Source organism: Pediococcus pentosaceus ATCC 25745, from assembly GCF_000014505.1.
Lineage (GTDB): Bacteria > Bacillota > Bacilli > Lactobacillales > Lactobacillaceae > Pediococcus > Pediococcus pentosaceus.
The window spans coordinates 1,787,815-1,832,387 of record NC_008525.1; the positions used below are offsets into that span (position 1 = coordinate 1,787,815).

General features: G+C 37.1%; 39 protein-coding genes and 2 riboswitches (1 of these 41 running past the window's edge). Of the genes, 16 read left to right on the forward strand and 23 right to left on the reverse strand.

Annotation, left to right across the window (positions count from 1 at the left end; genetic code table 11):
* From PEPE_RS08790 to mscL, 4 genes are all read left to right on the forward strand, one after another.
* A protein-coding gene (locus PEPE_RS08790; RefSeq protein WP_011673900.1) for a type 1 periplasmic-binding domain-containing protein crosses the window boundary here: on the forward strand, positions 1–438 show its 3' portion. The gene continues 252 nt to the left of window position 1, outside the view; 438 of the gene's 690 nt are visible here — the last part of the coding sequence; its start codon lies beyond the left edge, outside the window; it ends in the stop codon at positions 436–438.
* Between the two features lie 110 nt (positions 439–548).
* Positions 549–2,648 (forward strand): cation:proton antiporter, encoded by a 2,100-nt coding sequence (locus PEPE_RS08795; RefSeq protein WP_011673901.1) that lies wholly within the window; start codon positions 549–551, stop codon positions 2,646–2,648.
* Positions 2,649–3,078: 430 nt separating this feature from the next.
* Positions 3,079–3,342, forward strand: a complete 264-nt coding sequence (locus tag PEPE_RS08800; protein ID WP_011673902.1) for a zinc ribbon domain-containing protein — start codon at positions 3,079–3,081, stop codon at positions 3,340–3,342.
* A 204-nt stretch (positions 3,343–3,546) separates the two neighbouring features.
* Positions 3,547–3,969 carry a large-conductance mechanosensitive channel protein MscL gene (gene mscL / locus PEPE_RS08805; RefSeq protein WP_002834294.1) on the forward strand — a complete coding sequence of 141 codons (423 nt, stop codon included), beginning with the start codon at positions 3,547–3,549 and terminating at the stop codon, positions 3,967–3,969.
* A 51-nt stretch (positions 3,970–4,020) separates the two neighbouring features.
* On the opposite strand, the gene PEPE_RS08810 is transcribed toward mscL, so the two are convergent.
* On the reverse strand, positions 4,021–6,351 hold the full coding sequence (locus PEPE_RS08810) for an ABC transporter ATP-binding protein/permease (RefSeq protein ID WP_011673903.1): 2,331 nt from the start codon (positions 6,349–6,351) through the stop codon (positions 4,021–4,023).
* A gap of 131 nt (positions 6,352–6,482) precedes the next feature.
* Here PEPE_RS08810 and PEPE_RS08815 point away from each other — a divergent pair, with 131 nt between their 5' ends.
* On the forward strand, positions 6,483–6,956 hold the full coding sequence (locus PEPE_RS08815; protein ID WP_002833827.1) for a MarR family winged helix-turn-helix transcriptional regulator: 474 nt from the start codon (positions 6,483–6,485) through the stop codon (positions 6,954–6,956).
* Between the two features lie 62 nt (positions 6,957–7,018).
* Here the strand turns inward: PEPE_RS08815 and PEPE_RS08820 are convergent, their stop codons facing one another.
* The 6 genes from PEPE_RS08820 to ribD all read right to left on the reverse strand — a co-directional run bounded on the left by PEPE_RS08820 (position 7,019) and on the right by ribD (position 13,060).
* Positions 7,019–7,366, reverse strand: a complete 348-nt coding sequence (locus tag PEPE_RS08820) for a hypothetical protein (protein ID WP_002833828.1) — start codon at positions 7,364–7,366, stop codon at positions 7,019–7,021.
* An 87-nt stretch (positions 7,367–7,453) separates the two neighbouring features.
* Positions 7,454–9,433 carry an N-acetylglucosamine-specific PTS transporter subunit IIBC gene (gene nagE, locus PEPE_RS08825; RefSeq protein ID WP_011673904.1) on the reverse strand — a complete coding sequence of 660 codons (1,980 nt, stop codon included), beginning with the start codon at positions 9,431–9,433 and terminating at the stop codon, positions 7,454–7,456.
* Between the two features lie 284 nt (positions 9,434–9,717).
* Entirely contained in the window at positions 9,718–10,188 is a 471-nt protein-coding gene (gene ribH, locus PEPE_RS08830) for a 6,7-dimethyl-8-ribityllumazine synthase (protein ID WP_011673905.1), read from the reverse strand.
* A complete protein-coding gene (locus PEPE_RS08835; RefSeq protein ID WP_011673906.1) occupies positions 10,189–11,403 on the reverse strand; it encodes a bifunctional 3,4-dihydroxy-2-butanone-4-phosphate synthase/GTP cyclohydrolase II in 1,215 nt (404 codons plus the stop codon).
* Positions 11,393–11,998 carry a riboflavin synthase gene (locus PEPE_RS08840; protein WP_011673907.1) on the reverse strand — a complete coding sequence of 202 codons (606 nt, stop codon included), beginning with the start codon at positions 11,996–11,998 and terminating at the stop codon, positions 11,393–11,395. The genes PEPE_RS08835 and PEPE_RS08840 overlap by 11 nt, the downstream gene beginning before the upstream one ends.
* Positions 11,999–13,060, reverse strand: coding sequence for a bifunctional diaminohydroxyphosphoribosylaminopyrimidine deaminase/5-amino-6-(5-phosphoribosylamino)uracil reductase RibD (gene ribD, locus PEPE_RS08845; protein WP_011673908.1), 1,062 nt, complete (start codon positions 13,058–13,060; stop codon positions 11,999–12,001).
* A 115-nt stretch (positions 13,061–13,175) separates the two neighbouring features.
* Positions 13,176–13,308: riboswitch (FMN riboswitch) on the reverse strand.
* A gap of 192 nt (positions 13,309–13,500) precedes the next feature.
* Between ribD and PEPE_RS08850 the strand changes: the two genes are divergently transcribed.
* From PEPE_RS08850 to PEPE_RS08870, 5 genes are all read left to right on the forward strand, one after another.
* Positions 13,501–14,871 carry an NAD-dependent succinate-semialdehyde dehydrogenase gene (locus tag PEPE_RS08850; protein WP_002833834.1) on the forward strand — a complete coding sequence of 457 codons (1,371 nt, stop codon included), beginning with the start codon at positions 13,501–13,503 and terminating at the stop codon, positions 14,869–14,871.
* Between the two features lie 87 nt (positions 14,872–14,958).
* On the forward strand, positions 14,959–16,146 hold the full coding sequence (locus PEPE_RS08855; RefSeq protein ID WP_011673909.1) for an acetate/propionate family kinase: 1,188 nt from the start codon (positions 14,959–14,961) through the stop codon (positions 16,144–16,146).
* A gap of 103 nt (positions 16,147–16,249) precedes the next feature.
* A complete protein-coding gene (locus PEPE_RS08860; protein WP_002833836.1) occupies positions 16,250–16,570 on the forward strand; it encodes a PadR family transcriptional regulator in 321 nt (106 codons plus the stop codon).
* Entirely contained in the window at positions 16,563–17,183 is a 621-nt protein-coding gene (locus tag PEPE_RS08865) for a DUF1700 domain-containing protein (RefSeq protein ID WP_011673910.1), read from the forward strand. Before PEPE_RS08860 ends, PEPE_RS08865 begins: the two co-directional genes overlap by 8 nt.
* Positions 17,183–18,103, forward strand: a complete 921-nt coding sequence (locus tag PEPE_RS08870; protein ID WP_011673911.1) for a DUF4097 domain-containing protein — start codon at positions 17,183–17,185, stop codon at positions 18,101–18,103. The genes PEPE_RS08865 and PEPE_RS08870 overlap by 1 nt, the downstream gene beginning before the upstream one ends.
* Positions 18,104–18,134: 31 nt before the next feature.
* Here the strand turns inward: PEPE_RS08870 and PEPE_RS08875 are convergent, their stop codons facing one another.
* Positions 18,135–19,208, reverse strand: coding sequence for a S66 family peptidase (locus PEPE_RS08875; protein ID WP_011673912.1), 1,074 nt, complete (start codon positions 19,206–19,208; stop codon positions 18,135–18,137).
* A gap of 205 nt (positions 19,209–19,413) precedes the next feature.
* Here PEPE_RS08875 and PEPE_RS08880 point away from each other — a divergent pair, with 205 nt between their 5' ends.
* Positions 19,414–19,641 (forward strand): DUF454 family protein, encoded by a 228-nt coding sequence (locus tag PEPE_RS08880; protein WP_011673913.1) that lies wholly within the window; start codon positions 19,414–19,416, stop codon positions 19,639–19,641.
* Positions 19,642–19,667: 26 nt separating this feature from the next.
* On the opposite strand, the gene PEPE_RS08885 is transcribed toward PEPE_RS08880, so the two are convergent.
* Positions 19,668–20,288, reverse strand: coding sequence for an SAP domain-containing protein (locus PEPE_RS08885; protein ID WP_011673914.1), 621 nt, complete (start codon positions 20,286–20,288; stop codon positions 19,668–19,670).
* Between the two features lie 124 nt (positions 20,289–20,412).
* Here PEPE_RS08885 and PEPE_RS08890 point away from each other — a divergent pair, with 124 nt between their 5' ends.
* Together PEPE_RS08890 and PEPE_RS08895 are read left to right on the forward strand one after the other, a co-directional pair.
* Positions 20,413–20,607: a helix-turn-helix transcriptional regulator gene (locus PEPE_RS08890; protein WP_011673915.1), complete on the forward strand. Its 195-nt coding sequence runs from the start codon at positions 20,413–20,415 to the stop codon at positions 20,605–20,607.
* Between the two features lie 14 nt (positions 20,608–20,621).
* Positions 20,622–21,062, forward strand: a complete 441-nt coding sequence (locus tag PEPE_RS08895; RefSeq protein ID WP_011673916.1) for a hypothetical protein — start codon at positions 20,622–20,624, stop codon at positions 21,060–21,062.
* Positions 21,063–21,205: 143 nt separating this feature from the next.
* On the opposite strand, the gene rlmH is transcribed toward PEPE_RS08895, so the two are convergent.
* The 4 genes from rlmH to PEPE_RS08915 all read right to left on the reverse strand — a co-directional run bounded on the left by rlmH (position 21,206) and on the right by PEPE_RS08915 (position 30,011).
* A complete protein-coding gene (gene rlmH / locus PEPE_RS08900) occupies positions 21,206–21,685 on the reverse strand; it encodes a 23S rRNA (pseudouridine(1915)-N(3))-methyltransferase RlmH (protein WP_011673917.1) in 480 nt (159 codons plus the stop codon).
* Between the two features lie 499 nt (positions 21,686–22,184).
* Entirely contained in the window at positions 22,185–25,892 is a 3,708-nt protein-coding gene (addA, locus tag PEPE_RS08905) for a helicase-exonuclease AddAB subunit AddA (protein ID WP_011673918.1), read from the reverse strand.
* Complete coding sequence (locus PEPE_RS08910; RefSeq protein WP_011673919.1) at positions 25,882–29,460, reverse strand: PD-(D/E)XK nuclease family protein; 3,579 nt, start codon at positions 29,458–29,460, stop codon at positions 25,882–25,884. Before PEPE_RS08910 ends, addA begins: the two co-directional genes overlap by 11 nt.
* 8 nt (positions 29,461–29,468) lie before the next feature.
* Positions 29,469–30,011 carry an NAD(P)H-binding protein gene (locus PEPE_RS08915; RefSeq protein ID WP_002833846.1) on the reverse strand — a complete coding sequence of 181 codons (543 nt, stop codon included), beginning with the start codon at positions 30,009–30,011 and terminating at the stop codon, positions 29,469–29,471.
* A 129-nt stretch (positions 30,012–30,140) separates the two neighbouring features.
* Positions 30,141–30,238, forward strand: a riboswitch (purine riboswitch).
* A gap of 98 nt (positions 30,239–30,336) precedes the next feature.
* Here PEPE_RS08915 and PEPE_RS08920 point away from each other — a divergent pair.
* The 3 genes from PEPE_RS08920 to PEPE_RS08930 all read left to right on the forward strand — a co-directional run bounded on the left by PEPE_RS08920 (position 30,337) and on the right by PEPE_RS08930 (position 33,316).
* Positions 30,337–31,662: a nucleobase:cation symporter-2 family protein gene (locus tag PEPE_RS08920; protein ID WP_011673920.1), complete on the forward strand. Its 1,326-nt coding sequence runs from the start codon at positions 30,337–30,339 to the stop codon at positions 31,660–31,662.
* 93 nt (positions 31,663–31,755) lie between these two features.
* Positions 31,756–32,322 (forward strand): DNA-3-methyladenine glycosylase I, encoded by a 567-nt coding sequence (locus PEPE_RS08925; RefSeq protein ID WP_002833848.1) that lies wholly within the window; start codon positions 31,756–31,758, stop codon positions 32,320–32,322.
* A gap of 19 nt (positions 32,323–32,341) precedes the next feature.
* On the forward strand, positions 32,342–33,316 hold the full coding sequence (locus tag PEPE_RS08930) for an SGNH/GDSL hydrolase family protein (protein ID WP_011673921.1): 975 nt from the start codon (positions 32,342–32,344) through the stop codon (positions 33,314–33,316).
* Positions 33,317–33,340: 24 nt separating this feature from the next.
* Here the strand turns inward: PEPE_RS08930 and nhaC are convergent, their stop codons facing one another.
* The 10 genes from nhaC to rpmH form a co-directional block, all read right to left on the reverse strand.
* Positions 33,341–34,708 carry a Na+/H+ antiporter NhaC gene (gene nhaC / locus PEPE_RS08935; protein ID WP_002833850.1) on the reverse strand — a complete coding sequence of 456 codons (1,368 nt, stop codon included), beginning with the start codon at positions 34,706–34,708 and terminating at the stop codon, positions 33,341–33,343.
* A 320-nt stretch (positions 34,709–35,028) separates the two neighbouring features.
* A complete protein-coding gene (gene cls / locus PEPE_RS08940) occupies positions 35,029–36,492 on the reverse strand; it encodes a cardiolipin synthase (RefSeq protein ID WP_002833851.1) in 1,464 nt (487 codons plus the stop codon).
* 363 nt (positions 36,493–36,855) lie between these two features.
* Positions 36,856–37,254: an HIT family protein gene (locus PEPE_RS08945; protein WP_011673922.1), complete on the reverse strand. Its 399-nt coding sequence runs from the start codon at positions 37,252–37,254 to the stop codon at positions 36,856–36,858.
* A gap of 130 nt (positions 37,255–37,384) precedes the next feature.
* Positions 37,385–37,963 carry a signal peptidase I gene (lepB, locus tag PEPE_RS08950; RefSeq protein ID WP_002833853.1) on the reverse strand — a complete coding sequence of 193 codons (579 nt, stop codon included), beginning with the start codon at positions 37,961–37,963 and terminating at the stop codon, positions 37,385–37,387.
* 191 nt (positions 37,964–38,154) lie between these two features.
* Complete coding sequence (gene yaaA, locus PEPE_RS08955) at positions 38,155–38,910, reverse strand: peroxide stress protein YaaA (RefSeq protein ID WP_011673923.1); 756 nt, start codon at positions 38,908–38,910, stop codon at positions 38,155–38,157.
* A gap of 124 nt (positions 38,911–39,034) precedes the next feature.
* Positions 39,035–40,948 (reverse strand): tRNA uridine-5-carboxymethylaminomethyl(34) synthesis enzyme MnmG, encoded by a 1,914-nt coding sequence (gene mnmG, locus PEPE_RS08960; RefSeq protein ID WP_011673924.1) that lies wholly within the window; start codon positions 40,946–40,948, stop codon positions 39,035–39,037.
* A gap of 17 nt (positions 40,949–40,965) precedes the next feature.
* Entirely contained in the window at positions 40,966–42,360 is a 1,395-nt protein-coding gene (gene mnmE, locus PEPE_RS08965) for a tRNA uridine-5-carboxymethylaminomethyl(34) synthesis GTPase MnmE (protein WP_011673925.1), read from the reverse strand.
* A 287-nt stretch (positions 42,361–42,647) separates the two neighbouring features.
* Entirely contained in the window at positions 42,648–43,487 is an 840-nt protein-coding gene (yidC, locus tag PEPE_RS08970; RefSeq protein ID WP_002833857.1) for a membrane protein insertase YidC, read from the reverse strand.
* Complete coding sequence (gene rnpA / locus PEPE_RS08975) at positions 43,487–43,846, reverse strand: ribonuclease P protein component (protein ID WP_002833858.1); 360 nt, start codon at positions 43,844–43,846, stop codon at positions 43,487–43,489. Before rnpA ends, yidC begins: the two co-directional genes overlap by 1 nt.
* Positions 43,847–43,957: 111 nt before the next feature.
* A complete protein-coding gene (rpmH, locus tag PEPE_RS08980) occupies positions 43,958–44,092 on the reverse strand; it encodes a 50S ribosomal protein L34 (RefSeq protein WP_002829327.1) in 135 nt (44 codons plus the stop codon).
* Positions 44,093–44,573 lie beyond the last annotated feature (481 nt).

The window sequence follows — 44,573 nt, forward strand, 5'->3', positions numbered from 1 at the left end:
TTCGAATGGGTTAAACAAGGTGGCTATAGCAAAATTGCTATTATTTTAAGTCGTCCGTACGGAAACAGTGCCACGAGTAAAATTATTTTTCACTCTTACAAAAAAGTTTTTGGAACTTTCCCAGACTCCAATTTAGTCTATACGGATTGCTACAATTACAATGATGGCTACCAATCCGCTCATTTAATTGCAAGAGATACGCCAGATTTCATTTTTGGTAATAGCGACGATATTATTGCTGGCATTTATCAATACTACCTAGATAATAATTTAGAGTTGCCGGCCTTAATGGGACAGGAAAATCAAATATCTGGAAGTCTATTAAAAATCCCCACGATTGATCACCATCTAAAAATGATTGGTCAAGCCGCTTGCGAACTTGCTATTACGGGCGCTATCAAATCGGTTTCCATCGAGTCAGAATTTATCATCAGATAACGTCATCCTAATATCACATGCTGTAGTAAAATGAGACGATGAAGTCATCATCTCATTTTTTGTTATAATGACTTCTATAAATTTTATTCATAGGAGATTAGGTAGTAACCTTGCAAACATTTTACACAATTGCACTACTTTTAACAGGTGTAATCTTATCTAATATTATTAAACAACTTGTGCCTCGAATTCCCGAAGCATTTATTTTAATTATCGTTGGAGTAATCCTATCATTTACCCCAGCATTTCATAATTTTGAATTAAGACCAGAATTTTTTATGTTAGTGGTTATTGCACCTATCATGTTTATAGATGGTCAAAAACAATCCTTCAATCGAATTCGCCAACGTTTTCGCGTGGTATTTTTTCTGTCGGTAGTTTTAGCTGGCGCCAGCGCTTTAGTTGTTGGAATCTTAACTAATAATTTTGAAACCAAATGGACGCTACCAGTGGCCATTGCCCTAGCAGCCATCGTTACTCCCACCGATGCGGTTGCTGTTAAATCGATGACCAGCGGAACTGCCATGCCCGAAAATGTTAATGAAGCTTTAGAACTAGAATCCTTATTTAACGATGCCACTGGACTGGTAATCCTTGATTTAGCTTTATCTGTTTTACAAAATGGAACTTTTTCAGCAATTACCGGAGTCGAACATTTTATTTTTGTCGCGCTTGGTGGCGTAATCATTGGAATTATTGCCGGCTTTTTAATTGTTTCTCTTCGCGTTAATTTAAACATGCGCGCTAATAATCCGGAAACTATCATCATTCCGATTAGTCTGTTGACCCCTTTTCTCGTCTATCTTTTAGCTGAACATTTGGGAACTTCTGGCATTCTAGCCGTCGTTGCTACTGGAATGGTTCATAATTGGGAATCTGAACGCCTCCGTTTAACTTCAACTCGAGTTCAGCTTACCTCAGCAACCGTCTGGAATACTATCTCAAGTTTCCTAAATAGCGTCGTTTTCTTATTCCTTGGAGTGACTTTACCGATGGTTTGGAAAGATTTTATCCAGATGGGAACGATGACGATTGCTCAATTAATTGGTATTAGTTTACTGATTTATCTATCAATGCTAGCTATCCGTTACTGGTGGTCTGTTCATGAAAATCCAGACAATCCTGACCATTTCTTAGGCCCACATGACAAATCCGTGCATCAGCTATGGTCAAGGATATTTGCAATTAGTGGTGTGCATGGGACCGTGACTTTGGCGATGGCCTTTTCACTTCCTACTAGAATCGGTGGTCATCCCTTCCCTTATCGTGAAGAATTAATTGTGATTGCCACGCTAGTAATTTTAATTAGTATGTTAGTCAGTGCTATCAGTCTTCCGCTGATGCTTCCTGTCAAAACGACGGAATATTCACTCGCTGATATCGATCATGTTCGTAATAAGATGGTGGATTATGCTACTTTACAACTACGTGATACCATCGATGATCACGCGGTTCGTGAGGCTTTAACGGAACAGTTGCAGTCCCAAAAAGGGGCATTGAATGGCCAAATTATTGATTTTGATGAATATCAGGAGTTAATGTTTGAAACCAAAGACTTCATTGTCACTTACATTCATGGACCTTCAATTTCAGCTAAATATAGTTTAGAAGTTGTTAATATCTATGAAAAAATTCTAAATAATTTTGTAGCTCCTAACTTTAATCCTCGGGAGCACTTTGCTAACCGAGTACATTATATATTTAAAAAGAACTTTAAAAAGGTATCAGGTCTTTGCAAACACGCCCTCTGGCACGTCAAAAATGGGCAAATTACCAAACATCAACGTACCGTTGCTCGTCAAAAATGGTTGGCTGCTCAACCTTCGGATACATTCCAACAACGTCTGGACGTTCGGGATGCTCTTTTGGAACTCAACAATGAAGTGATCGACTCTACTGATAAATACTTAGACGATGTTTTGCGTGGTCGCTTATTACGTAAACAAAGTAATAACCAATATATTAACCTCGTTCGTAGATCTATCAATCGATACTGCTCAATGGTTCGTCATGATTATAATAAACAGGCAGTCTTTGTAAGTAGCGATTTATACATTCAAGCCTTTCAGCAAGAATATAACTTTATTCAACGTGGAGTAAGCCGTGGGGTTATTACCCCAGAAATGGCAACTGTGCTCTATGATGAGATTAATCAAGCTCAATCACTACAATTACAACGTACTCAACAGCTTCAAATTATTACATCTTAAGCATTTTAAAAACACCTCTTGCGCGTTACTTATTTATAAGTAGCACATAGGAGGTGTTTTAGTTCGAATTAAATTAATTTAAACAAATTTTGAACTTCATTTTAAGTTTGAATGTTAGCAGGTGCTATTCAAAACCATGATTAATACCCGTATGTTTCATATGGCTATAAAATGTAACTCGGAAATGATAATTTATCATAAAATAATCCCCTATTAACTTTTTTCTAGGTACATTTTTATAAAAATTTAATTTCAAATTCAACGGGATAATCTTATTTTTATCTGCATTCAGATTTAATTTATTTTTAATGCTAACCATAAGTAATTAATATATAATTATGGTTGTACAAAATCGGGTTTAGCTACTTTTCAGTGGGAAGTTGATGTTACTAATTAAGTTATCGGATGTTATAAAAGAGAGGTGTAAGTAATGAATAAATTTTGCCAAAGCTGTGGAAGACCACTTACTACTACAAATGCTGGCACTAAAGCCAACGGTGACTCATCAAATTACTATTGCATTTCATGTTATCAAGATGGAGCTTTCACTGACCCTACCCTTACTATTGATGACATCAAGGCGAAAGGGATTAAAGAAATCAAACAATCAAAAATGAATATATTCAAAAAAATATTTTTATTAATTTGTTATCCATCTCGACTTCAGCGACTAGATCGTTGGCGGGAATCCTAAATTAATTCAGTCATTTTAAAGGTTGACCAAAATTTGTAAGAGCATTTTGCCTACTTTAAATGTGAATAAAAATGATATCATAAATAAAGTTAAGGTCTTATTTCAAATTACAGTTCCCTCACTTAGGTAAGTTTTGATAACAGTTCGATTCTGTTAGAGGGATTCAGAGAATTAATCTCTAAAAAAAACTAGGAGTTGGTTGATTTGCTTAAAGAATTTAAAGAATTTGTTTCACGTGGAAACGTCCTTGATTTAGCTGTCGGTGTTATTATTGGTGGAGCTTTTACTTCCATCGTTAAATCATTAGTTAATTATTTAATTAATCCTTTAATTGGTTTATTTATCGGCGGAATTGATTTTTCAGATTGGGTACTTAAGGTAGCCGGAGCTACTTTCAAGTTTGGTAGTTTTATCAATGCTGTCATTAACTTCTTAATCATTGCATTTGTTGTCTTTATTTTGGTTAAATTAGTCAACAAGTTTCTTCCTAAGAAAGAAGAACAAGAAGACGATGAAGCTGAAGCAATTGAAAATAGTGAAATTTACCTTAAAGAAATTCGCGATGCATTAGTAAATAATCCTGAATTACTTTCCAACTTAAAAAACAAAGAAGATTCAACTAAATAACCTAAAAAACGTTTCTTGAGAGTTTTCTCAAGAAACGTTTTTTTACTAAAGTTATTCAGTTCTTAAAGCAATTGCTGCATCTTTTTTAGCAGCCATTCTAGCTGGAATATGTCCACCTAAAATAGTTAACACAGCACTAACTATGACTAAGAGAATGGCATGAACTGGATTTAATTGAGAGACTCCACTTAAACCAGTCATCTTTTCCAGTACGACATTAATTGGGAAAGTACATAACCAAGCTACCACAATTCCGAAAAGTCCTGACCCAATCCCTAAGATGGCCGTCTCTGCATCAAAGACACGGGTAATATCTTTCTTACGTGCTCCTAGAGCTTTCAATACACCGATTTCTTTAGTTCTTTCAATTACAGACGTGTATGTGATAATTGCAATCATAATCATTGATGTAACTAACGAAATTCCTGTAAAAGCCACCAAGACGTACGTAATGGCATCCATCATTCCACCAGTCAGTTTTGAAATACTACCGGCCATATCCGTATATACAATTTGATCCGCTTTTTTCTTGCCATCATTATATTTATCGAGGTAGTCTAAGACCCGGTCCTTCTTCTTAAAGTTACTTGGATAAATTTGGATAGTACTTGGTGTTTCACTACCACCCAACATCGTTAGCATCTGGTTTTTGGTAGAAGCATCCATTGTTTCACCAGTCATGATATTCTTTTTGCTAGCTGCTTGAGCTTTTACAATATCAGAATCTTTATTATCTTCGTAAACGGATTTGGTTAATTGATCACTGTAGGCGATTCCGTTGGATAATAAGCCATCGCTATTCTTAGATTTCACCCGTAAGATACCGACAACTTTTAGCGTTTTAGTATCTTTAGCATTCGCCATTGATGCATACCTATCACTAGGAACATAGTTACCAGTTGGCAATTTTTTATAGTAAGTATTATTAGTTACCAATTTGGCCGTTTTACCGATCAATTGATTGTAATCAAATTTTTGGTTAGTTTTAGCTGTAATTCCAAAGTTCTTTAAAGCTGAGATGCTAATCTTATTATCGCGATCCGCAATTAAAACAACATCAGTAGCCTTCTTTGGATAACTTCCAGATAAAACGTGATAATTCTTCTTTAAGAAGCTTTGATTTCCATCACGATCAATGGGATAAACTGAGCCACCCACACCTGTAACAGAAGCCATCATTGAACTTGTATCTACTGTCTTAGCATCGGGATCAGCATTACTAAACTTAACCGTTTGCCATTTACCATCTTTTTGGCTAATTAAATTCATTCCGGTACTGTAAGTAACCGCAATATTTTTAGTGTATTTTTTAGGCATTTTCTTGACGTAATCTAGGTACTTCGAATCTATTTTATTTACGTGTTGGGCTTTATCCGATTTACTCAAATCAGCTTCCACATACTTATGTTTGGAGAAGCTACTGTTTTGACTGTCCGTCATTGCTGCACTTGAATCTGAAGCAACGGCCCCAATTGAAACCGGCATAGAAGCCATCGTATCACTTTGGGTTTGGTCAATTTGTTTCTGGAAACCATTTGATAAGGCCAAAACAATCGCAATACTGATAATTCCAATCGAGGAAGCAAAAACCGTCAAGAATGTCCGACCTTTTTTAGTCATAATATTCTTAAAAGAAAGTTTCAAAGCTGTCCAATAACTCATCTTAGTATGTTTAAGCTTAAAGTTGGTCACTTCATCATGCCCATTATAAGGGTTGGAATCTGTTTGGATTTTACCATCAGCAAATTCAATAATTCGGTCAGCATATTGGCGAGCCAATTCTGGATTATGAGTAACCATTACTACCAGACGTTCTTTAGATAGTTCTTTAATTAATTGCATGATTTCATCTGAAGTCTCTGAATCAAGAGCTCCAGTTGGTTCATCAGCAAGCAGAATTTCTGGATCATTGGCAATGGCTCGGGCGATAGCTACTCGTTGCATCTGACCACCCGATAGTTGGTTAGGTCGCTTGTTCATATGCTTCTCTAAACCAACTCGAATTAAAGCATCTTTAGCACGGCGCTTCTTTTCTTCTCCACTCATGCCTGATAAAGTCATCCCCATCTCAACGTTATCAATAATCGAAAGATGACCAATAATATTGTACGATTGGAAAATAAATCCTACAGAATTATTGCGGTAGGCATCCCAATCTGAATCTTTAAAGTCGTCGGTTGATTTTCCTTCAATAACCAAATTACCAGAATCATAGCGATCTAAACCGCCTATCATATTCAGCATAGTGGTCTTACCAGAACCAGAAGGTCCTAAGATTGCTACAAATTCTTGATTACGGAAAGAAACAGAAACGTCATCAAGGGCTTTGGTGGTTGTTTCACCGACCTTATAGTATTTCTTTAGATGTTTTAACTCTAACATATACGCTACTTCCTTTTTCACTTGGTTATGTTAATTATAGACAATAGTTAACAATTGTCAACCATTAATCAAAGTTAAATTAATGTGCTATAATAACGTTATATAAATATTTATAGGAGGTGAACTACCCAATGGATAATAAACCTTACCAATCAGAATGGGATCAGTTACCAGAAAACGTCAAAGTAACCGCGCAATTATTCGGCACACTTGCTCAAACTATTTTTAGCTATTTTAACGATGAAACTATTAAAATATCGCCTTTGAATTTTATGATTTTAATGGATATTTTAGGTAATCCTGGTACCTCCATGTCTGAATTGGCTAAAAGAGTCGGTATTTCTAAACCACAATTAAGTCGGAGCGTTAGCAAATTAGAAGATCTACACATGATCAAAAGGGTCCACAACACGGAAAATCGGCGTAACGTTAATGTTTACCCCGACAAAGAAGGTAGTGATTTAATGGCGCAGCAATTTCTTCGGGTTGCCAATAGATTGGATAAAACCCTTAGTGCCCTTTCTTCAGAAGACCGTGCTCGCCTAGTTCCTTTAATGACGGAATCACTTGAGATTCTATCCAAGGCTGGTATTGTTCAACAATAATTTGTTTACGATTTATGAAAAAAGAGCCTTACAAGTAACTACTTGTAAGGCTCTCTTTAACTTCAATTTAACTTAATTTTTTGCTCAATTTTTGTTACAAGGTCGCTAACCTCACCATTACTATAAGTGACTAAGTTCGTAATTGTCGTTTGATCAATTTTAGGCGAGCTAGTTTGCAACACTTGTTTATTAATTGCAATTAATATTTTAGGATCTGACGCAAACTTTGAAAGTTCTTCAACTTCGCCAGTAACAACATCCACGTCTACAATTCCCACCTTTACGAGCGCCTTTTTTAGTTTATTCACCAACCTCGAATCGAGCATCGCTTCCACTACGGGTCCTGCCCCATTTGACGTCTGTAAAATACCAACCATTCCCGTATTGATAACTACAACTTTTTCAACCATGCTATCCTACCCTACCTCCAATTTTATTAGAAAACAAAATCCCCCAAATCAATTGTAGTTGATTTAGAGGATTTTGCTTCACTTATTTTACTTAGTAGTTGTTTTAAGAACTAAGGATTCTGGTGTAACTAATGCATTACCTTTGAACTTCATCACCCGAACTGCATCCATGTTCGTAACGATGACGATCATTGGTGTCTGCTTACCCGCATTTTTAATTGCGTCTAAGTCAACTTTAGCTACAACGTCACCATGTTTAACCGTTTGTCCATCTTCTACCTTAACATCGAATGGAGCACCATTTAATTCAACAGTGTCGATTCCCATATGAAGAAGGATTTCTAAACCAGCATCTGTCTTGAAACCAATTGCATGTTTAGTAGGGAATACTGATGTAATTGTTCCATCAACTGGAGCAGTAATCGTTCCATCAGTAGGATTAATAGCATATCCGTCACCCAACATCTTTTGAGCAAACGTGTCATCAGGAACTTCCTCAATATCCATGTATTGTCCATTAGCAACACTATAGAACTCTTCCGTAACATCCCGTTTAATACCATCAGCAACCGTTTCTTCTGTTGAAGCTGTTTCATCAGCAGTCTTCACTGAAGAAATTGGGGCCTTAGCATTCTCTAATTTTGCAAGTGCATCTGAAACGAATTGAACTTCAGTACCAATAATAATTTGTAGATTATTCTTATCAATCTTATTCAATCCTGCAGCACCACTGCGTTTGATTGCATTTTCATTAATATTATCTGTATCATTCAATTTAAGACGAAGACGTGTTGTACAGTTGTCCACGACTTGTAAGTTGTCTGAACCGCCTAGAGCAGCGTAGATCTTTTTAGCTTGAACAGTATACTTATCATCTGAATCATTAGTTGCAACTTCTTCAACACCATCGTCCTCAGCTAATTCTTCGCGACCTGGGGTCATCAAATGGAATTTCTTAATCGCAAAATCGAAACCAAAATAGTAAATTACAGCCATTACGAGGCCTTGAACAATTAACCATAATGGTTGGTTAGCGATCGGGTTCTTCAAACTAAGCACATAATCAACTAAACCGGCACTGAATGCAAAACCAGCTGTCCAATGCATAAATGCCGCAAATGCGAGTGAAAGACCAGTAAAGATTGCGTGCAATACGTATAGAGGCCATGCAACAAACATAAATGAGAATTCAAGTGGTTCTGTAACACCGGTGAAGAATGAAGCAAATGCAGCAGCTAACATCAATGATGCTGTAGTTGCTTTGTTTTCAGGACGAGCATTTTTGTAAATAGCGTAAGCTCCGGCTGGAAGTCCAAACATCATGATTGGGAAGAATCCAGCTTGGTACATACCTGTAACACCCTTTGTACCTTGAGAAGCCAAGAATTTACCAATATCATTAATCCCAGCCACGTCAAACCAGAATACGGAATTCAAAGCTTGATGTAAACCAGTTGGGATAAGGAGACGGTTGAAGAAACCGTACAATCCAGCACCAACCCAGCCTAAGTTCAAGATAAACTTAGCAAACGCAACGAGAGCGCCGTAAACTGGTGGCCAAACAAATAGTAACACTACACTGACAAGTAGCATAACAAGGGCAGCCATAATTGGTACTAAACGCTTACCACTAAAGAAGGAAAGAGCCATCGGTAATTTTGTTTCGTGGAATCGATTGTATAATGCTGCAGCAATCAAACCAGCGATAATACCGATAAATACATTTCCAATTTGAGCAAACGAAGCATCAACGGCTGTAGGTTTGATGTTCATTAATGTAGCAACCGATTCAGGCTTTAATACATTGACCGGTAGCTCAAAGGCAACTAACCCAGCGAGGGCAGCAGCCCCAGATTGATCGACAGACATCCCGAGGGCTAAACCAACGGCAAATAATAGCGGTAGTTGACCTAAAACAGCGTTACCACCGGCTTGTAAGAAATGAGCAACTACGTCATTACTGTAAGAAGCCCACCAGTTACCAATACCAACCAACAAAGCGGCGGCAGGCAAAACGGCTACGGGAAGTTGTAAAGAACGACCCATGCGTTGCAAATATGCTTTCATGAATAATACCTCCAAATAGAATATTGAATAAATGCGATAATCCAATTCTATGTTAGTGGAAACGCTATTTCAAGCGTAAATTATTGGTATAATCCGCTTTATAGGGCTTATTTTATAAAAATTAAAATTGGTATATACCTATTATCGGTTTTTGAAAGCGCTATTTTAAGAAAAAACTACATATTTAAATTTACCGTGGTCTAAAGGACTAAAGTTTTTCAAAAAAATATTGGTTTCAACCTCCGTAGACCGCTTTTTTGAACAACCATTAAATCCTTGTATCACTATTCCCTATCTATTGTTTGCTCAATATCAATCATTTCCAGTAGCCCCGTTGCACATTCACTACCCTTATTTCCGGCTTTACCACCCGCTCGATTAAGAGCCTGTTCCATATTTTCTGTCATGAGCACTCCAAACATCACCGGTACTTTTCCTTCTAACGCTATTTGAGCGATTCCACTTGTTACTCCTGAACAAACCGATTCATAATGCGATGTTTCACCTCGAACGACTGCTCCTAAAGTAATTATTCCATCTACATTACCTTTCTGGCTTATTTTTTGAGCTACGCGTGGAATTTCAAACGCTCCAGGTACCCAATAAATATCGATATCTTCCTTGGAAACTCCATTTTGAGCTAAAGTTTGAAAAGCCCCATCCAGTAAACGCTTTGTCACTAAATCATTAAAACGCGCTACTATGATCGCGATTTTAAGTTTACTTCCATTAAAAGTACCTAAATATTCTGTCATTTAATCCATTCCTTTCAATAAATGATGCATTTTTTCTTTTTTAACTTTTAAATAGCTTCGATTTTCGGGGCGTGCTGGGATTTGGATTGTCACTCGCTCCTCTACCTTGATACCCAACGTTTCTAATTGTTTAATCTTGTCAGGATTATTGGTTAGTAAATTAACTTTCGTGATTCCTTTTTTTCTTAGAATTGCAGCAGCTACTCCATAATGCCGTTCGTCAGCTTGAAATCCTAACTTCAGATTAGCTTCAACTGTATCCATCCCTTGCTCTTGAAGTTCATAAGCCTTTAATTTATTAGCAAGACCAATTCCTCTACCCTCTTGACGTAAATACAACAAAGCTCCTCTTCCACGGCTTTGGATTTCCTTTAAGGAACGTTCTAATTGCTCACCACAATCACATCGCTTGGAACCAAAAATATCACCAGTTAAACATTCGGAGTGGATTCGAAGTAACAAGGGTTGAACTTCAGATAGACTTCCTTTAGTTAAAAGTAAAGTTGGTTCCTGCCCAGCCCCCGTATCAAAAGCTTCCATCTCAAATTCCCCATATTTAGTAGGTAAATGGACTTTCGCAACCGATTTAACTATTCCAGCATCTTTCATATAACGATATATTTTAATTTCTTCAATGGTTAATAGTGGCATTTGCATTCCTTCGGCCAAGGATTTAAGGGTGTTTCGACGGGCCATTGTGCCGTCTTTTTTCAAAACTTCCGTAATGTAGGCTACTGGCCGAACTCCAGCTAACTTAGCCAGATCAACTGCCGCTTCAGTATGCCCACCTCTTGCTAGCACCCCACCTTCTTCAGCAATTAGGGGAAAGACATGCCCTGGATGATAAAATTCACTAAATTTAGCTTGGGGATCCGCTAACTTTTGAATGGTTTTAGCGCGGTCAAAAGCTGAAATCCCTGTTTTAGTGGTTTTAGCATCGGTACTGATGGTAAACGCCGTTCCAAAAGCATCTTCCGCATTAGTAACCATTGGTGATAATCCCAATTTTTGAGCTATCTCCGCACTCATCGGTACGCACAACAGTCCTCGAGCATTGGTAACCATCGTATTGACTGCTTTTGGGGTAACATATTCGGCCAACCCCACCATGTCTCCTTCACTTTCACGATTTTCATCGTCCGTTATGATAATGAGGCCGCCATTTTTCAAAGTTTGTAGAGCATTTTCAATTTTTTCGATTATTCTATTTTTCATTATTTACACCACGATTTTCGTTTAAAATGTATTTTCCTAAAATATCAGTTTCAACATTCACAACATCATTAGCCTTTAAATTACCTAGCGTGGTTACTTGTAAGGTATGTGGAATCAAACTAACTTCAAACAGTTGCTTCTCCACCGCTGAAACCGTTAAACTCACTCCATCGATGGTGATCGAGCCCTTTTCGACCACGTAATCTATATAGTCAGGATTAATTTCAAAGGTTAGGACGATTGAATTTTCATTTAACATCCTGTTAACTAATTTGGCCGTTGTATCTACATGTCCCAAAACAAAATGACCATCTAAGCGGTCTGTGGCTAGCAAAGCCGGTTCTAGATTAACCTCCATTCCATCTTTCATATTCGCAAGGCTCGTTCGATGGGTTGTTTCGGGCATTACTTCGACGGTAAATCCTTCGTTTAAAATGCTAGTAATCGTTAAACAAATCCCATTGATGGCAATGCTATCTCCAATTTTGCTATGAATTTGGTGGGTCATCGGTGTGGCAATCATAATTTGCGCGGTTGCTTGATTGCGTTTAATCTGGCTGATAATGCCTTTTGCTTTAATTATTCCAGTAAACATCTATACTCTCCTCAGTCTAAATTTCATATCTGGCCCCAATTCCATTTTTTCAACTAACTGATATGCATTCGATTGATATGGTAATTGAGTAGGGTTAAATATCGCTGGTAACCCCGTCGCTCCGTAAATACGTGGTGCAAGATAGACATTAATTTCATCCACCAGACCGCTTGCTAAAAACTCGGCGTGAATTTGACTCCCACCTTCAACTAAAACACTTTGAATCCCTCGTTTAGCCAGTAGCGTTAGGATTTTATTGGGGGTCCACCGATCAGAAATCACTTCTACGTTATTCGGCCACTGTCGTCGAGTTACGGATGAAGTAAGTAATAAGATTGGATCTGCTGTTTTAAAAAACGCATAATCTTCGACTTTAAGTTGATCTACATCTCTTATCAAAACCATTCGCCAAGGTTGCTGATAAACAGCGATTTGGCGGACTGTTAATTGGGGATGATCAACTTTTAATGTGTTTTCACCAACCAAAATTGCTTGATATTCTGCCCGTAATTGCTGGCTGTCTTGATAGGCTTCTTTACCAGTAATAATGCTGCGTTGGTTGGCCTGCTGGTTAATTTTTCCATCCAAAGTCATGGCATACTTTACATTTACATACGGACGCTGATGCTGATAGAAAAAATTGTATTTAACATTTAATCCTCCAGTTTGGTTTAAAACTTTTATTTCAATTCCAGCATCCCTTAAAATTTGAAGTCCTCGACCCGCGACTAATGGATTCGGATCTTTTTGACCAACTACAACTGCTTTAATACCTACTTCAGCTAACTTTTTAGCACAAGGAGGCGTCTTACCAAAGTGACTGCACGGCTCTAGGCTGACGTACATCGTAGCACCTCTAGCTTGTTTTAGATCATCTAAGTGCTGCAAAGCATCAATTTCAGCATGAGCGGCTCCAAACTGGTGGTGATACCCTTTAGCTAAAACCACGTTGTTCTTAACGATTACCGCTCCCACTAAAGGATTCGTCCACGTTTGATACTTCCCTTTCTCTGCCATTTCGAAAGCTAAATTCATATAATCTTGTTCACTAATCAAAATCACCCCACGAAAAAAGCCCCACACAAAATTTGTGCGGGGCATGATTTTTGATAGCTAAATAAGACTCCATACGAGCATGTACGCCAAAAAGCGTACAAAAGAGTACGAAATTTAAATAACGTTTCTTCTCCCATCCAGACTATACTGTCGGTCCTAGACTCTCACTAGGTCCACCGCTACTCGCGGGTCACGGACTTCAACCCTTGGTTGTTACCGTCGGTCGGGAATTACACCCTGCCCCGAAGAAATCTATTCAGTTTTCGCTCTGTAGTCTACGCTAAGATAATTTATTTTGCAAATCTGAACCTTCACTTTATTCTAACCACTCTATAAAATGTGCTGTATTTCTCAAATATTGAATTTTACCAATTTAAGCTTTATCACTTGAATGAAAGCGTATTCTTTTGCACAATAGAACCATATCTAGAAAAGGAGACTTTTATATGGCATATCATTCAGTAAATCCGTACGACGGACAATTAATTCGCACATTTCCCAATACAACCGACCAAGAAGTCGAAGTTGCTTTGAAGAATGCTGATATTTTTTATCAATTTGCAAAAACTCAACCCATTGAAAAAAGAGCCGAAAAACTTCAAGAGCTAGCCGATGAGTTTAAAAATAACATTGACCATTACGCTCGCCTTATTACAACTAACATGGGAAAGTTGTTTAAGGAATCTCAAGCTGAAGTTCAAAAGACCTCTGATTTTGCAGAATACTATGCTAAAAATGGAGCAGCAGCTTTGGCAGACGTTGAGTATCACGATGCTCCAGGGGTTAAAGCCCACGTCGAGTACCAATCGATTGGAGCAGTCTTTATGATTGAACCTTGGAACTTCCCGTATGCTCAAATTATGCGGGTCTTTGCTCCTAATTTTATTGCGGGAAACCCTGTCTTACTAAAAGACCCTAGTATCATTCCCGAATGTGCTCAAGCCTTCGAGGACGCGACCTTGAAGGTTGGTATTCCAACGGGAGCATTTAAAAATTTATTTATCAATTACGACCAAGTTAGTCAAATCATCAGTGATCATCGGGTTCAAGGTGTTGCTTTAACTGGCTCTGAAGGGGTTGGTAAAAAGATTGCGTCCGAAGCAGGAGCAAATTTAAAAAAATCAACCATGGAATTAGGCGGAACTGATGCCTTTGTTGTCTTGAAAGACGCTGATTTGAAAAAAGCAATTGAAGTTGCTGCTAAAGCTCGTCTTAGCAATGCTGGACAAGTCTGCACGGCTGCTAAACGTTTTATCGTCCAAGAAGATGTTTATGACGCCTTTCTTGAAGGTCTTAGCCAGCAATTTGCAAAACGTCGGTTGGGAGACCCACTAGATCCCGAAACAACTTTGGCGCCACTTTCATCCAAGTCTGCTCAAGAAAAACTAAGAAAACAAGTGGACATGGCCTTAGCCGGTGGTGCTAAACTACTTTGGGGTAACAACACGCCTATTAAAGGCCCTGGTGCCGGCTTTTATCCTCTCATCATTAGTGGTATGAAATCAGATAACCCGATGTATGATCAGGAACTATTTGGTCCAGTTGCTCAAGTTTACAAGGTTAAGGATGAAGAAGAAGCGATTGAAGTTGCTAACGCTTCTCAACACGGACTAGGTGGGACCGTATTTTCCGAAGACTTAGAACAAGCTGAACGAGTAGCTTCGAAGATTGAAACAGGCCAAGTTGCCATTAATCAATTACTAACTTCATATCCTCAGTTCCCATTTGGTGGAGTTAAATTCTCTGGTTACGGACGTGAACTTAGCGATTTAGGTATTCGTGAATTCATTAACGCAAAAACTATTATCGATAGTTAAGTATTTTTGTTGGAAATCCGGTATAATTGTAAGCGGATACAAAAACTAATTTCCAATAAATCTACACATGTTAGCGAGGAATATCTCATGAAAAAAGACTTAGTTATTAGTGCGGGCAGTTCAACTCTGAAATGGAAGTTGTTTTCGATTCCTGATGAAACAGTAATCGCAACTGGATTGATTGACCGAATCAATCTTCCCAACTCCGTTTTTATGGTTAAACGCCCCCATCATGATCCTTATAAAGTAGTAAAACCTTCAATCACCTATGATTTAGCGGTTACCATGCTGCTTTCTTTCCTTAAGGATCATGGACTAGTCAAGCATTTACGTGAGATTACTGGAATTGGACATCGAGTTGTCGCAGGGGGCGAACACTTTAAAGACTCGGTTTTAATCGATGATGAAGTTTTAGCCGAAATCCACAATTTAGCTGAATATGCCCCACTTCATAACCCGGTTCAGGCCCGCTACATTGAAATTTTTAAACAGCTCCTGCCAGATGTTCGTCAAGTGGCGGTTTTCGACACTTCGTTATACGCTGATATGCCGAAAGTTAACTGCCTCTATCCCATCCCTTACGAATACTACACAGACTTAGGGATTCGTAAATATGGTGCGCACGGGACCAGTCATCGGTATGTCGCCAATCGGGCAGCAGATCTTCTAAAAAAAGATTTAAGCGATTTGAAAATGATTACGTGTCATCTCGGTTCCGGTTCATCAATTACGGCCTTTAATCAAGGACATGTAATCGATACCTCTATGGGATTCATTCCCTTAGGCGGGGTAATGATGGCGACTCGATCGGGAGATTTAGATCCATCACTGGTCGGTTTTCTAGCTGAAAAATTAGGGATTAGTGTTAACGAAGTGATTGATATTCTAAATCAAAAATCAGGATTATTAGGAATTTCCCAATTATCTCCTGATCAACGGGACTTGGAAGATGCCGAAAATTCTAATCCTCAAGCTAAGTTAGCATTGGAAATGTTCATTAACCGCGTAGTCCGTTTTATTGGTAGCTATGTGGCTGAACTTGGTGGATTAGATGCTCTGATTTTCACTGCTGGCTGTGGTGAAAATGGAATTGCAATGCGAGAACGCATTATGGAACAACTTACCTACTTCGGCATTAATGCTGATGTTGAGCGTAATAATGTACGTGGTAAAGAACAACAGATTAATCAAGTAACTGATGCGGTTCAAGTTCTCGTTGTGCCAACTAATGAGGAATTAATGATTGCTCGCGATATCCAACGAATTTTACGTTAAATTGAACTTCAACCCCCAAGCTTGTAAATAAGCTTGGGGGTTTTCTTTACTATTTTAATCATTTATAATACTATATGAGATATAGTATTATGGAGGTGAGCATATGGCAATCCAAATTCCAACCGAATTGCTAGACGGTAGCGTTTTGGGAATATTAAATCATGGAGATTACTATGGTTATGCTCTGACACAGAAAGTTCAAGCAGACTTTCCGATTTCCGAATCAACCATGTATCCTGTCTTACGCCGTTTAAAAAAGAATAATTATTTAACAACCTATGATGAACCCTATCAAGGACGTAATCGAAGGTATTACAAGATAACTCAAGCAGGTAAAGTTCGTTTGGCTGAAATTCAAGCAGAATGGATTACCTTCAAAAATAGGATTGATAAACTAGTTTCAAGGGGTGATTTGAATGAATGATTACATTGAAGAATTAGAGTCCCATTTATCTCCGCTCACGCGCGCAGAACGGTCTGACGTGATTGAGTTTTATAGCGAATATTTACAAGATAGTGGCTTGGTAAGCTATCAACAAGCAGTTTCTTCATTAGGAACACCTAAACAATTAGCGCGGAAAATCTTAGCAGACTATTCTATTAAAGCTGGTGAACAATCTGAACCCGAATCGTCGGATTTTAAACGTCCACGGCAGGATGTTAAAACCATTTGGTTGATTATCCTGGCTATTTTCTCTACCCCTATTACAATTCCTCTAGCGCTAGGCTTATTTATGGCCATATTTGGTGTTATTTTTGGGATGGTTGTTGCAATTCTTGGAGTTGGATTGGCTTTCACTATCTTTGGCATTATCGCTATTATTATTTTTATTATTGGTCTAACTCTTTTGGCAACATCTTTTTGGACTGGTATTTATTACATCGGTTTTGGTTTGTTAGTGATTGGGATATATTTAATTTTAATTCCATTTATCCGATGGATATTAATGTTAATTCTTCACGGGACTTCCCTTTTCTTCAGATGGTTATACACCAAGATTGTCACAAGAAGAACAGAAAAAAGAGGTGATCGGTAATGAAAAAAACACTTATTTCGGGGATTATCATCACCATTTTAGGAGCCGTCCTTTTAGGATTAGGCATCTTACATCATGGCGATCATAATTTAATTTGGCATGATGGTGGATTCAAAATCGAAGATACTTCAATCAAACATGCTACCTTCAAAGAAGTTCATAATTTAAAAATTAACGCCGATGATGATGTTCAAATTAAGCCTTACGCTGGATCCCAAATTAAAGTCACTTATCGAGGAACCAATACCCTTGATTACCAAGCAACCAACCATCAACTTTCTATTAACGATAATTCAAGAAATGGTTTTACCTTTAATCTAGGACTTGGAAACTTTGCACCGTCTACGATTACTATTTATGTACCAAGTACTAGTAAACTTAACAAGTTAATTTGTAACACTAGTGGTACAGTTTCTATTACTGATTTGAACTTCAACCAAATCCATCTATCTTCAAATGAAGATGTTGATTTGCACAAAGTTAACGTTAAAGACGAACTCCAAGTTAGTGGTTACTCTGATTTAGAATTACGACAAGTTTCAGCAGCAAGTCTTGCTTATGATAGCAGTGATGGCGATGTTACTATTAATGACTCAAAATTCATTAAGGGCTCATCAAAAATTTTAACTTCAGATGGCGATCTTGAACTTAATGATTCTGACTTCAAACAGCTTAAGTTAGTTAGTGATGACGGCGATCTGAACTTAAATCGGCTTAGTATTTCAGAATCTTTAACCGGTCGTACTAGTGATGGTGATATTCATACTACTCTGAAGGATTCCCGTAATTTAGCAATTAATGCAGATAGCGACGACGGACACGTTAAAATTTTTGGTAAAAATACAAATTACTATCATCAAGGATTTCAGAAAACTCATTATTCTTTCACTAGTTCCGATGGCAATATCATCGTCAGATAATTAAAAATCCGCCTTTTAAAGGCGGATTTTTTTAGTTGAACAAGGATTCTTGGACTGTTAAAGTTCTTTCATCAAAATCGACGGTAGCTTCTAAATTGTAGGGTATTACTGTTCGGGGATAAGCATGCCCAAAATTTAAGTTAAACATAATTGGAGTTTGATAAATCGCTGTTACCTCAAGTAATATTTTTTGATATTCGTTAAAATAGATTTCATCTTGTGGCTTTCCAACAATTATAGCTGAAACTTTAGATATAATTCCAAACTGATCTAGGGTTTCTAATAATTTTCGATACTCTTTTGGCGTAGGCTTCTCTTCACTTGTTTCAATAAACAGAATTTTTCCTAACCATTTTTCGGGTTCAGGTAATAGGCCATATTTTTGAATAATAGCTGGTTGATCAGAGTGACCTTCACCTAAGACACATTTACCCAAACTATTCAAACAACCGCCGAATAATTTTCCTGTAACTTTCCCTTTTCCACGAAGTACAAGGTAACCATGTTTTTCATCATGTTTAACGCGTGGTGTGTTCAGTGCTTTTATCGAGAAATCGACCCGTTCATCATACCAAATTGGGCTAGATTTAATTTCGACTGGGTTTTCGTTTTTCAAATAGCTAGCAAAAGTTGCTCGTGTATAAGGCAACATCTGCCTATCTAGCTCGCCTAAATCATTCAATAGGTTTGGACCATAATACGTTATTAGCCCCAGTTTATTTAGCATTAAATGATTGATCGTCGTATCTGAAAAGCCCGTAAAAATTTTAGGATGCGCCTGAACTGCCCTAATAAATTCTTCATCTTCCATCAAATATGGCACTAAACGATAAGTATCATCTCCACCAATTGCACAAATAATTCCTTTAATATCGGCTGTCATAAAAGCTTGTTTGAGATCAGCAGCTCTGGCCTCTGGATGACATTTTAAGTATTCAATCCCTCGACAAGCATTTTTCATAATGATTGGTTGTAAACCAAATTCTTTTAGTCTTTGTATTCCTTGCTTCAATTCGTGTTCAGCAAAGCTCTCACCCAATACTCCACTGGATAGACTCACGATCGCTACTTTATCACCGCGTACTAGTGCCTTCGGTTTTTTCATCACCTCTCACCCCACTTTAACTTCATCTGAAGTTAAAATTATCAATCTTATTTTTCTGCCCGTATCATTCAAATATTTAGCGCCCATTATAAGCCAAATTGTCTAAAAATTCATTTAATATTCTTAAGTAACTTTAAAAGCTCATCCATTTTGCTCGTTTAGTTTACTAAAACATGCTAACTTATATCCTTAAGGAGATGACTAAATGACTTTCATAATCACACGATTTTTTTGGCTAACCTCTGCCTTCTTCAATACTGTCCTAGGAATAATCGGCTTAGCGCTACCAGTTATACCAGCTTCTCCATTCTTCATTCTCGCTTTAATCTCTGTAAAAAAAGCTTCACCTGAAACTCACCAACGTATCATTAAGACCCGACCATTTGTCTGGTTGCAAGGCAAATTTCCAATTGTGGGAAAATGGTTAGGATAAATAAAAAACGCCTAAAAAGGCGTTTTTTATTTGTTCATATAATTTGAAATATTTTTCTCATACTTTTGTACCAAACTAGCTTCAAATTTTTTATCGTTTTTAGAATTTTTAACTTTTTCCCATAGAATGGCCGCCACTTTTAATTTCTGATGATAATTCTGACTTTCTGAACTCTTACAGAAATCCCTCACAAAATTATTCCATTGATACGTTGCTTCTTCTGCTGTCTCCCTTAGTACATTACCTTGCCCAACCATCTCTTGATATCTTTCCAATAAATCACGCACAGTCATTTTGGTCTCACCGTTATGTTCAGCTTGTCGTTTAATAACGGCCATTTCTTTCTTAAATGAAAACTTTTCTTTACCAAAATATTCTGCGAAGAGTTTTCTTGCCTCTTGATTAAAACTAAATCCTTCTCCCAGAATCTTTGTTTCTAATGTGATTTTTGTCTTATTTCTACTAGTGGTATGTTTTCTATTTACTTTAATATCGCAGGCCGGAGTTCCAGATAAATATAACGTTAAGTATTTGTTTAACTCCGCTTTAGTCCCATAGGTCGGTAATCCGTAAACTTTACATAACTGTATTAATTCCGTCTTATAAAAATAAGTTTGCTCAAAATCTTTCAATGTAAGTACCATCATTAAACAACCTCCGATAAATAAATTATATCATTCATACCCTTTTTAAAATGTTTTATTGACTTAAAATGTAAAACATGTTTTACTTTAAATGTAAAAAACATTTTACACTTAGGAGGACGTTATTTTGGAAAATAGCATTGCGGTCCGGCGTAAAAAACTTAAATTATCTCAAGCCGAAGTCGCGCAACTTACTCACGTTACACGCCAAACTATCAACGCCATTGAGAACGATAAATACGATCCCTCCTTAGCGCTAACTTTCAATCTAGCGCATATCCTACAAACAACTGTAGATGAATTATTTGTATTTGAACAATAAGAGGAGGATTAACCATGACAAAATCTGCTCGTTTTATTCGTTTTAATTTTTGGGAACTCAATATACTTTTATTACTTCTTGCTCTTTTTTATGCAAATTTTCTTGGCATACTAGATATGTCGCAAATAACATTCGATATAGTCTACTTTATTTCTTTATTTGTGATTCAGATAACTTCAGCAACTTATCGTAAAAGGCTTCACATCAAGTCCAATAGCGCACTTGTTTTTGTTGAAGATGAACGTGAACGATCCATTATTTATAAAATTCACTCAATACTTTTATGTTTCTACACGGCCGCTGCATTCTTGTTATTGCTAGCAATTCCTCTAATTAATCTTTTTACTTTAGATATATATACTGCTCTGACTATCATTTCTGGGTGGCTTATCCTTATGGGTTTCTTGGGAAATATCATTTATTACAGTACCTGGCTTAGGTATTACCATAAATAATATTTAGCAAACAAAATAGTATTTTAAATTTCAGAGAATTTCTAACCTTACTGATGAAAAAAACATCATAATACATTAAATCCGTTCATAATTATGTTTAAACAAAAAACACTTACCAAGACAAACTTGGTAAGTGTTTTTGATTATTTATGATACGGACTTCCCGCCTGAATCATAAACGAACGATAAATTTGCTCAGTTAACACTAGTCGCATCAATTGGTGCGGTAGAGTAAAGCGCCCAAATGAAATGGCGGAATTAGAACGTTTCATTACTGCATCACTAAGACCTAACGAACCCCCGATCACAAATGTGATATCAGAGTTTCCATAAGTAGCTAATTTAGCCATCTCTGCTGATAATTCTTCAGAAGAGCGTTCTTTTCCTTTGATTTCTAGGGTAAAAACATAGTCTCGATCTTTAATTTTACCTAAAATACGTTCTCCTTCCTTAACTTTAACTTCATTCATTTGAGCATCGCTTAAACTTTCGGGTGCTTTTTCATCTGGAACTTCAATAATTTGGAACTTACAAAATTTTGACAATCTTTTCGAGTATTCTGCTATCCCCTGTTTCAAATATTTTTCTTTTAACTTTCCCACAACAATAATTTTAATATTCACTTCTTTTGCACATCCTTTTTTAAGTTATTAACAAAGTTATCCACAGGCTAATTTTTGCACTCACAACATATTGGGTCGAATTTATGTTCGGCACTACATTTGTGGATAAGATTTTGTCAACAGTTTTTTTAGTTATCCACAATTATTCAACTTAATTTTTGTTTCATTCCACACGCTTACATCGCCTACAAATAAGCGTTTTTATCAATATAAAATTATTATAAACTTTTTTATCCACAGTTATCAACACTGCCTGTGGATAACTTTTCGACAGGCCTTAAGGTTTATTTAATAACTTTTGTGTATAAATAGTTTCGTACTTTTTTAGTTATTAACAAAGTTATCCACAGTTATCCACATTTTTTTGCTCCGAAGTTCATCTGTAGTTAAAACGCGCTTCAGGATTATTCCCCATCTCTTAATCTAGTGGTCTCTTAAAACACTTTTTCGCAAAAAAACTGCAACTAATTTTGCCATATTAGATTAGTTGCAGCTTTTTTTATTGAATTTCTACTAGTCGTCCAATCGATAACAAATAAAGATATTTTTCATTAACTGGTCGTTTCAAAATGCTCCCTAAGGCTTGCGCGTATAAATTGACCTGCCCTTGGTATCGATTAATTACTTTTTCTATACCTTGTTCGACGCTCCCCGGAAGAACAAAATCGGTCTTGTAGTCTAATAAGATAACTCGATCTTCCATTTCGAAATATGCATCGATAATACCATGAATTAACACATCGTCATCACCTTTAACTTTAGGGAAAAGTCCCTTAGCCGGTAGTAATAGCGAAAAAGCTTCTTCCCGATGTACATTTTCTGGATGGTTGATCATTAGCTGTCCTAAATCACTATCAAAAAAGTCTAATATTGTTGAAATACGAATCCGGTTAGCAACTTGTTCATCCAACACTCGGTTCATTACTAACTCACCAATTTTATCTTTAATAATTGTTTCATTAATCGGTTGATTCAAATCTAATTGTTGCAAAATTAAATGCGTTGCGGTCCCTATTTCAGCTGCCTTAGGCTTTGTCGCTTCATTCATAAAACGCGGAGCCATTAAACTTTCCGTTACAAACCGATTTTGTGGTTTAATGTGTTGATCTGCATCGACCTCACTAAAATTCAATTCGAATTTATCAGGATCGTCAAAAACTCGCTTAATTTCAGATACTGACTGATAGGCGGTTGTCGTCGTTGCGGCTTCATCATGGTATTTGAAGTTCATAATTTGTTTAAACTTATCAACATCAGCTATATCATCAAAAGCGTTTAACTGCTGTAACTCAGGTATCTGCGCTGACTTTAAAGCTGTTAATCCTTGCTGATCCATTAACTCACTGCTATTAATAATCTTCAATTCTACATCCGGAATTAGTGTACCTTGCAATTTTCGGGTATTGTAATCTGCGTATTTTTCAACCACAGAAGGTACTCGCATAATTGCCATTCCAATCCAATCTAAAAAGTTACTTACTTTAGATCTAGCTTCCGCAGGAATCAACGTCTCGTCCGTGTCTACCGCTTCGGCCCACTTGTTCAAGGTGTCATCCGCAGAATTAACTGCTCCAGTGATAATTAGCTTTTGTTCTGCGCGCGTCAAGGCCACGTAGAGTACCCTCAATTTTTCGGCCAACGCCTTTTGCTTCTTAATTGAAATAATCCAATTCTTTTGGACTGTATCAATCTCTAACCGATGAATAAAGTCCTTCAATGTGATTCCCATTCCTGCGTCTCGATCAAGAACGTAACGTCCTTTCTCATCCATGGTATTGAATCCATGTTCGGCATCAATTAGGAATACAATTGGAAATTCTAGCCCTTTACTTCCGTGAATCGTCATTAATTTCACAGCTTTGACATCAGTAACTACTGGATTTTCAGCTAAATCCTTATTCTTATCTCGCATTTTTTCAACAAATCGAACAAATTGGAAGAGTCCCTTAAAACTAGACTCCTCATACCCTTTCGCCCGATCGTACAAAGCATGTAGATTATTTTGGCGCTGTGGCCCATCGGGCATTCCACCAACATAATCTAGATAACCTGTCTCATCATAAATTGCCCATAAGAGGTCCACCAAAGTTGATTGACGGGCTAATTTACTAAAATGATCTAACTGCTCTAAAAAGTGAGTTATTTTTGTTTTTAACTGCATTTGGAACTCATTATTAGAATCTAGCTTGGCCTCATTCAAGAAATAAAGTAGTGCCTCAAAGTAATGCCCATTTTTCTTTCCAATTCGTAAAAAGGCTAGTTCATTTTCCTTCAGCCCCACCATTGGCGACCTTAAAACTGCTGCCAATGGGATATCTTGATAGGGATTATCAATTATTTTCAATAACGCCATCATGATTGAAACTTCTGTGGTTTGGAAATAATCCTGGGCATTATTAACTTGAATGGGAATTCCATATTTCTTAAATGTATCAACAATCTCAAGGTTATTACTACCCGTTGAGTGTAGCAGAGCAATATCGCTATATTCTAAGTCCCGCATTTTTTGTTCTTTTTTATCATAAATCTGAGTATGATCCGCAAATAGTTTTTGAATACGTTGAGCAATCATCTGTAACTGACCGTCATTTTTGTTTGAGATAATTGGAGTAGCTTCTTTATCATTTATATCTGTTTGGCTGTCGTCATAAATCATTACCTCGGTGTTATTCTGAACTTCATCTGGGTAGTATTTTGCACCAAATTGCAATTGTGCATCATCATCGTACTCAATTTCTCCTACTTCAGTATCCATTACTTGGTTAAAAATTAAGTTAGTAAAATCATCGACATTTCGCATCGAACGGAAGTTTTCTGCTAAAATAATCCGTTCATCTGCTTGTTCTTCATCTTTAAACTGATTATTTTTACTAATAAACAAACTAGGATCGGCCATTCGGAATGCGTAAATAGACTGTTTTACATCCCCCACCATGAACATATTTCCTGGGTCTGGACTGGCAACTGACGTCAGAATCGTTTCCTGAAGCGGATTAATATCTTGGTATTCATCAACAATGACTTCATTAAATTTTTGTTGGAAGTCGCGTCTGATTGCTTGACCTTCTTCAGAATCATCTAAAACAATTTGTAACGCAAAATGTTCTAAGTCACTAAAATCTAAAGAACGGCGGGTTAGTTTTTCCTGTAAAAAGCGTTCCGCAAATTGGTTTTGTACTTCAATTAACTTCATCATTAAATCGTGAGCATCCTTGAAGACCGCAATCATTTGCTCACTAGATAATTTAAAGTATTTATCCGCAATTGTATTAAACTCATCTTTAAAGTCATTTCGAATTGATTTAGCGTATGCATTAAATTCTTGGACTTCTTCTTTTTTACCTCGTGGTAGTTGCGCGAACTTCATCTTGCTAACGGCTTGTTGTACATCATCCCAGCTACCATTTAAGCTGTCGATAATAGTTTTTAAATCATCAACTTCATTTTGAAATTTTTCAGCTGCATTTTTTAAAGGTTCTCCACCATTGATTGCTTGTTCTGTAAGATCTAGGTCTTTGCGATAAATTCTCATCAACTTTGTTTTTACTTCTGTTAAAAGCTGTTGGATAAACTCCATATCCATAACATTATCAGATGGAACTTCGTAATTTTTAGCAATCTGCTGTAACCAAGCTTGAGGGTCTGGATTAGCATTCGAAAACTCAAATAATTCTAAAATTAAATCTTGCAGCCCCTCATCCGAACGATCGCTTGAAAAATTACGCGTGAGGAGCGCAAATTTACCATCCTCATCCCTCTCGTATAATTCTTCCCGGAGATCCGCCCAGACACTTTCTTTCAATAACTCGCTTTCTGTTGGATCCATAATTCTAAACGTGGGATCTAGATCAATGATGTAATAATAGTTTCTAATTATCGACATACAAAATGCATGAAGTGTACTGATATTCGCGTTATTCAACTTATTGAGCTGCATTGAAAAATGATTTTGAAGTTCAATATCACTCACTTCATTAATCTTCTTCACAATCGCTGCTCGAATACGTTCCTTCATTTCACTGGCAGCAGCTTCCGTAAACGTTACTACTAATAGACGATCAACATCTTCACCATTAATAATTTTTTGGATTACACGTTCCACCAAAACGGAGGTTTTACCCGATCCTGCCGAAGCAGAGACTAAAATGTTGTGGCCGGAACTATTAATTGCTTGCTTCTGACTTAAGGTATACTCTCTATCTGCCATTCTTTTCCTGTTCCTCCCGAATCTGTTCCAGTACTTTATCTTTATCTAACTTTTCAATTATTCGATAATTATTCTCAGGTAACATCGCATCGAATTGCATGACATCTTTATAAGGAGAATATTCCATCACTGTTCTTCGATTAGGCCACTGTACCGGATTCATATCTAGCTCACCCTTGAAAATCTTTTCTCCAGCTTCACGTACCTTCAATTCTGCATGTTTAATCAAATTTTGAAGTTCATCTTCGCTTAAGATACTATTTTCACTAACCTTCGTTAAAGTTCCCTTAGTAGTAAATGCAATTGGAAATACATCGGACTTTCTGGTGTCTTCAATCGTCTTATCAATTTCCTTTATTAATTCCTCATCTTTCAATAAAAATCCATTTAGTGAGAATTTTTTGAATATGCTTTGGTTAAGTTGGTTAGCATCGCTGCCCTTCCACTCTTTTGATTTTAGAAGCGGGTACTGGAAAATCATATATAATGCGCTCGAAATTTCTGCTTTTGTAGCTGGGTCAATCTTTTCTTTATTACGCTGAACTACATCCAAGTACATTAACATTTGCATCGCTAACCCATAGTAAGCATCTGTGAAATCAAATTTACGGTTACTAGATTTGTAATCGACAATTCCTAAATAGTCCTTATCGCCAATTTCAATCTTATCAATACGGTCAATTTTACCGCGTACGTTAATTTCCTTGCCTTCTCCAACCTTAAAGTTCAATGCTGGCAATCCAGATTGCGAACCAATCTGACCAAATAATTGTTCCGATGCAATCGGACGCATTCGTGTGCGAGCCAGTTGTTTAAAGATTGCTTCGACCATCGCTTGCACCGTTCGATCTAGCTGTTTTCGCAAAAATCCCATCCGATAAGTTCCATTAAACTGGTCAAATTGTTGATCTTGCTCCATTTGTTGAACTAATCTTTTCGCAATTTGTTCAATCTGTTCTTGATTAACTTCATTGAAGTTCAGATTCTCAGTAGTAATCATTTTAATTAGTTTATCCATTGCTGCATGGAAATATTGCCCTGTATCAGCGGGGCTCAAATCCGATGTTTCCCGTTCTTGTAACTTCAACCCATATTTTAAAAAGTATGAATATTCATTTCGATAAAACTCTTCTAGCTTCGATACTGAAGCATAAATTGTATCGCCGTAAAGACCTTCCACAATTTCTGGTTTCAATTTTTCGGGGATATTTTTATATTCCAGACTGCTTAGTAACTGATCTGTTAAAGAACCCAATGTACTCTGTCTCAAAATTGTATAAATTAGATTCCAGCGTGGGTCTGCTTCACTTTTAGCTTCATGCATGGCTCTCGCATACTGAATTAAATGACTCAATGTACTTCGATTGGAACCAATAAATAGCTCGATAAATGGTGGATCCAGTCGAACCGGCTCAGTTGTAGGTCGACTTGGTAATGATTGGGCGATAATCCCAAAATGTTTACCAATCCGTTCTACGTAAGGCGAGATTTTTAATTCTACGCCATCATTTCCACTTTTTGGATAAGAGAAAATTAACTCATCTGAACCAATCATAAACGTTAGATAATTAAGGTATGGTTCTTGGCGCATCTGTCGATCATTACTAATTCTCAAAAATTGATCATCATCTAAGAACGGATCTATTTGATTTTTACCATCTTGATTCAAAAAATCATTATCTTGAATTTGTTCCGGCATTACTCGATCAGTAGCTCCGATGATAAATACAATTTTACGGTCAACCATCTGGACCATTCCACTTTCTGAAACTAGAATTTGATCTAGTGTAGATGGGATTTGCGAATAGGTTGCCCCTTCAAATCCCGCATTTAAAAGACCCATAAAATTATCTGGGTCAAATGGCTGATCTCCTAGAATATCGACAAATTCATCGAGCATCTGGATAAAAGTTTCCCAAGTTTGTTCGGGCTCAGCAGCTTTCGCCAAACGCCCTTCCTCAATCCATTGGTCTCGCCAAGCAAGTAAGCATTGATCAATTCCATTTTTAATTAAAAAGTCATACAAGGCCTTGGCTGCTTCCACACCAGTGGTTGCAGTAGAAAGTTGATTAAAAAATGGCACAACTGTTTCCGCTACATAATTTTTTACCGTATTAATTCGCTGATTAATTTCGATTTCTTCATCCGTTTGCTTCTCTTCGTCAATATCGTTAAAACGACTATATTTCCAATCTTTTTTCTGAAGCCATCGGTCTCCATAGATTCCTTGTTTTAAAACGTAATTTTCAGTAATATGCACACTCTTGAAGAAGTCCATCCCGTGCGGGTCATCCTCAGTTTCTGGAAATAACAGACCCGTTTTTAATAGACGCATTACATCTTCATAACGAAAATGATGTGCTCTAATATCAAACAAAGCGTTAATCAATTCTAGTAATGGATGATCTTTCATTGCAATTTGAAGATCATAAAAGATCGGAAGCTCCATTTGATCAAATATTGGCTTAATAATCGTTGAATAGTCACTCAAATGTCGGGTTAAAACTGAAAAATCTGAAAATTTTAAACTTGGATCTTTAGCCATTTTTTGGCGTATTAAAGTCGCCACATGTTCTACTTCTGCATAACGACTATTCGCTTGGAAAATCGTAACACATGCGTTATTTTCTTGTTTAGAACCTCCTACTTGACCTTCACTTGATTCGATCCAATATTTTTCTAATTTTAAAAGATCAGAATTAACTCTAACTCGGTGTAAACGAACTGGTTCTAGCGATTTCACCTTGTTTTCATGAGCCCACGCATTAAACTTGAAAATTATTTTTTCGTTTTCAAAAAACAAACTGTTTTCTGAAACTTTTTCATAAAGCGGAAATTTATCCATTATTAAATCAATAACGACATTTCCATTGGCCTTCATTAAGGCTTGAATTAGGCTCATTTCTTCAGCAGTAAAATTTGAAAAGCCACTAATTATAAAACTCTGACCACTCAGATCCATTTTAGATAATTCATCTGTTAAAGTATGCGTAATATCACTAGCATCAATGAAACGGCTTTGAATTTCTTCTTCATAAGCACTATAAATTATGCCTAGATCATGTAATTTAGCCTTAATATCCATCCCTGCATCGCTGTTTTCGGCAATATTTTCCGCAACTCGACCTAATTCGTCGGGCCCTACATTCCCTTGCTTGAATTCAGCTAACTGCGTTGCAATCTTCTGTACCAGCCCCAACTGAGCATCTATATTATGAAACAAGGTTAATTCATCTTGATGTTCTAAAATCACTCTATATAACAGCATATTAGAACTCGAGCTCGTTACGCGAGGATATTGGTAAATACTGCTATTTCGTAAGAAAAACCAGGCTAATCGGCTAATTGAAAGAATTTGAACATCCTTTTCTGCAAAAATATGACTCTTAACATCTCTTCTCTGTCGCAACTTTTGAAGTAATTGTATTTCGGATTGAAACTTGATGTGATTAGGAACCAAATAATATACTGGCTGACCGACGTTCTGTTGCTGAAGTTCAATTACCCTGTCGGCAATACCTTCTAAATGGTCAATACTTGCTGGTCCATACATAAATTGAAGTGGCATATTTTCTCCTATCCTTTATTAGAAATTCCAATCGACTGATTAATATAATTATTGGTCGTAATTGCATCAATAATCACCGTTCTTAAGTTAGCTTCACTAACTCTATCTACGCTAATCTTTTCTCCTTCAGGAATTATATTTAAAGCTACATTCTGAACTTCATCACTAACTTCAACTGGTCGTAAAATTGTATATGGAAGCTCAGTCTCATCCACTAATTTAGCCACATATTTGACTTCTAATAGTAGTTCTTTCAAATCTTGAACTTCAATCCAGTTTGGATTGATTTCTTTATCCATGCCAGCCGTTGCTAGAAAAATAATTTTGTTCGCTTTAATTTCACCAGCCTCAATTTGATCAATAATTCCTTCAAATTCTTCATCCATTCCGAGGTGAAGCATATCAACATACATTACATCATAATTAATCGCCGCAATGTTTTTAACTTGCTTTGGCGTACATATAATTACTGAAAAATCTGATTTTTGTTTTAATTCTTCTAAAACTTTTTTGGAAATAACTCGTTCTGTTCCAATTGCTAATATGTTCATTGATTTCTCCTAAAAATAGTCTTTTTTACATTATAAATCTGTTTGTTTCTTTCTCCAATTTTTTCGACAATAACTATTCTAGTTTGAGAATGGTTGTTTCATTAATTTTTATATGTTAAAATTTCAGTCACAATCAAATAAAACTTAGCCTATATAATGTCTTAATCTGGTTGACAGTTTCTACCCAACGCCGTAAATGTTGGACTATAGGAAAACTAACTCTTATGTATTATGATGGCTTGAGACTTTTTGTCTTGAGCTTTTTTAGTTTTATAGGCTCGATTTCATATTGATTTGAAAATTATGAAAACGAGGATGAGAATTCATGAAAACAACTGAATCAAGTTACACCGAAGTTCCTGTAACTGAAATTAAACCACAATTAACTGAAGGAAAAGCTGCTATTTTAGGCTTTCAACACCTTTTAGCCATGTACTCTGGCGATGTTATTGTTCCTCTTTTAATCGGTGGTTTTTTACATTTTACAGCCGCTCAAATGACTTATTTAGTCTCTGTTGATATTTTCATGTGTGGTATCGCTACGCTCTTACAAATTAAACGCACTCCTCTAACTGGGATTGGTCTCCCAGTCGTTTTAGGTTGCGCCGTGCAAGCCGTCCAACCCCTCCAGCAAATCGGAGGGACTCTAGGGGTCACCGCCATGTACGGAGCAATTATCGCTTCTGGTGTCTTTGTATTTCTAGTTGGTGGACTTTTCTCTAAAATTAAAGGACTTTTCCCACCAATCGTAACCGGCTCAATTATTACCGTAATTGGCTTTACTTTAATTCCTGTGGCCTTTCAAGATATTGGCGGTGGAAATGTTGCTGCTAAAAGTTTTGGAGATCCCCGTAATCTATTAGTAGGCTTAATCACCGTTTTGATTATTGTAGGTATTAATGTGTGGGCTCGCGGTTTTTTCCGTTCTATCGCCATCTTAATTGGTATTTTAATCGGCACCATCCTTGCTAGTTTTATGGGCATGGTTTCGTTATCGCCCATTGCTGAAGCTAGTTGGTTTCGAATTCCTCAACCTTTCTATTTTGGAGTTCCTACCTTTAATCTTTCCGCTATTCTAACCATGATTATGGTTACTTTAACTACAATGATTGAATCGACAGGGGTCTTTTTCGCATTAGGTGATCTGGTAGGTAAAGAAATTACCCAAGACGATTTAAAACGTGGATACCGTTCAGAAGGAATTGCAGCCATCCTTGGAGGGATCTTTAATACATTTCCCTACTCAACTTTTTCGGAAAATGTAGGTGTTCTCCAGCTTTCAGGCGTTAAAAGCCGTAAACCTTTATATTATGCAGCTGGTTTCCTTATTGTTTTAGGGTTACTTCCTAAGGCTGGTGCCACTGCCACCATTGTGCCGACCAGCGTCCTCGGGGGAGCTATGTTGGTAATGTTCGGAATTGTCGGGGTTCAAGGGGTCCGTATCTTACAACAAGTCAACTTCAACCAGACTAAAAACATTCTAATCGTTTCGCTATCAGTTGGTATGGGACTTGGCTCAACCATTTATCCTCAACTTTACCAAGCCCTTCCCGCTACTATTAAAATGCTACTTACCAACGGCATCGTGATTGCTAGTATCACTGCTGTCGTTCTTAATTTGTTATTTAATGGCTACGATCGGGATATGTAAGATGTGCTAAAATTGAATTAATTAAACTAATGTTTTTAATTACCCTTTCAAAGGGAGTTAAAAGCATTTTTATTTAGAATTGGAGAATGCAAAATGAACAATAATTTTATCTGTACATGGGCTCAAAATGCTTCTGAACTCATGCAAGAATACCATGCTAAAGAATGGGGGCAAATCTCCCATGACGATCGTTACATGTTTGAGATGCTCTGTTTAGAGGGTTATCAGGCTGGTTTAAGCTGGAATACAATTATTAATAAGCGTGCGGCCTTTAAAAAAGGCTTTCATAACTTTGAAGTTCACGTAGTAGCAGCCATGACTGAAGCCGATATTGATCGATTAATGGAAACTCCCGAAATTTTACATCATCGAGGTAAATTAGCGGCTACTATTTCTAATGCTAAGGCCTTTATTGAAGTTCAGCTTGAATTCGGTAGTTTTGATGAATATATTTGGAAATTTGTAAATAACCGTCAGATTAACGACCATATTCGAATTCCTGAGGAAATTCACGCCAAAACCCCGCTCTCTGAAATAATTTCGGCTGACTTAAAAAAACGTGGATTTAAGTTTGTGGGTCCCGTAACAGCGTACTCATTTATGCAAGCCATTGGATTAATTAATGATCATGAAATAGAATGTATGTATAATCCTGGTTAACTTAAATCGGAGGCTTACTATGAATCAAATCATCCCTACCTCGGCTAATGGGTGCATTCCTAACGTCTATTTTATGGGGCGTTGGACAACTCAGACCGTTGAAAGCAAGCCAGCAATGTATACCACTAATCTAGGCGCTCAAATTTTGTTTGAAGTTCAAAATGCTGATTATTTCACTTTAGAAGCGGTAATTAATCCTCTTTCTGCTCCTCAAACTCTAAGCATTTATATCGATGATGAATTACATTTAACCCCACTCACTCGGTCTAAAAATGACTTTAAATTAAGTTCAAATCAGTCTCATATTGTTCGGATTTATTTTACAGGCAATACTGACCAAGATGAGATTTGGTTAGGTAATGACGGACTTACCATTAAAGATATCACGATTGCTTCAGGCACCCTAGCGGCTATTAAACCAGCTGGACCACTCGTTGCTTTTATTGGTGATTCTATCACCGCTGGCTGTTGGGTTCGTAGTAAAGCACCTTCTATCGGTTATGGAGCCGACCTTAACTATGCTGCTCAATTATCCCGCGCTTTAGATTGGGAAGATTATCGTATTGCCTATAGTGCTGCCGGTATAATCCGTTACGGAACGGGAGGAGTTCCCCCAGCTGGTAAGTTTGTAAAATATGTCAATTTTAGCGTTAAAGCTCCTCGGATTAATCCTGATTTGGTTTTAATTAATCTTGGGACTAATGATGCTCGCTATGAGGATGACGTTTTTGAAATGTACTTTGTTTGGTTTATAAATGAAGTTAAAAAGCAATTCCCTCATGCCAGAATTATTATAATTACACCTTTTAATCAGGCACATTCCCACGTCATCAAGAACGTCGCTAAAGCCTTAAAAATCGAACTTATTCCAACTTTAGATTGGGTAATTGAAACAAATGATGAAGTTCATCCTAACGTAGAAGGATCAAAAGCAATTAGTGACCATTTAGTCGCTTGGTTTACTGAACCTCAAAACAGGTTACAATCGGAGTAATATTCTCCTCTTGTAACCTGTTTTTTAATTTCGATGTTTGATTCCGATTCCTGTAAAACCACTTAAAATTGAGAATACTGGAGACAACAAGCTAAAGAATACGAATGGTAGGTAACTTAAAGTTGCTACATGAAAAGTATTGGCCGCGAAAGTACCTGCTACCCCCCATGGCACAATGTAATTAATTACTGTTCCACCATCTTCAAGTGCACGACTTAGTGTGACGTTTGCTAGCCCTGAGCGTTCAAAAGTTGGTTTAAATGCTTTCCCAGGTAAGATGACAGATAGGAATTGTTCACCGATGAATAAATTCACTCCAATTGCACTAGCAATTACCGCTAAGATTAGTTTCCCATCGCTATTTAAACGTTGCGCGATTGGTGCCATGATTTGTTCAATTAAGCCTAAGTGTACTAAAATACCACCCAAAGATAATGTGACAACAATCAAAGCTACGGTCCCCATCATGCTAGCAATCCCACCTCGAGTTAATAGCTGATCAACGTCTATATTACCAGTCTTTGAAATAAATCCATTTTCAATAATTGAGGCAATTTTTGTTACTGTAATCTGAGGATTGCCGATAAAAACAAATATTACAGAAACCCCGATATTAATAAATAGAGTTGGAACGGCAGGTACTCTCATCCAAGCGCAGATAAACATTAAAGCAATTGGAATAATAACCCAGAAGTTGACGTTGAAGTGCTGTTCTAAAATAGCCACGGTTTGGTTAATCTTACTCATGTCTGCACTTTTAGCTTCGCCCATCCCCATTATCGTAAATAAAATCAAAGCTCCCACAAATGCTGGAACTGTTGACCACATTAGATTTTTAATATGATCAAATAGGTCTGCGTCTACTACTGCGGCCGACAAATTAGTTGATTCAGAAAGGGGCGAACACTTATCACCAAAAATTGCCCCAGAAATAATTGCTCCAGCTACGAGGGCCGGATTGACTCCCATGGTGACTCCCATACCAAAAAATGCTATTCCCACCGTTGACATTACCGTAAATGCTGAACCCACAGCGGTACCGACTAGTGAACAGACGATAAATACCGAAGGAACAAACCATGCTACATTTATCAACTTAAAACCAATTACCATTAACGTCGGAATAATACCGGCTGCAATCCAGACACTAATTAGTGCCCCAACTAAAATAAAAATAAAGATGGGGATAATCCCCGTTTCAATTCCATTTTTAATTCCTTGATTGATATCTTCCCATTCAAAACCTCGTAGCTTAGCCCACATCGTTATTAAACCTAAAACTAACAATACTGGCGTTTGAGGAGATAATTTAAATTTAATTACTCCTAGCCCCATTATCACTAACATTAAAACCAATACCGTGCTAGTTTCTAAAATACTAACCTTTTTCATTCCAAGTCCCCCTTATTTTGACCAAAAAAATGTCCCTGCTGCATCATAAATGCAACAGGGACGATATGGAGACCGTGGTACCACCCAGCTTAAGAGAACCCAAAAAGACCTCTTCACTCACTAGATTGATAACGGTTCTAGTTATTTTCCGTTAAATTAAACTATTCCACGGTATTTCGACAACATAACCCTGATCGGTTCGCAGCAACCACCGACTTTCTGACACCCAGATTATGCACTACTTAATGTGAAAGTTAAAATGCTTTAATTGATTTTTTACAAGATTATCACGGGTTAAAAATAACGTCAACTCTTTTTACTTACAAAATTGGTGAAAGCAAACGTGAAAAGGTTTGTTTGAACTTCAGCCATGTGGATTGTTTATTAAACATGGCTACGGTTTGGAGACTAGAATGTTTGATATCTTCTTCATAAATTTCCTGCAGTTGTTTTGCAATATTTTCATCATACATAAAGGCGTTAACTTCAAAATTAAGTTTGAAACTACGGAAATCCATATTCGCAGAACCCACTGTAGATATTTTTCCATCCACTACCATCGTTTTAGCATGGATGAAACCATTGTTGTAGTAATAAACTTTAATTCCCCACTTAGCACATTGCCAAGCATAATATTGGGTTGCACGATAGACAAACGCGTGATCAGGCATACATGGAATCATTACTCGAACATCTACTCCCGATGTTGCTGCTAAGCGCAATGCGTCCAAGACACTATCATCTGGAATTAAATATGGTGATTGAATCCAAACCGATTCTCTGGCTTTATGAATCATTTTCAAATAACCCATTTTAATTTTTTCAATATCTGAATCTGGCCCATTACTAACGATTTGAAGACTGGTATTGCCTTTAACTTCAGCGACTGGGAAATAAACTGATCCAGCTTTAAACTCTTCGACAATTTGTTTTTTACGGTCTGTAGCATTCCAATCCAGGATAAATCTTGATTGAAGTCCGTAAACTCCAGAACCGATGATTTTCAAATGGGTATCTCGCCAATAACCAAATTTCTTCTTACGGCCTAAATATTGATCTCCCACATTAAAACCACCAACATAACCAATCTTACCATCAATCACGACAATTTTACGGTGATCCCTGAAGTTCAATCGAAAGTCAGTTAAAGCTGAACGTGTACCTAGAAATGGATACGCTTCTCCGCCTAGTTCATTCAATTTCTTGAAGAAACTTCTTTTGGTACCTAGCGATCCCCATGAATCCCATAGCACCTTAACTTCAACACCTTCACGTGCTTTTTCTTCCAATAGCTCGCGTAACTGATTGCCAATTTGATCATCATAAATTGTATAAAATTCAACGTGAATATGCTTTTTCGCTTTTTTAATTTCAGCAAAAATATCATCAAAAAGTTCATTTCCATCTGTGATGATTTGAACTTCATTTCTTCGATTTAAAAAAGAATAATCCGTTTTAGTAAAGAATTGGACCATTCGTTCTGAATCTTTAACAACTTGATCGGCAGCAGTAAACTCATTCTTTTTTAGCTCTCGACGCTGATGCTCCATAACTTGATCCAATTGAAGGCGAGTCTTACTTTTCAGCGGAAATAATTTGTTTTCTGGTAGCTTTCGTCCCACAAAGGCGTATATCACAAAGCCTACACCAGGCAAGAAAAATAAGACCAATAACCAGGCCCAAGTAGCAGCTATATCTCGACGTTGTCTAAAAACTGTATAAACGGCACCAATAATATTTAGAATAAGAATAATATATATAATATCTTTTATAATTTGAAACATCTAAATCCCCCATTATACTCGTATGGATTCATGATACTATGTAGATTTAAAAATGAAAGAACTTTTTTATTTTAGCCTTTTTTTAGGACTAAATTTTACCCGTTTTGAAATATTACATTAAACCCGATAAACTGTAATTTCTCAGCAATCAAAAATTCACACTTTCTTCACAATTTCTTTTTATAGTGACACTATAGATAACTTTTTCATTTACTCCCCCCATAAGGTGAATGAAAGGTCTAACGACCAGTTACCTATTACCTGTATATGCGTCTCTCCCCCCTGGTGAGACGTTTTTTTATTTCTTAAAATAATAAAGCATTCGATACTTTATAAAGTACCGAATGCTTTCTAATTTATTTTCTAATCCATCCCCTTGAATTGAGGACGCTCCGGAGGTACTAAGAATTGGCCCGGAACTGGTTTACGCTTTGGATCTTCATTCCAGTAGCGTGGTATGAGATGGATATGACAGTGAAAAACACTCTGGCCTGCCGCCGCACCTGAATTTACTACCACATTATATCCATCCGGTTGGTATTTTTGGTCTAAGATCGCCTTATTTTTTTCGACCAATGTAAAAATTGCGTGTCTTTCCTCTTCATTTAATTCCCACAATTGACGGACATGCCGTTTAGGTACGATTAAAGTATGTCCCTTACTAACTGGATAAAAATCTAAAAATGACGCTGCTAATTTATTTTCAACAATATAATCTTCCTTTGTTTTCTGGCAAAAAACACAATTCGGATCACGCTTCATTTTTCATTCCTCCACGATTAAGTTCCAAGTTACCAATCTCTTTTACTAGCTGGTACGTTAATTTAATTTTAGCGCTTACCTTCATAAAAACAAACAAAAAAAGCTGCGACTATCTCACAGCTTTCTTAGCTTAATCGGTTGCTAACTTATTGATATTTTTCTTAGCTTGATCATTTTTACTCCAAAATGGAACCTTCACAACACCCATTACTTTAGACTTCTTAACAAATCCCCAGTATCGACTATCGTTAGAAACACTTCGATGATCTCCTAACACAAAGTACGAATCCTTGGGTACCTTTTTAGGACTCTTAGCCCAGCCATATTTGTTGGCAATTGAAGCTAAGGTCCAGTTTCCAGTCCCCGTTGTGCGTTGTTCTTCATCAATAAATTTTTGAGGAACTAACTTATCATTAACATACAACTTTCCATCTTTATAACTAATTGTGTCCCCAGGAACACCGATGACCCGCTTAACATAATCTACGGGTTCAGTAGCTGCCGGATCTTCTCCATGAGCATCAAAAACAATTACACTCATCCGCTTAACTTCCATTGGTTTCCAAACTAATACTCGTTCACTATCTTGTAGGTTAGGTTGCATTGAAGAGCCATCTACCTTAACAAATTGAAACAGGAATGTTTTAACTAGCAGTGCAACTAATAATCCAATTACGATTGGTAAAATCCAATCTCTCAAAAAACGCATCGATCTTCCTCCAAACACTTTAGTCTCTTAATGAATCTTATTGTAGCCCAAACTTAGTTACTTGTCTTAGAAATTTTACTTTTGAAATGAAAACTTGATATTTTTATATACTTTTGCAATATAACTGTTATATTTGCCAATCTATGGGTATTCACCCACCTTCAATTTAAGTTCAAAATTTGTTTAAGTCATTATTTGTGAAGTTCATTTTTGATAAACACCATTTTATCAGCACTTGATAAATCGGCTCGGTAAGCATAGTTTAAACGATCAAAGCTCTTCAGTTCTTTGGTATTTTTAACTTGGTTAAGCGCCATAAAATTAACCATTTCTCCTCGAGCTTCTTTGGCCGGAGTTGCTTTTTGCTTTACCTTTCCATCGATAATTTCTCCAAAAATACAAGTAGTCATTTTATCGTCTTCTTGAAGAAACGGACGTACGGCTTTTTCATATTCTTTAGACGCTAAATTAACGACGGCTCGATTATCTTTATATAAATTTTGATAAAGCTTAGCTCCCCAAAATTGGCATAAGTTATTATAGTTGTCTATTTTTAACTTCGCTTGCATTTCTAGTCGATATGGGACAATCCCATCAAATGGACGTAGCACTCCGTAAAACCCAGATAGAATTCTTAAATGTTCCTGTATATAAGCCAACTGCTTTTCCGTCATTAAGTCTGGAGCCATATATTGATATTGAATTCCGACGTAAGCCATAATTGCTGGCGTTAGCTGATATTTTAAATCTAAACCTTGCAGACGCTCATAATTCAATTGAGCAAGTTTATCGCTACACTTCCATAACATTTTAAGATCTGAGTACGTAAGTTGTTTCATCATCGTCAGAATCTTCTGGGTTTGCTTCAAATATACTGGCATCGTCGTCGCGTCAAAGGAATCTGTATCTACTTGCATCTTCTTAGCTGGTGCAATAATTATCTTCATGCCATTCTCCTTTTTTACTGCCTATTTTAGCAGAACTAACATTAATTTTTTTCAGTTTCACGTGAAACATTCTTTTTTGTGAAACAAAAAAAGCTCCTTGAATTTTTCAAGGGGCTAATTTTTGTTATTCTGCGATTTTTGCGATTTTTCCTTGTTGGATATAAACACTCAAAATTGCAATGTCAGCTGGTGTTACCCCGCTAATCCGTGAAGCCTGTGCAATGGTAGTTGGACGGATTTTTTCGAGTTTTTGGCGACCTTCAGTGGCCAATCCATTAATAGCTTCATAATCAATCCGATCTGGGATAGCCTTTTCTTCCATCCGCTTCAAACGATCCACCCGATCTTGAGCCTTTTTAATATATCCAGCATATTTAGTTTCGATTTCGACCTGTTCAATTACTCGACGATCTAAATCTTTTTCTGGAGCATCAATGAACTTCAATAAGTCACTATAGTTAACTTCCGGACGCCGTAGAAATTCTGATGCTAAAACCCCATCTTTTAAGCCGTTAGAACCCTTTGACTCTAGGAATTTTTGAACTTGACTAGGTTTAATTCGAATTTCTGACAGACGTTGTAGTTCATCCTTAATATCTTGTTTCTTTTCAAGGAATGCATTATATTCTTCGTCACTAACCAAACCTAAGTTATGTCCCACTTCTGTTAAGCGTAAATCAGCATTATCATGACGTAAAATTAAACGATATTCTGCACGACTGGTCAACAAACGATAAGGCTCTTTAGTACCCTTAGTTACCAAATCATCGATCATTACACCGATGTAAGCATCACTACGTTTCAGCGTTAAAGGCTCCTTACCTAGGGCCCGACGGCCAGCATTAATCCCTGCAATTAGACCTTGACCAGCAGCTTCTTCATATCCTGATGTTCCGTTAGTTTGACCAGCAGTATATAAATTCTTTACTAGTTTAGTTTCCAAAGTGTTCTTCAATTGATAAGGTGCTACCACATCGTATTCGATCGCATATCCGGGACGCATCATTTCAGCTTCTTCTAGCCCCTTAATGGAATGCAAAATTTGTTGCTGCACTTCTTCAGGCATTGAAGTTGAAAGTCCTTGGACATACCATTCGTCAGTTTTACGGCCTTCTGGTTCAAGGAACAACTGGTGACGACTCTTGTCCGCAAAACGAACAATCTTATCTTCGATTGAAGGGCAGTAACGAGGTCCGACACCTTCAATCATTCCTGAAAACATGGGAGCTCGATCTAAATTCTCGCGAATGATTTCATGAGTTTTTTCATTTGTGTAAGTCAACCAGCAAGATAATTGGTTTTTAAGTTCAATGTACTTACTATCTGGTGTTTGGAAACTAAAATGATTAGGAACTTCATCACCGGGTTGTTCTTCGGTTTCATCGTAGTTGATAGTTCCGCCATCAACTCGAGGAGGTGTCCCCGTCTTGAAGCGCTCTAAGTCAAAGTGATATTTTTCGGTCAAGTTTTTGGTTAACTCTAGCGCAGCTTGAGAATTGTTAGGACCGGATGAATATTGAAGTTCACCAATGATAATTTTACCGCGAGCAGCTGTCCCTAATGTTAGAACAACACTTTTAGCTTGATAACGGGCGCCGGTGTTAGTAATAACTCCCTTGCAGACCCCATCTTCAACAATTAAGTCATCTACAATTCCTTGACGCAAAGTCAAATTAGGTTCAGCTTCGATGGTCTTTTTCATCTCAGCATGATAAGCATGCTTATCAGCCTGCGCGCGCAGCGCGCGCACCGCTGGGCCTTTTCCGGTATTTAACATCCGCATTTGAACATAAGTTTTATCAATATTGCGACCCATTTCGCCGCCTAATGCATCAATTTCTCGGACAACAATTCCTTTGGCTGGACCACCAATGGAAGGGTTACATGGCATAAATGCCACCATGTCGAGATTAATGGTCATTAAGAGGGTTTTATTACCCATTCGAGCGGCAGCGAGCGCCGCTTCCGAGCCAGCATGTCCAGCTCCTACTACAATTACGTCATACTCGCGACCTTCATATTGTTTTACTTCAGACATATTTTTCAACTCCAAATTTATTTTCCTAAACAAAATTGACTAAATAACTGATCTAATAATTCGTCTTGGTAACTATCACCAGTAATTTCACCCAATAAATCCCAAGTACGTGTCATATCGATTTGAACTAAATCAACTGGCATTCCTGTTTCAATCCCTTCAAGAACGGCATCTAAAGCTGTATCAGCTTGCTTCAACAATCCAATATGACGAGCGTTAGTTACCATAATATTATTAGAGGTATTTTCAATGCTTCCAGCAAAGAACATTGCTGCAATACGATCCTCAAGGTCTTTGGTTCCTAAAGGTGAAACGGCTGATGATTTGATAATTTCTTTATCATCTACATATTCTTGAAGTTCATTTAAGTTAATTTTTACTTCTAAATCTGATTTATTAAGCACGACGATCCGCTGCATATGATTGGTTTCTCTTAGCAGCTCCCGATCCTCATCGCGCAGTGGGACACTACTATCTAAAACCAAGATAACTAAATCGGCTTGTGAAAGAGCTTTGCGGCTTCGATCCACTCCAATTTTTTCAACTTTATCTTCTGTTTCATGAATACCAGCTGTGTCAACCAACTTAAGTGGGACCCCTTGAACATTAACATATTCTTCAATTACATCACGAGTTGTACCAGCAACATCCGTGACGATGGCCTTATCTTCATGTAAAAGATGATTTAGAATACTAGATTTACCGACATTGGGATGCCCAATAATGGCGGTAGCCAGCCCATCACGGAGCACTTTACCTTGTTTAGCAGTTGAAAGTAATTGTTGAATCTTCGCTTTAACTTCAATTGCTTTTTCTTTAAGTAACCGAGCTGTCATTGTTTCGACATCGTCATATTCTGGATAATCAATGTTAACTTCAACTTGTGCTAAAACATCTAAGATATTTTGACGTAAATTAGTAATTAAATGGGATAAATTTCCATCTAACTGATCAAGCGCCACTTTCATCGATTGATCAGTTTTAGCACGAATTAAATCCATTACGGCTTCTGCTTGAGACAAATCGATTCGTCCGTTCAAAAAAGCTCGTTCAGTAAATTCACCCGGTTTAGCCAATCTCGCATCTAACCCTAAAATAATCTGTAAAATTCGGTTAGTTGCGACAATCCCACCATGACAATTAATTTCGACGATATCTTCCTTGGTGTATGTATGTGGCGCACGCATTACAGACACCATTACTTCATCTACTTCATTTCCATTTTCTGGATCAATAATATGACCATAATTAATGGTATGGCTATTCACCTTATTCAAATCTTTGCCACGATAAATCTGGCTGGCAGTTTTAAGTGCATCCACTCCGCTAATTCGAATAATTGAAATTCCGCCTTCCCCAGGTGGAGTTGAAATTGCTGCAATTGTGTCAAATTCAGTTGAAACAGTTTGCATAATGTTATCCTTTCTTTTTCCAATAAAAAAAGCGCAGTTCCACCCATAATCCAGTTAGCCACTTGGATATAGGGTGGACAAAGCACTTTCACTACTTCATCATATTCACTTTATACGAACTACATCATAAAATTTAAAGACGGATTTGTCAATTTTTTATTCTCATTAATCTAATCCAGCTCTATGGGCATCATATCACTCCATCATCACGTTACTTAAATCAACCTGCATTTAGTCCATCAAAAAAGCAATCACCCCTGCGAAACAGTTGCGATTGCTTTCATAAATTATTTTCGTTTACTCTTCATTGCTCGGCGTTTAGCTTTTTCAATTGCTTTACGCTTTGCCTTTTCAGTTTGAATTTTTTCTTCACGTTCTTTTTGGATCTTGAACGGATTCTGAATTATAAGTGTTTGACCAACTTGGAATAGGTTAGTTACTACCCAGTACAATGTGATCGCTGCTGGGAAGTTTAAAGCAGTAATCAAAATTACTAGTGGCATACCAAACGTCATGGCCGATGTCATTCCATTTTGTGATCCAGCGGGTTGTGACTTCATCGACAACCAAGTACTCATAAATGTGAACAAGGCGGCTAAGATGGGTAAAATAAAGTAAGGATCCTTATCACTCAATTGTAGCCATAAGAAAGTACCCTCTTTTAACACTTGGGTCCGGCTAACCGCCGCATACAAAGCATACATAACTGGTAATTGGATGATCAATGGCAAACATCCAGCCATCGGATTTACCCCAGCTTCAGCATAAAGCTTTTGCTGTTCTTCACGAAGTTTTTGCTGACTTTCAGCATCTCGTGATGAATATTTTTGCTGTAACTGTTTTAACTTGGGTTGAAGTTCAGCTGTTTTCATCGTTGTTCTAGTTTGATAAATCATCAATGGTAAGATGATAATTCGAATTATTATGGTGAAAACAATAATACCCCAACCATAATTGCCACCAAACAACTTGGATAAGTAGATGATGAATCTCGAGAAATTGTAAACAATCACTCCGTCCCAAATCCCAGTACTGTGACTGGTGATGGGCGCTGTGCTACACGCAGTTAATATGAAGGATAGGGCTGCCACACTGAGCAACGCCATATTTCGTTTTAAATGTTTCACTATTCTTCCTCACTTTGTTTTGAAGCAAACAACCCTGCTAGCTTAAAAACATGTTCCAATTGTTGTTTAACTTCATTCATTGGTAGTCCAGAAGCTTGTGGACGTGCTATAACTAAAAAATCGACGTCTTGACGTAAAAGAGGCTTGAATTCCAAAATGCTTTGACGAATTCGACGTTTTGTATAATTACGCATTACCGCATTACCGATTTTTTTCCCAACGGAAATTCCAACCCTAAAGTGAGGTTGTTCTGGTTTGTCCATCACGTAAACGACAAATTTTTTATTTGCAAATGAATTACGAGTTTCAAAGACCTTTTGAAACTCAAGTTCTTTTTTGATTCGATACGACTTTCGCATTATTTCTCTCCACAACCTATATATATATCACTAACAAACATTATATGTAAAAAAGCTTCTATTGTCTCTAAAAATTTAAAAAATAAAAGACCACTGGGATCAGTGGCCTTATTATGCAGATAATACTTTTCTACCTTTTTGACGTCTACGTGCTAAAACTTTACGGCCGTTGCTTGTGCTCATGCGCTTGCGGAAACCGTGAACGCGTTGACGATGGCGTTTCTTAGGTTGATATGTTCGTTTCATTATGGTCCACCTCCTGAACGAAAATACACATACTGAATTTTTATATCTATTTTTTAATTTTCGATAAATCAGTTTATGTCGTTTAAACAATTACCTTAACATAATATCATACCTACAGAATAAATCAAACCACCTATTAGGAAATAATTTAAAATAAAATCCAAAATTTTATCCACAAACAGAGCGTTAGCTTGTCTATACTTTGTGGATAACTTTTTAAACGATTTCGACTTATCAACAGGCTTTTTCGCAGCAATTTTTTTCGCTCACAGGGTGTTTATATAGTTATCCACAGCCTTGTGGAAATCTGTGGATATGTTTAATAAACGTTGATATAAAAATAATAGTTATCCACAAGTTTCTGTTTATAACTTAAATTTCTACGAAAAGAGAATTGCTTGATAACACCCTGTGGATAACTCGGATCACAGACTGTTATTTAACCCCATTTAGTTATCCACATCCATGTGGATAACTTTAT

What these genes read in the sequence shown, in the direction of transcription:
- PEPE_RS08945 (WP_011673922.1), bottom strand. Translation starts at nt 37,254, where the DNA reads ATGAAGCGTGATCCGAATTGTGTTTTTTGCCAGAAAACAAAGGAAGAT.
- PEPE_RS08875 (WP_011673912.1), bottom strand. Translation starts at nt 19,208, where the DNA reads ATGAAAAAACCGAAGGCACTAGTACGCGGTGATAAAGTAGCGATCGTG.
- PEPE_RS08840 (WP_011673907.1), bottom strand. Translation starts at nt 11,998, where the DNA reads ATGTTTACTGGAATAATTAAAGCAAAAGGCATTATCAGCCAGATTAAA.
- nagE (WP_011673904.1), bottom strand. Translation starts at nt 9,433, where the DNA reads ATGAAAGCATATTTGCAACGCATGGGTCGTTCTTTACAACTTCCCGTA.
- PEPE_RS08910 (WP_011673919.1), bottom strand. Translation starts at nt 29,460, where the DNA reads ATGCCACTTCAATTTATGTATGGACCAGCAAGTATTGACCATTTAGAA.
- PEPE_RS08930 (WP_011673921.1), top strand. Translation starts at nt 32,342, where the DNA reads ATGAATCAAATCATCCCTACCTCGGCTAATGGGTGCATTCCTAACGTC.
- mnmE (WP_011673925.1), bottom strand. Translation starts at nt 42,360, where the DNA reads ATGCAAACTGTTTCAACTGAATTTGACACAATTGCAGCAATTTCAACT.
- PEPE_RS08860 (WP_002833836.1), top strand. Translation starts at nt 16,250, where the DNA reads ATGGCAATCCAAATTCCAACCGAATTGCTAGACGGTAGCGTTTTGGGA.
- rpmH (WP_002829327.1), bottom strand. Translation starts at nt 44,092, where the DNA reads ATGAAACGAACATATCAACCTAAGAAACGCCATCGTCAACGCGTTCAC.
- PEPE_RS08800 (WP_011673902.1), top strand. Translation starts at nt 3,079, where the DNA reads ATGAATAAATTTTGCCAAAGCTGTGGAAGACCACTTACTACTACAAAT.
- PEPE_RS08865 (WP_011673910.1), top strand. Translation starts at nt 16,563, where the DNA reads ATGAATGATTACATTGAAGAATTAGAGTCCCATTTATCTCCGCTCACG.
- PEPE_RS08870 (WP_011673911.1), top strand. Translation starts at nt 17,183, where the DNA reads ATGAAAAAAACACTTATTTCGGGGATTATCATCACCATTTTAGGAGCC.
- lepB (WP_002833853.1), bottom strand. Translation starts at nt 37,963, where the DNA reads ATGCGTTTTTTGAGAGATTGGATTTTACCAATCGTAATTGGATTATTA.
- PEPE_RS08915 (WP_002833846.1), bottom strand. Translation starts at nt 30,011, where the DNA reads ATGAACATATTAGCAATTGGAACAGAACGAGTTATTTCCAAAAAAGTT.
- PEPE_RS08835 (WP_011673906.1), bottom strand. Translation starts at nt 11,403, where the DNA reads ATGAAAAATAGAATAATCGAAAAAATTGAAAATGCTCTACAAACTTTG.
- addA (WP_011673918.1), bottom strand. Translation starts at nt 25,892, where the DNA reads ATGGCAGATAGAGAGTATACCTTAAGTCAGAAGCAAGCAATTAATAGT.
- PEPE_RS08820 (WP_002833828.1), bottom strand. Translation starts at nt 7,366, where the DNA reads ATGGTTGAAAAAGTTGTAGTTATCAATACGGGAATGGTTGGTATTTTA.
- PEPE_RS08850 (WP_002833834.1), top strand. Translation starts at nt 13,501, where the DNA reads ATGGCATATCATTCAGTAAATCCGTACGACGGACAATTAATTCGCACA.
- PEPE_RS08920 (WP_011673920.1), top strand. Translation starts at nt 30,337, where the DNA reads ATGAAAACAACTGAATCAAGTTACACCGAAGTTCCTGTAACTGAAATT.
- PEPE_RS08895 (WP_011673916.1), top strand. Translation starts at nt 20,622, where the DNA reads ATGACAAAATCTGCTCGTTTTATTCGTTTTAATTTTTGGGAACTCAAT.
- yaaA (WP_011673923.1), bottom strand. Translation starts at nt 38,910, where the DNA reads ATGAAGATAATTATTGCACCAGCTAAGAAGATGCAAGTAGATACAGAT.
- mnmG (WP_011673924.1), bottom strand. Translation starts at nt 40,948, where the DNA reads ATGTCTGAAGTAAAACAATATGAAGGTCGCGAGTATGACGTAATTGTA.
- PEPE_RS08810 (WP_011673903.1), bottom strand. Translation starts at nt 6,351, where the DNA reads ATGTTAGAGTTAAAACATCTAAAGAAATACTATAAGGTCGGTGAAACA.
- PEPE_RS08815 (WP_002833827.1), top strand. Translation starts at nt 6,483, where the DNA reads ATGGATAATAAACCTTACCAATCAGAATGGGATCAGTTACCAGAAAAC.
- rnpA (WP_002833858.1), bottom strand. Translation starts at nt 43,846, where the DNA reads ATGCGAAAGTCGTATCGAATCAAAAAAGAACTTGAGTTTCAAAAGGTC.
- PEPE_RS08885 (WP_011673914.1), bottom strand. Translation starts at nt 20,288, where the DNA reads ATGATGGTACTTACATTGAAAGATTTTGAGCAAACTTATTTTTATAAG.
- PEPE_RS08925 (WP_002833848.1), top strand. Translation starts at nt 31,756, where the DNA reads ATGAACAATAATTTTATCTGTACATGGGCTCAAAATGCTTCTGAACTC.
- PEPE_RS08855 (WP_011673909.1), top strand. Translation starts at nt 14,959, where the DNA reads ATGAAAAAAGACTTAGTTATTAGTGCGGGCAGTTCAACTCTGAAATGG.
- nhaC (WP_002833850.1), bottom strand. Translation starts at nt 34,708, where the DNA reads ATGAAAAAGGTTAGTATTTTAGAAACTAGCACGGTATTGGTTTTAATG.
- PEPE_RS08880 (WP_011673913.1), top strand. Translation starts at nt 19,414, where the DNA reads ATGACTTTCATAATCACACGATTTTTTTGGCTAACCTCTGCCTTCTTC.
- cls (WP_002833851.1), bottom strand. Translation starts at nt 36,492, where the DNA reads ATGTTTCAAATTATAAAAGATATTATATATATTATTCTTATTCTAAAT.
- ribH (WP_011673905.1), bottom strand. Translation starts at nt 10,188, where the DNA reads ATGACAGAATATTTAGGTACTTTTAATGGAAGTAAACTTAAAATCGCG.